The 57,112-nt window shown below is 61.1% G+C and carries 51 protein-coding genes, 1 tRNA gene and 1 pseudogene (2 of these 53 running past the window's edge); 19 read left to right on the top strand and 34 right to left on the bottom strand.

Translation table 11 applies throughout. The features are described from left to right. A protein-coding gene (locus BLR63_RS25115) for a malate synthase G (RefSeq protein ID WP_010566298.1) crosses the window boundary here: on the bottom strand, window positions 1-1,787 show its 5' portion. The gene continues 391 nt to the left of window position 1, outside the view; only the first 1,787 of its 2,178 coding nucleotides appear in the window; its start codon is at window positions 1,785-1,787; its stop codon lies off the left edge, out of view. Window positions 1,788-2,151: 364 nt separating this feature from the next. Here BLR63_RS25115 and BLR63_RS25120 point away from each other — a divergent pair, with 364 nt between their 5' ends. Further along, complete coding sequence (locus tag BLR63_RS25120; RefSeq protein WP_010566299.1) at window positions 2,152-2,664, top strand: glycine cleavage system protein R; 513 nt, start codon at window positions 2,152-2,154, stop codon at window positions 2,662-2,664. Between the two features lie 222 nt (window positions 2,665-2,886). Here the strand turns inward: BLR63_RS25120 and rarD are convergent, their stop codons facing one another. From rarD to BLR63_RS25145, 5 genes are all read right to left on the bottom strand, one after another. Further along, window positions 2,887-3,771, bottom strand: a complete 885-nt coding sequence (gene rarD / locus BLR63_RS25125; protein ID WP_010566300.1) for an EamA family transporter RarD — start codon at window positions 3,769-3,771, stop codon at window positions 2,887-2,889. 122 nt (window positions 3,772-3,893) lie between these two features. Continuing rightward, window positions 3,894-4,868, bottom strand: coding sequence for a serine/threonine protein kinase (locus BLR63_RS25130; protein WP_010566301.1), 975 nt, complete (start codon window positions 4,866-4,868; stop codon window positions 3,894-3,896). 177 nt (window positions 4,869-5,045) lie between these two features. Further along, window positions 5,046-6,944, bottom strand: coding sequence for a PhoX family protein (locus tag BLR63_RS25135; RefSeq protein WP_010566302.1), 1,899 nt, complete (start codon window positions 6,942-6,944; stop codon window positions 5,046-5,048). 90 nt (window positions 6,945-7,034) lie between these two features. Beyond that, window positions 7,035-7,799, bottom strand: coding sequence for a TOBE domain-containing protein (locus BLR63_RS25140; RefSeq protein WP_010566303.1), 765 nt, complete (start codon window positions 7,797-7,799; stop codon window positions 7,035-7,037). A gap of 60 nt (window positions 7,800-7,859) precedes the next feature. After that, the gene (locus BLR63_RS25145; protein WP_042947161.1) at window positions 7,860-8,597 is read right to left on the bottom strand and encodes a ComF family protein; all 738 of its coding nucleotides are present in this window, start codon (window positions 8,595-8,597) and stop codon (window positions 7,860-7,862) included. Window positions 8,598-8,689: 92 nt separating this feature from the next. Here BLR63_RS25145 and bioB point away from each other — a divergent pair, with 92 nt between their 5' ends. The 6 genes from bioB to BLR63_RS25175 all read left to right on the top strand — a co-directional run bounded on the left by bioB (window position 8,690) and on the right by BLR63_RS25175 (window position 13,650). Continuing rightward, window positions 8,690-9,745: a biotin synthase BioB gene (gene bioB, locus BLR63_RS25150; RefSeq protein ID WP_010566305.1), complete on the top strand. Its 1,056-nt coding sequence runs from the start codon at window positions 8,690-8,692 to the stop codon at window positions 9,743-9,745. A gap of 143 nt (window positions 9,746-9,888) precedes the next feature. Further along, window positions 9,889-11,058 carry an 8-amino-7-oxononanoate synthase gene (gene bioF / locus BLR63_RS25155; protein WP_010566306.1) on the top strand — a complete coding sequence of 390 codons (1,170 nt, stop codon included), beginning with the start codon at window positions 9,889-9,891 and terminating at the stop codon, window positions 11,056-11,058. Next, window positions 11,051-11,782: an alpha/beta fold hydrolase gene (locus BLR63_RS25160; RefSeq protein WP_010566307.1), complete on the top strand. Its 732-nt coding sequence runs from the start codon at window positions 11,051-11,053 to the stop codon at window positions 11,780-11,782. Before bioF ends, BLR63_RS25160 begins: the two co-directional genes overlap by 8 nt. Beyond that, window positions 11,775-12,587 (top strand): malonyl-ACP O-methyltransferase BioC, encoded by an 813-nt coding sequence (gene bioC / locus BLR63_RS25165; RefSeq protein WP_010566308.1) that lies wholly within the window; start codon window positions 11,775-11,777, stop codon window positions 12,585-12,587. Before BLR63_RS25160 ends, bioC begins: the two co-directional genes overlap by 8 nt. Next, window positions 12,584-13,264 (top strand): dethiobiotin synthase, encoded by a 681-nt coding sequence (gene bioD / locus BLR63_RS25170; RefSeq protein WP_010566309.1) that lies wholly within the window; start codon window positions 12,584-12,586, stop codon window positions 13,262-13,264. Before bioC ends, bioD begins: the two co-directional genes overlap by 4 nt. 104 nt (window positions 13,265-13,368) lie before the next feature. Further along, on the top strand, window positions 13,369-13,650 hold the full coding sequence (locus BLR63_RS25175; RefSeq protein WP_010566310.1) for a hypothetical protein: 282 nt from the start codon (window positions 13,369-13,371) through the stop codon (window positions 13,648-13,650). A 108-nt stretch (window positions 13,651-13,758) separates the two neighbouring features. On the opposite strand, the gene BLR63_RS31365 is transcribed toward BLR63_RS25175, so the two are convergent. After that, complete coding sequence (locus tag BLR63_RS31365) at window positions 13,759-13,908, bottom strand: hypothetical protein (protein ID WP_156791911.1); 150 nt, start codon at window positions 13,906-13,908, stop codon at window positions 13,759-13,761. Window positions 13,909-13,937: 29 nt separating this feature from the next. Between BLR63_RS31365 and BLR63_RS25180 the strand changes: the two genes are divergently transcribed. From BLR63_RS25180 to BLR63_RS25195, 4 genes are all read left to right on the top strand, one after another. Beyond that, the gene (locus tag BLR63_RS25180; RefSeq protein ID WP_010566311.1) at window positions 13,938-15,743 is read left to right on the top strand and encodes a phenylacyl-CoA dehydrogenase; all 1,806 of its coding nucleotides are present in this window, start codon (window positions 13,938-13,940) and stop codon (window positions 15,741-15,743) included. A 206-nt stretch (window positions 15,744-15,949) separates the two neighbouring features. Continuing rightward, window positions 15,950-17,239 carry a GGDEF domain-containing protein gene (locus BLR63_RS25185; protein WP_010566312.1) on the top strand — a complete coding sequence of 430 codons (1,290 nt, stop codon included), beginning with the start codon at window positions 15,950-15,952 and terminating at the stop codon, window positions 17,237-17,239. Window positions 17,240-17,330: 91 nt separating this feature from the next. Beyond that, a complete protein-coding gene (locus BLR63_RS25190; RefSeq protein ID WP_010566313.1) occupies window positions 17,331-19,103 on the top strand; it encodes an acyl-CoA dehydrogenase C-terminal domain-containing protein in 1,773 nt (590 codons plus the stop codon). A 122-nt stretch (window positions 19,104-19,225) separates the two neighbouring features. Next, complete coding sequence (locus BLR63_RS25195) at window positions 19,226-21,004, top strand: acyl-CoA dehydrogenase C-terminal domain-containing protein (protein ID WP_010566314.1); 1,779 nt, start codon at window positions 19,226-19,228, stop codon at window positions 21,002-21,004. Between the two features lie 227 nt (window positions 21,005-21,231). On the opposite strand, the gene BLR63_RS25200 is transcribed toward BLR63_RS25195, so the two are convergent. Then, on the bottom strand, window positions 21,232-22,131 hold the full coding sequence (locus tag BLR63_RS25200; RefSeq protein WP_010566315.1) for a LysR family transcriptional regulator: 900 nt from the start codon (window positions 22,129-22,131) through the stop codon (window positions 21,232-21,234). A gap of 209 nt (window positions 22,132-22,340) precedes the next feature. On the opposite strand from BLR63_RS25200, the gene BLR63_RS25205 reads away from it, so the two are divergent. Further along, window positions 22,341-23,609, top strand: coding sequence for an aspartate aminotransferase family protein (locus tag BLR63_RS25205; protein WP_010566316.1), 1,269 nt, complete (start codon window positions 22,341-22,343; stop codon window positions 23,607-23,609). Window positions 23,610-23,790: 181 nt separating this feature from the next. After that, the gene (locus tag BLR63_RS25210) at window positions 23,791-23,949 is read left to right on the top strand and encodes a YqaE/Pmp3 family membrane protein (protein WP_010566317.1); all 159 of its coding nucleotides are present in this window, start codon (window positions 23,791-23,793) and stop codon (window positions 23,947-23,949) included. Between the two features lie 6 nt (window positions 23,950-23,955). Here the strand turns inward: BLR63_RS25210 and pqqE are convergent, their stop codons facing one another. From pqqE to BLR63_RS25255, 9 genes are all read right to left on the bottom strand, one after another. After that, window positions 23,956-25,086, bottom strand: a complete 1,131-nt coding sequence (pqqE, locus tag BLR63_RS25215; RefSeq protein ID WP_010566318.1) for a pyrroloquinoline quinone biosynthesis protein PqqE — start codon at window positions 25,084-25,086, stop codon at window positions 23,956-23,958. Beyond that, the gene (gene pqqD / locus BLR63_RS25220; protein WP_010566319.1) at window positions 25,079-25,354 is read right to left on the bottom strand and encodes a pyrroloquinoline quinone biosynthesis peptide chaperone PqqD; all 276 of its coding nucleotides are present in this window, start codon (window positions 25,352-25,354) and stop codon (window positions 25,079-25,081) included. The genes pqqE and pqqD overlap by 8 nt, the downstream gene beginning before the upstream one ends. Continuing rightward, complete coding sequence (gene pqqC, locus BLR63_RS25225; RefSeq protein WP_010566320.1) at window positions 25,351-26,103, bottom strand: pyrroloquinoline-quinone synthase PqqC; 753 nt, start codon at window positions 26,101-26,103, stop codon at window positions 25,351-25,353. Before pqqC ends, pqqD begins: the two co-directional genes overlap by 4 nt. Window positions 26,104-26,159: 56 nt before the next feature. After that, window positions 26,160-27,071, bottom strand: coding sequence for a pyrroloquinoline quinone biosynthesis protein PqqB (gene pqqB, locus BLR63_RS25230; RefSeq protein ID WP_010566321.1), 912 nt, complete (start codon window positions 27,069-27,071; stop codon window positions 26,160-26,162). A gap of 71 nt (window positions 27,072-27,142) precedes the next feature. Beyond that, a complete protein-coding gene (pqqA, locus tag BLR63_RS25235; RefSeq protein ID WP_003194766.1) occupies window positions 27,143-27,217 on the bottom strand; it encodes a pyrroloquinoline quinone precursor peptide PqqA in 75 nt (24 codons plus the stop codon). Window positions 27,218-27,376: 159 nt separating this feature from the next. After that, window positions 27,377-29,758 carry a pyrroloquinoline quinone biosynthesis protein PqqF gene (gene pqqF, locus BLR63_RS25240; RefSeq protein WP_083365973.1) on the bottom strand — a complete coding sequence of 794 codons (2,382 nt, stop codon included), beginning with the start codon at window positions 29,756-29,758 and terminating at the stop codon, window positions 27,377-27,379. A 48-nt stretch (window positions 29,759-29,806) separates the two neighbouring features. Beyond that, entirely contained in the window at window positions 29,807-30,601 is a 795-nt protein-coding gene (locus BLR63_RS25245) for a carbon-nitrogen hydrolase family protein (RefSeq protein ID WP_010566323.1), read from the bottom strand. Window positions 30,602-30,611: 10 nt separating this feature from the next. Next, window positions 30,612-32,294, bottom strand: coding sequence for a flavin monoamine oxidase family protein (locus BLR63_RS25250; RefSeq protein WP_042947183.1), 1,683 nt, complete (start codon window positions 32,292-32,294; stop codon window positions 30,612-30,614). A gap of 168 nt (window positions 32,295-32,462) precedes the next feature. Continuing rightward, the gene (locus tag BLR63_RS25255; RefSeq protein WP_010566325.1) at window positions 32,463-32,909 is read right to left on the bottom strand and encodes an Lrp/AsnC family transcriptional regulator; all 447 of its coding nucleotides are present in this window, start codon (window positions 32,907-32,909) and stop codon (window positions 32,463-32,465) included. A 156-nt stretch (window positions 32,910-33,065) separates the two neighbouring features. Here BLR63_RS25255 and BLR63_RS25260 point away from each other — a divergent pair, with 156 nt between their 5' ends. Further along, window positions 33,066-33,593, top strand: coding sequence for a serine acetyltransferase (locus tag BLR63_RS25260; protein WP_042947166.1), 528 nt, complete (start codon window positions 33,066-33,068; stop codon window positions 33,591-33,593). Window positions 33,594-33,678: 85 nt separating this feature from the next. On the opposite strand, the gene BLR63_RS25265 is transcribed toward BLR63_RS25260, so the two are convergent. Both BLR63_RS25265 and BLR63_RS25270 read right to left on the bottom strand, forming a co-directional pair. Beyond that, the gene (locus BLR63_RS25265) at window positions 33,679-34,368 is read right to left on the bottom strand and encodes an NYN domain-containing protein (RefSeq protein WP_010566327.1); all 690 of its coding nucleotides are present in this window, start codon (window positions 34,366-34,368) and stop codon (window positions 33,679-33,681) included. A 218-nt stretch (window positions 34,369-34,586) separates the two neighbouring features. After that, window positions 34,587-34,823 carry a hypothetical protein gene (locus BLR63_RS25270; protein WP_010566328.1) on the bottom strand — a complete coding sequence of 79 codons (237 nt, stop codon included), beginning with the start codon at window positions 34,821-34,823 and terminating at the stop codon, window positions 34,587-34,589. 376 nt (window positions 34,824-35,199) lie between these two features. Between BLR63_RS25270 and BLR63_RS31990 the strand changes: the two are divergent. Together BLR63_RS31990 and BLR63_RS25280 are read left to right on the top strand one after the other, a co-directional pair. Next, a pseudogene (locus tag BLR63_RS31990) lies at window positions 35,200-35,376 on the top strand (DUF2235 domain-containing protein); the annotation flags it as partial. Between the two features lie 11 nt (window positions 35,377-35,387). Beyond that, entirely contained in the window at window positions 35,388-36,044 is a 657-nt protein-coding gene (locus BLR63_RS25280; protein ID WP_010566329.1) for a DUF2931 family protein, read from the top strand. 315 nt (window positions 36,045-36,359) lie between these two features. Here BLR63_RS25280 and BLR63_RS25285 read toward each other — a convergent pair. From BLR63_RS25285 to rpsU, 5 genes are all read right to left on the bottom strand, one after another. After that, a tRNA-Ile gene (locus BLR63_RS25285) sits at window positions 36,360-36,436 on the bottom strand. Between the two features lie 15 nt (window positions 36,437-36,451). Continuing rightward, window positions 36,452-40,195 (bottom strand): bifunctional diguanylate cyclase/phosphodiesterase, encoded by a 3,744-nt coding sequence (locus BLR63_RS25290; protein ID WP_010566330.1) that lies wholly within the window; start codon window positions 40,193-40,195, stop codon window positions 36,452-36,454. 121 nt (window positions 40,196-40,316) lie between these two features. Then, window positions 40,317-42,167, bottom strand: a complete 1,851-nt coding sequence (gene rpoD, locus BLR63_RS25295) for an RNA polymerase sigma factor RpoD (RefSeq protein ID WP_010566331.1) — start codon at window positions 42,165-42,167, stop codon at window positions 40,317-40,319. A 68-nt stretch (window positions 42,168-42,235) separates the two neighbouring features. Then, complete coding sequence (gene dnaG, locus BLR63_RS25300; RefSeq protein ID WP_010566332.1) at window positions 42,236-44,206, bottom strand: DNA primase; 1,971 nt, start codon at window positions 44,204-44,206, stop codon at window positions 42,236-42,238. 442 nt (window positions 44,207-44,648) lie between these two features. Then, a complete protein-coding gene (rpsU, locus tag BLR63_RS25305; RefSeq protein ID WP_002551877.1) occupies window positions 44,649-44,864 on the bottom strand; it encodes a 30S ribosomal protein S21 in 216 nt (71 codons plus the stop codon). Window positions 44,865-45,067: 203 nt separating this feature from the next. On the opposite strand from rpsU, the gene tsaD reads away from it, so the two are divergent. Further along, window positions 45,068-46,093 carry a tRNA (adenosine(37)-N6)-threonylcarbamoyltransferase complex transferase subunit TsaD gene (gene tsaD, locus BLR63_RS25310; RefSeq protein ID WP_010566333.1) on the top strand — a complete coding sequence of 342 codons (1,026 nt, stop codon included), beginning with the start codon at window positions 45,068-45,070 and terminating at the stop codon, window positions 46,091-46,093. A 32-nt stretch (window positions 46,094-46,125) separates the two neighbouring features. Here the strand turns inward: tsaD and plsY are convergent, their stop codons facing one another. After that, window positions 46,126-46,695, bottom strand: a complete 570-nt coding sequence (gene plsY / locus BLR63_RS25315; protein ID WP_010566334.1) for a glycerol-3-phosphate 1-O-acyltransferase PlsY — start codon at window positions 46,693-46,695, stop codon at window positions 46,126-46,128. A 74-nt stretch (window positions 46,696-46,769) separates the two neighbouring features. Between plsY and folB the strand changes: the two genes are divergently transcribed. Beyond that, entirely contained in the window at window positions 46,770-47,123 is a 354-nt protein-coding gene (gene folB / locus BLR63_RS25320) for a dihydroneopterin aldolase (RefSeq protein WP_010566335.1), read from the top strand. Further along, a complete protein-coding gene (gene folK, locus BLR63_RS25325; RefSeq protein ID WP_010566336.1) occupies window positions 47,114-47,632 on the top strand; it encodes a 2-amino-4-hydroxy-6-hydroxymethyldihydropteridine diphosphokinase in 519 nt (172 codons plus the stop codon). The genes folB and folK overlap by 10 nt, the downstream gene beginning before the upstream one ends. A gap of 72 nt (window positions 47,633-47,704) precedes the next feature. Here the strand turns inward: folK and BLR63_RS25330 are convergent, their stop codons facing one another. The 9 genes from BLR63_RS25330 to pdxA form a co-directional block, all read right to left on the bottom strand. Next, complete coding sequence (locus tag BLR63_RS25330) at window positions 47,705-48,937, bottom strand: multifunctional CCA addition/repair protein (protein ID WP_010566337.1); 1,233 nt, start codon at window positions 48,935-48,937, stop codon at window positions 47,705-47,707. A 63-nt stretch (window positions 48,938-49,000) separates the two neighbouring features. Next, window positions 49,001-50,566, bottom strand: coding sequence for a SpoVR family protein (locus tag BLR63_RS25335; protein ID WP_010566338.1), 1,566 nt, complete (start codon window positions 50,564-50,566; stop codon window positions 49,001-49,003). After that, a complete protein-coding gene (locus BLR63_RS25340) occupies window positions 50,563-51,834 on the bottom strand; it encodes a YeaH/YhbH family protein (RefSeq protein ID WP_010566339.1) in 1,272 nt (423 codons plus the stop codon). Before BLR63_RS25340 ends, BLR63_RS25335 begins: the two co-directional genes overlap by 4 nt. Window positions 51,835-51,947: 113 nt before the next feature. Next, on the bottom strand, window positions 51,948-53,870 hold the full coding sequence (locus BLR63_RS25345; protein ID WP_010566340.1) for a PrkA family serine protein kinase: 1,923 nt from the start codon (window positions 53,868-53,870) through the stop codon (window positions 51,948-51,950). Window positions 53,871-54,155: 285 nt separating this feature from the next. After that, window positions 54,156-54,485 (bottom strand): thiosulfate sulfurtransferase GlpE, encoded by a 330-nt coding sequence (gene glpE / locus BLR63_RS25350; protein WP_010566341.1) that lies wholly within the window; start codon window positions 54,483-54,485, stop codon window positions 54,156-54,158. Window positions 54,486-54,518: 33 nt separating this feature from the next. Then, window positions 54,519-55,370 (bottom strand): symmetrical bis(5'-nucleosyl)-tetraphosphatase, encoded by an 852-nt coding sequence (locus BLR63_RS25355; RefSeq protein ID WP_010566342.1) that lies wholly within the window; start codon window positions 55,368-55,370, stop codon window positions 54,519-54,521. Continuing rightward, the gene (gene apaG / locus BLR63_RS25360; RefSeq protein ID WP_010566343.1) at window positions 55,370-55,750 is read right to left on the bottom strand and encodes a Co2+/Mg2+ efflux protein ApaG; all 381 of its coding nucleotides are present in this window, start codon (window positions 55,748-55,750) and stop codon (window positions 55,370-55,372) included. Before apaG ends, BLR63_RS25355 begins: the two co-directional genes overlap by 1 nt. Before the next feature lie 126 nt (window positions 55,751-55,876). Further along, entirely contained in the window at window positions 55,877-56,689 is an 813-nt protein-coding gene (gene rsmA, locus BLR63_RS25365) for a 16S rRNA (adenine(1518)-N(6)/adenine(1519)-N(6))-dimethyltransferase RsmA (RefSeq protein ID WP_010566344.1), read from the bottom strand. Beyond that, window positions 56,686-57,112: the 3' end of a 4-hydroxythreonine-4-phosphate dehydrogenase PdxA gene (gene pdxA / locus BLR63_RS25370; RefSeq protein ID WP_010566345.1), read on the bottom strand. It continues 563 nt past the right edge of the window; only the last 427 of its 990 coding nucleotides appear in the window; its start codon lies off the right edge, out of view; it ends in the stop codon at window positions 56,686-56,688. The genes rsmA and pdxA overlap by 4 nt, the downstream gene beginning before the upstream one ends.

Below are 57,112 nucleotides of genomic sequence, written 5' to 3' on the forward strand. Positions count from 1 at the left end.
AGTTCGTTGCGGATTTCTTCCTCGGACCAGTCGGTGTTTTTCGCCAGGGGAATGGTGAGGATATCGTCCAGCGACGCGCGCTCGCGCTTGGCCAGTTCGGCCTGGCGGGCGAATACGTCGACCTTGTGGTAGTGCAGCGCATGCAGCGCCGCCGCGGTGGGCGACGGCACCCAGGCGGTGTTGGCGCCGGCCAGTGGGTGGGCGATTTTCTGTTCGAGCATCGCGGCCATCAGGTCGGGCATGGCCCACATGCCTTTACCGATCTGCGCACGGCCTTGCAGGCCGGTGGCCAGGCCGATATCGACGTTCCAGTTTTCGTAGGCGCCGATCCACTTCTCGGACTTCATGGCCGCCTTGCGCACCATCGCGCCGGCTTCCATGGAGGTGTGGATTTCATCGCCGGTGCGGTCGAGGAAGCCGGTGTTGATAAACACCACGCGCTCGCTGGCAGCCTTGATGCAGGCCTTGAGGTTGACCGTGGTACGGCGCTCCTCGTCCATGATCCCGACTTTGAGCGTGTTGCGCGGCAGGTTCAGCACGTCTTCGATACGACCGAACAGCTCGTTGGTGAACGCCGCTTCTTCCGGGCCGTGCATCTTCGGTTTGACGATGTAGACCGAACCGGTACGGCTGTTCTTGCGGCTGCTGTTGCCGTTGAGGCTGTGGATCGCCGCCAGGCTGGTGAGCAGGCCGTCGAGGATGCCTTCCGGGACTTCGTTGCCGTCTTTGTCGAGGATCGCGTCGATGGTCATCAAGTGACCCACGTTGCGCACGAACAGCAGCGAGCGACCGTGCAGCGTCACGTCCCGGCCATCCACGCCGGTGTAGACGCGGTCGGGGTTCATGGTGCGGGTGAAGGTCTTGCCGCCCTTGGCCACTTCTTCGGCCAGGTCGCCTTTCATCAGGCCGAGCCAGTTGCGGTAGATCACCACTTTGTCGTCGGCATCGACGGCGGCCACGGAGTCTTCACAGTCCATGATGGTGGTCAGCGCGGCTTCCATCAGCACGTCTTTGACACCGGCAGCGTCGGTCTGGCCGACCGGGGTGCTGGCGTCGATCTGGATTTCGAAGTGCAGGCCGTTGTGCTTGAGCAGGATCGCAATCGGTTGGGCCGTGTCGCCCTGGAAGCCGATCAACTGGGCGTCGTCGCGCAGGCCGCTGTTGCTGCCACCCTTGAGGCTGACCACCAGCTTGCCGTCAATGATCTTGTAGCCGGTGGAATCGACGTGGCTGCCGGCGCTGAGCGGCGCGGCTTCGTCGAGGAAAGCGCGGGCGAAGGCGATGACCTTGTCGCCACGCACCTTGTTGTAGCCCTTGCCCTTCTCGGCGCCGTCGGCTTCGCTGATGGCGTCGGTGCCATACAGCGCGTCGTACAGCGAGCCCCAGCGCGCATTGGAGGCGTTGAGGGCGAAGCGGGCGTTCATCACCGGCACGACCAGCTGCGGGCCGGCCATGCGGGCGATCTCATCGTCGACGTTTTGGGTCGAGGCCTGGAAATCTGCGGCTTCTGGCAGCAGGTATCCGATATCTTGCAGGAAGGCTTTGTAGGCCACCGGGTCATGGGCCTGGCCCGCGTGGGTCTGGTGCCAGGTGTCGATCCGCGCCTGGAAATCATCGCGTTTGGCGAGTAGGGCTTTGTTCTTCGGTGCCAGGTCATGGATGACCTTGTCGGCACCGGCCCAGAACTGCTCGGCAGTGACGCCGGTGCCGGGAATGGCTTCGTTATTCACGAAGTCGAACAGGACTTTGGCGACCTGCAGGCCACCGACTTGAACGTGTTCAGTCATCTCTTGCCTCACTCTGCGGAGCTTATGCGCTGTTTCAGATTTTCATTATGTAGTGCCTGGGTGGGCATACTACATGATGACTTGCGGTTGTGAAAATTAGACTAATTACGTCGTTTAGCGACCCACTTTGGTCGTACGGTCACAGCGGAGAACGGGATGTTCTCAAGAAAGCGATGGATTGTTCCAGATAAATATAAAAATCGTACACGATTTGTCTTCAGCGGCTTGCACGTCCACCTTGTAGGAGCGAGCTCGCTCGCGAAGATCCCAAGAGCGCCGCTGGCTGTAAGCTTTCCCGCGCTATCGTTGATGACTTTCGCGAGCACACTCATTCCTACAGGAATAGCACCCGAGGTATTTCGCCATGGATCATCTTGTACTCACTATTATCGCCGCCGACAAACCCGGCCTGGTTGAACGCGTCGCGCAGAGCATCGCGGCCCACGGCGGCAACTGGCTGGAAAGTCGTATGGCGCACATGGCCGGGCAGTTTGCCGGGATCCTGCGGGTGAGCGTTCCGGCGGAGAACCGCCAGGCGTTGGTCGCCGCGCTGGAAGACTTATCCACACACGGCATTCGTGTGCTGGTGGGCGAGGGCAGCACTGGGCAGGCATTGGTGTCCAAACCGATCCTGATGACACTGGTGGGCAATGACCGTTCGGGCATCGTGCGCGAGATCACGGCATTGTTGAGCAAGCAGGGCGTCAATCTGGAGCGCCTGAGCACCGACGTGCGTCCGGCGCCGATGAGCGGCGATCTGCTGTTCAGTGCCGAGGCCCACTTGCAGGTGCCGTCGACGTTGTCCCTGGAAGCACTGCAACAGTCGCTGGAAACCCTGGCGGATGACTTGATGGTGGAACTGCGCAACGAGGACTGATCATCCACAAGGTTATGCATGGAAATCTTGCATGGGCCTGTGGATAACCTGTAGAGACCCGTCGCCAGGCCCCGCTGGCCGCGCTTCTTCGTGACTTGAGCAAAAAACGAGCAGTTTCAAGGGCTTGTGCACAAATGGCGGGGATCAGGCTGTGGATAACCTTGGGGTGAAAGGCTGCAAGCCACACGGGCTGTGGCTTGCAGAGGTTTGTACGTTATTTGATCAGCTTCTGCGCGCGCTCAACCAGATATCCACGCTGTACACCACCAGCCCGGCCCAGATAAACGCGAAGGCGGTCAGTGTGGCCGGCGCCAGGTGTTCACCGAACAGCAGCACCGCTTCGAGCAGCACCAGGGTCGGCGCCACGTACTGTAAAAAGCCCAGCGCCGTGTAGGGCAAATGCCGCGCGGCGGCGTTGAAACACACCAGCGGGATCAGCGTCACCGGGCCTGCGGCCACCAGCCACCAGGCTTCGGAGGTGCTCCAGAAGGCCATTTGTGCCGTGTGGGCCGATGGGTTGAACAGCAACCATGCCACGGCGATCGGCACCAGCATCCAGGTTTCCACCACCAGCCCCGGCAGTGCTTTCACCGGCGCCTGCTTGCGGATCAGGCCGTAGAAACCGAAGGTCAGCGCCAGCACCAGCGACACCCAGGGCAAGCTGCCCACTTGCCACACCTGTTGCGCCACACCGACCGCCGCCAGCCCCACGGCGACCCACTGCAGACGGCGCAAGCGCTCGCCGAGGATCAGCATGCCCAGCAGCACATTCACCAGCGGGTTGATGTAGTAACCCAGGCTCGCTTCGAGCATGCGCCCGCTGTTCACCGACCACACATAGGTCAGCCAGTTAGCCGCAATCAACGTACCGCTGAGGGCCAGGATCGCCAGGCGCCGGGGGTTGTCGCGCAGTTCGCGGAACCAGCCGGGGTGTTTCCATACCATCAGCAACAGCGTGCCGAACAGCGCCGACCACAGCACGCGATGGACGATGATTTCGGCGGCGGGAACACTGGCGATGGCTTTGAAGTAGAGCGGGAAAAGACCCCAAGTGATGTAGGCGCTAAGGCCCAGGATGTAGCCCTTGCGGGGGTTGGCGGTGTGCATGCGAAATCCTTTGCTTAGGCAACTAACAAAGCGCGATTGTAAGGATATTTTTCCGGCAGTGGGGCCCGCAGTGCTTTATGTGGGAGGGAGCAAGCCCCCTTCCACACTAAAGGCAAAAGCGGTCAGAACAGCTTCAGGGGTTCTTCGTTGAGCGCCGCCAATTGCTCGCGCAACGCCAGCACCTGATCGCCCCAATACCGCTCGCTGCCGAACCACGGAAAGCTGTGGGGAAACGCCGGATCGTCCCAGCGCCGTGCCAGCCACGCGCTGTAGTGCATCAGGCGCAAGGCGCGCAGCGGTTCGATCAGCGCCAGTTCGCGCGGGTCGAAATCGTGGAATTCCTGGTAGCCGTCCATCAATTCCGACAGCTGGCCCAGGCATTCCTGACGGTCGCCGGCGAGCATCATCCACAGGTCCTGCACCGCCGGGCCCATGCGGCAGTCGTCGAGGTCGACGATATGGAACATCTCGTCGCGGCACATCATGTTGCCGGGGTGGCAGTCGCCGTGCATGCGGATGTTCTTGTGCGGCGTGGCCTTGTAGACCTCTTCCACGCGCTTGAGCAGGTCGCGGGCCACTGACTCGTAGGCCGGCAGCAGGCTTTTGGGAATGAAATTGCCTTCAAGCAGGGTGGCCAGGGAATCGTGGCCGAAGTTCTTCACACCCAGGGCTTCGCGGTGCTGGAACGGACGGGTCGCACCGACGGCGTGCAAGCGTCCGAGCAGCTGGCCGAGGCGATAGAGCTGGTCCAGATTGCCCGGCTCCGGCGCACGGCCGCCACGGCGTGGAAACAGGGCGAAGCGGAACCCGGCGTGTTCGAACAGGCTTTGGCCGTTATGGATCATCGGCGCGACCACCGGCACATCGCACTCGGCCAGCTCGAAGGTGAAGCTGTGTTCTTCGAGGATTGCTTCGTTGGTCCAGCGCTGGGGACGGTAGAACTTGGCGATCAGCGGTTCGGCGTCGTCGATGCCCACTTGGTAGACACGGTTTTCGTAGCTGTTGAGCGCCAGAACGCGAGCATCGCTGAGGAAACCGATGCTTTCGACGGCGTCGAGTACCAGGTCGGGGGTGAGTGTTTCAAACGGATGGGCCATGCGAACTCCTGCGCGCAGCAGGGCGCCGCGTCCGGCCGGGTATGGTAACGCACGCGGCCAGGGATAGGGCGAGCCTGTGCCATTGTCATCGGGAGCAAGCCCCCTCCCACATTTGACCGAGTTGTTATGACGACCCGGGACAACTGTGGAAAGGAGCTTGCCCCCGATAGCGATCTATCAGGCGCCGACAATCCCACCATCATCGCGCCGAATCGCCATCACCGACGACCGCGGCTTGCCATTCGGCAGATGCTCCGGCCAGGTCGAGCCGCCGGTTTCACCCGGATGCTGAATCCCCACGAACAAGGTTTTCTGATCCGGCGCAAAGCTGATCCCCGTCACTTCGCAGGCCACCGGGCCGACCATGAAACGGCGGATTTCCCCGGTGTTCGGGTCGGCGCAGAGCATCTGGTTATTGCCCATGCCGGCGAAGTCGCCAGCGTTGCTGTAGTCGCCGTCGGTGAGAATCCACAGGCGCCCGGCTTTGTCGAACCCCAGGCCGTCGGGGCTGTTGAACATGTTCTGCGGGTTGATGTTGGACGAGCCGCCCTTCGGCGTACCGGCATGCACGCCGGGGTTGCCTGCCACCACGAACAGGTCCCAGCTGAAGTCCGGGGCGCCGTGGTCATCGGCGTTGGCCTTCCAGCGCAGGATCTGGCCGTAGACGTTTTTCTCGCGCGGATTCGGCCCGCCCACCGGCTGGCCGTCTTCGCCGCGCTTGGCGTTGTTGGTCAGGGTGCAATAGACCTGGCCGTCGGTGGGGCTGACCACGATCCATTCCGGGCGGTCCATGCGCGTGGCCTTCACCACGCTGGCGGCCAAGCGTGCGTGGATCAGCACTTCGGCCTGGCTGGCAAAGCCGGAGCTGGCGTCGATGCCGTTTTTCCCAAAGGTCAACTCGACCCATTGGCCTTGGCCTTTGGGATGGTCGGCGTTGCCGTCGCCACCGTCGAAGAGGGCCACGTACAAGGTGCCGTGGTCGAGCAGGTCTTTGTTGGCCTTGGGGTTCTTGTGGTTGATCTTGTCGCGGCTGACGAACTTGTAGATGAACTCGCCACGTTCGTCGTCGCCCATGTACACCACGGCGCGGCCGTCGCGGGTTTCAGCCAGGGCGGCGTTCTCGTGCTTGAAGCGGCCCAGGGCGGTGCGTTTGACCGGGGTGGATTGGGGGTCGAACGGGTCGATTTCCACCACCCAGCCGTGGCGATTGAGTTCGTTGGGGTGCTTGGCCATGTCGAAGCGCGGGTCGTGCAGGTGCCAGTTAATGTCTTTGCTGGCCGCGACCACGCCGTAGCGCTTTTGCCCGGCGTCGAAGCTTTGTTGTGGGTTACTGCTGCCGAAGCAGTCGGTGAAGTTCTCTTCGCAGGTCAGATAAGTGCCCCACGGTGTCTTGCCGTTGGCGCAGTTCTGGAAGGTGCCGAGGACTTTTTTGCCGGACTTGTCGGCGCTGGTTTTCAGCCACTCATGGCCGGCGGCGGGGCCGCTCAGGCGGATCGGCGAGTTGCCGTGGATGCGCCGGTTGTAGCGCGAATCCTGGACGAACTGCCAGGTGTCGCCCGTGCGGCGTACTTCGATCACCGACACCCCTTCGCTGGCCTGGGCCTTGTGCACGTCTTCGGCCGATTGCGGTGCGCCGCCGTGGGCGAAGAGGTAGCGGTAGTTGGTGTATTCGTTGTTGATCGCCATCAGGGCGCGGTTGTCGTCACCGGGGAAGGCGAACAGGCTCATGCCGTCGTTGTTGTCACCGAACTGCTGTTCCTGGGCCTTGGCGGTGCCGTTGCCGGACGGGTCGAAAGCCGGGGCGTTCTTGTGCAGCGGCTGGCCCCAGCTGATCAGCACCGAGGCGCTGTAGCCGGGCGGCAGGCTGAGGGTGTCGCGGGTGTCGGCGGCGATGCTGGCGAAACCCAGCAGCGGGCTGGTGTTGGCGGTGTTGACGGCCAGTGCACTGCGGCTCAGCAGGTTACCGCCGAGGAACATCGCCGCGCCGCACAGGGCACCGGCGCCGATAAAGCGGCGGCGGGTGAGGCCGACCATCTGCTCGAGGTCGGTGGCTTGGTTTTCTTCTAATAGGCTCATGTCAGGCTCCCTGCGGTTTTTGCAGACACCATAAGGAGCGGTCGTGACGAAATGGTTGCAGTTTGAAGACCGGCGCAGCGCGGATATTGCCTAGGCCGGCGTGCCGAGCAGGACGTTGCCGGGCGCGAATTGCACCTGGATGACATGGCCTTCGGCGGCGCCCAGTGCCTCGAGCGCGTCGGGCTGGGCCAGGGCGCATAACACCGGACCGTTGGGCAGGGCGATGCGCACTTCGCTGGGGCCGTCGTCGGCGCCGAGAATCGTCTCGATCACACCGCTCATGCAATTGTGTCCAGGTGTTGCAGGTGTGTCGGCAGCGTGCAATTCCAGCCAGCCGGCCTTGATCAGCGCGACCACCTCCACGCCGGTCTCCAGCTCCAGCCGTTGCGTGCTGTCGTGGGTGATTTGCGCGTCCAGGGTCAACCCGCCGGTCAACTGCAGGCGCACCCGATCGTTGCGGCCATGGGGCTCGATGGCGATCACTTGCCCGTGCAGTTGGTTACGCGCGCTGGTGCGCAGCATCAAACGGCCGAGCAGGTTGAAATCGCTGGCGGCTTCGTCCGTGCCCAGCACCTCGGCTTGCAACACTTGCAGGCGCTGGTAGAGGCGCCATATCCGTTCACCTTCGGCCGTCAGCCTGGCACCGCCGCCGCCCTTGCCGCCGACGCTGCGCTCCACCAGTGGCTTTTGCGCCAGGTTGTTGAGTTCATCGATGGCGTCCCAGGCGGCCTTGTAACTCAGGCCGGCGCTCTTGGCGGCGCGGGTGATGGAACCTTGCTCGGCGATATGCCCCAGCAAGGCGATGCGCTGGGGACGGCGGATGATGTGTTGGCTGAGGGGGCTGGGTACAGACATGGGGATTACGCTTGGAGGAGATGGGCCGAACGTTGCGGGAGAGGGGATGCCGGCGTCAAGTCAGGCCCCCGGTTTGGGCGTGCGCGCCAGGCAGTACACATCGACCTGCCGCGCACCGGCGGCCATCAGCAGGCGCGCCACGCTGTGGGCGGTGGCGCCGGTGGTGAGCACGTCGTCGACCACGGCGAAGTGCCGGCCTTGCACCTGGGCGTCGGGTGCCAGGGCAAAGGCGCCGAGCAGGTTGCGTTGGCGGGTGCGGGCGTCGAGGGTTTGTTGCGCGATGGTTTCATGGGGGCGTAACACCAGGTGTTCATCGAGGTCGATGGCGAGGTCGTGGCTCAGCCAGCGCGCCAGCATCAGGGCCTGGTTGTAGCCGCGTTCGCGCAGGCGCTTGCGGGCCATGGGCACCGGCAGCAGGCAGTCGGGGCGGGTCAGCTCGGTGTTATCGAAGCGATGGCGCAGGGACTGCCCCAGCAACCGGCCCAATAAATGCCCGAGTGGCCAGCGGGCCTGGTGCTTGAAGCGGCTGATGAGGGTGTCGACCGGGAAACTGTAGGTCCAGGGCGCGATCACTTGTTTAAAAGCCGGAGGATGTTTCTGACATTGGCCGCAGATCAGGCCGTCCATCGGTAGGGGCAGGGCGCACACCTCGCAGTGTTCCATCAGCCAGGGCAGTTCGGTTTCGCAGGCGTTGCAGACACAATCTGCCGTTTCAGCCGGTTCATCGCAGATTAAACATGTCTGTATGTTTTTTGAGCAGATGTAAACCTTGTGTTTGTGTCTCGGTTGACAGTGCATGATTCTTCCTTAAATATGCCGAGCATCCGTGTCGTGCCTGTGGGTATTACCCTTCCCACAGCGTTTGCCCAAGCATAACCAAGGAATCGCCCATGAGCGCCAGCACCACCGCCACCCTGCGTCACGATTGGTCCTTAGCCGAAGTCAAAGCGTTGTTCGTGCAACCGTTCAACGACCTGCTGTTCCAGGCGCAGACCGTGCACCGCGCGCATTTCGACGCCAACCGTGTGCAAGTGTCGACCCTGCTGTCGATCAAGACCGGCGCCTGTCCAGAAGATTGCAAATATTGTCCGCAGTCGGGCCACTACAACACCGGCCTGGAAAAAGAAAAGCTGATGGAAGTGCAGAAGGTCCTCGAAGAGGCTGCCCGCGCCAAGGCCATCGGCTCGACCCGCTTCTGCATGGGCGCCGCGTGGAAGCATCCGTCGGCCAAAGACATGCCCTACGTGCTGCAGATGGTCAAAGGCGTGAAGGCCATGGGCCTGGAAACCTGCATGACCCTGGGCCGTCTCGACCAGGACCAGACCCAAGCGCTGGCCCAGGCGGGCCTGGATTACTACAACCACAACCTCGACACCTCGCCGGAGTTCTACGGCTCGATCATCACCACCCGCACTTACGCCGAACGCCTGCAAACCCTGGCCTATGTGCGCGATTCAGGGATGAAGATCTGCTCCGGCGGCATCCTCGGCATGGGCGAGTCCCTGGACGATCGCGCGAACCTGCTGATCCAACTGGCCAACCTGCCGGAGCATCCAGAGTCGGTGCCGATCAACATGCTGGTGAAAGTCGCTGGTACACCGCTGGAAAACGCCGAGGAAATCGACCCGTTCGACTTTATCCGCATGCTGGCGGTGGCGCGCATCCTGATGCCGCAGTCCCATGTGCGCCTGTCGGCCGGGCGTGAGGCGATGAACGAGCAGATGCAGGCCCTGGCCTTCTTCGCCGGTGCCAACTCGATCTTCTACGGCGACAAACTGCTGACCACCGCCAACCCCCAGGCTGACAAAGACATGCAACTGTTCGCGCGCTTGGGCATTCTGCCGGAAGCCCGTGAAGAGCACGCCGACGAAGTGCACCAGGCTGCGATCGAGCAAGCGTTGGTGGAGCAGAAGAGCAGCGAGCAGTTCTATAACGCTGCCGTTTGATTGAAGTGCGATTCAAATGTGGGAGGGGGCTTGCTCCCGATAGCGGTGGGTCAGTTCGTTCATTTCCTACTGATACACCGGCATCGGGAGCAAGCCCCTCCCACATTTTCTGACCGAGTTGAACCTGCCAATCCGAGGCCTGCATGTCTTTCGATCTCGCCGCGCGCCTCGCTGCCCGCCGTGCCGAACACCTTTACCGCCAGCGCCCCTTGCTGGACAGCCCCCAAGGCCCGCAAGTGGTGGTGGACGGCCAGCCGTTGCTGGCGTTCTGCAATAACGACTACCTGGGCCTGGCCAATCACCCGCAGGTGATCGAAGCCTGGCGCGCCGGTGCGTCCCGTTGGGGCGTGGGCGGTGGCGCTTCGCACCTGGTGGTCGGTCATGCCACGCCGCACCACGAACTGGAAGAAGCCCTGGCCGACCTCACCGGTCGCCCACGTGCCTTGCTGTTTACCACCGGTTACATGGCCAACCTCGGCGCGGTCACGGCGCTGGTGGGGCAGGGCGATACCGTGCTGGAGGACCGTCTCAACCACGCGTCTCTGCTGGACGCCGGCCTGTTGTCCGGGGCGCGCTTCAATCGCTATCTGCACAACGACGCTGTCAGCCTGGCCAAGCGCCTGGAAAAAGCCACCGGCAATACCTTGGTGGTCACCGACGGCGTGTTCAGCATGGACGGCGACCTCGCCGACTTGCCGGCGCTGGCCCGCGAAGCACGTGCCAAGGGCGCCTGGTTGATGGTGGATGACGCCCATGGCTTCGGCCCGCTGGGTGCCAACGGCGCGGGGATCGTCGAGCATTTCGGCTTGAGTCAGGACGACGTGCCGGTGCTGGTCGGTACCCTGGGCAAAGCCTTCGGCACCGCCGGGGCTTTTGTGGCCGGCAGCGAAGAGTTGATCGAAAGCCTGATCCAGTTCGCCCGGCCGTACATCTACACCACCAGCCAACCCCCGGCGCTGGCCTGCGCCACTTTGAAAAGCCTGGAGCTGCTGCGCACCGAGCATTGGCGGCGCGAGCATCTGAACGGCCTGATCCGCCAGTTCCGCCGGGGCGCCGAGCAGCTCGGCCTGGACTTGATGGACAGCTTTACGCCGATCCAGCCGATCATGGTCGGCGACAGCGCCAAGGCGATACGCCTGTCGCAGCGGCTGCGCGAGCGCGGAGTGATGGTCACGGCGATCCGTCCGCCCACTGTGCCGGCTGGCAGTGCGCGTTTGCGTGTGACATTGACCGCGGCCCACAGCGAGGCGCAGGTGCAGCTATTGTTGAACGCACTGGAAGCGTGTTTCCGCCTGGAGCCCGAACATGCGTGACCGACTGATCTTACTGCCCGGCTGGGGCCTCGGCGTATCGCCGCTGGAACCGTTGGCCGCGGCATTGCAGGGCCTGGACGCACACTTGCGGGTGCAGATCGAACCGTTGCCGCTGCTGGCTTCCAGCGACCTGGAGGAGTGGCTCGACGAACTCGACGCCACGCTGCCGGACAACGCCTGGCTGGGCGGCTGGTCCTTGGGCGGCATGCTCGCCTCCGAGCTGGCGGCGCGGCGCGGCGAGCGTTGCTGCGGCGTCTTCACCCTGGCCAGCAACCCGTGTTTCGTCGCCCACGAGGGCTGGCCGAACGCGATGCCCGTCGAAACCTTCGATGGGTTTCTCGCCGGCTGCCGTGTCGATTTCCAGGCCACCCTCAAGCGTTTCGGCCTGTTGTGTGCCAAGGGCGCCGAGGACCCGCGCGGGCTGTCGCGCTTGCTGGTCAGCGGTGCGCCGAATTTGCCCGTCAGCGTGTTGATAAGCGGCCTTGAACTGCTGGCGAAACTCGACACCCGCGCCGCGTTGCAGGCGTTTCGCGGCCCGCAACTGCACCTGTTCGCCGGCCTGGATGGGCTGGTGCCCGCCGAAGCCGCCAGTGATCTGCTGGCGTTGCTGCCCGATGTGGAAATCGGCGTGATTGAACAAGCCGGCCACGCTTTTCTTCTGGAGGACCCCCATGGTGTCGCGGCGGCCATCCAGGCTTTTTTGCACGAGTGCGTCGATGACTGATTTATCCCGTCCCGCTTTGCCGGGTGTATTGCCGGACAAGCGTCAGGTGGCGGCGTCCTTTTCCCGTGCGGCCGCCAGTTACGACAGCGTGGCGCAGTTGCAACGGGACGTGGGGCATACCTTGTTGGCGCGTCTGCCGTTGGCTTTTGCACCGCGCCGCTGGCTGGATATGGGCTGCGGCACCGGTTACTTCAGCCGCGTGCTGGGCGACCGTTTGCCGGCCAGCCACGGCGTGGCACTGGATATCGCCGAAGGCATGCTCAACCACGCACGTCCCTTGGGCGGCGCCACGTATTTCATCGCCGGGGATGCCGAACGCCTGCCGTTGCAGGCTGCAAGCTGCGACCTGATCTTCTCCAGCCTGGCGGTGCAGTGGTGTGCGAATTTCGATGCCGTGCTCAGCGAGGCTTATCGTGTGCTGCGACCGGGTGGGGTGCTGGCGTTCGCGAGCCTGTGCGTGGGTACCCTGGACGAGTTACGCGAAAGCTGGCGTGCGGCGGATGGCCTGGTCCACGTCAATCGCTTTCGCACCTTCGAGGCCTATCAACAGTTGTGCGCGGCCAGTGGCTTGCGGGCGGTGAGCCTGGAGCGGCTTCCCCATGTGTTGCATTACCCGGATGTGCGCAGCCTGACCCATGAGTTGAAGGCGCTGGGCGCACACAATCTCAACCCGGGTCGCCCCGGAGGCTTGACGGGCCGCGCGCGGATTGTTGCACTGGTCGACGCTTACGAGCAGTTCCGACAGGCCCAGGGCCTGCCGGCGACTTACCAAGTGGTGTACGCCGTACTGGAGAAACCTCGATGAGCGCCGCTTATTTCATCACCGGCACCGACACCGATGTCGGCAAGACCACCATCGCTGCCGGCCTGCTGCATGCCGCCCGCCAGGCCGGCAAAAGCACCGCCGCCGGAAAACCGGTGGCCTCGGGCTGCCAGCTCACCCCCAAAGGCTTGCGCAATGCCGATGCCCTGGCGCTGCTGGCCGAATGTTCGTTATCGCTGCGCTATGACGAGGTCAACCCAGTGGCCTTCGAGCCGGCCATCGCGCCCCATTTGGCAGCGCGGGAGGCGGGCGTCGCGCTGACCGTGCAATCGCTGTTGAAACCCATGCAGCAGATCCTGGCCCGACAAGCGGATTTCACCCTGATCGAAGGCGCGGGCGGCTGGCGCGTGCCCCTGGCCGATCAGGACAACCTGTCGGACCTGGCCATGGCGCTCAAGCTGCCGGTGATCCTGGTGGTGGGCGTGCGCCTGGGCTGCATCAGCCATGCCTTGCTCACCGCCGAAGCCATCGCCCGTGACGGCCTGCCGCTGGCCGGTTGGGTGGCCAACATCATCGACCCCAAGACTTCGCGCCTGGAAGAAAACCTCGCCACCCTCGCCGAACGTTTGCCCGCGCCGTGCCTGGGCCGGGTGCCGAAACTCAAGCACGCCCGCGCCGATGCGGTGGCGGAATATTTGCAGTTGGACCTGCTTGACTGATTTTGGCTATCGATAAGGCATTATGCCATTAGTGTTTTTGACGGGCCTTTTGCCAGGATGTCTGCTTCAATTCAACTTCACGATTCTCTCAGCAGGTCCACGCCATGGAAATTTCTGGCAGCAGCGCGTTTTATTCGGGTTTGAGCACGATTCAGGCCGGGCAGAGCCGCGTCGACCAGGCCGCCGGCAGAATTGCCAGCGCCGCCACGACCCAGCCGTCGGACGCCCAGAGCGATCTTCTGCAGGCCAATGACCGTGCGCAGCCGACCAACTCGGCCAGCAACATGGTCGAAATGGCCCAAGGCAAGTTTCAAGTGGAGTTGGGCGCCAAAGTCGCCAAGGCCTCCGATGAAATGCTCGGCACCTTGATCAACACCTTCGCCTGACCCTGTAGGCGCCGGCTCACCGGCAATCCCCGCAACGCGGTATGCCACGCATACCGCGATCGCTGGCCAGCCAGCGCCTGCACAATTCTGCTTTTCTCCTAATCTTTCTTATGGCGTCCCGCCGCAGGTTTTGTCGTGCGCGCCGTTGGGCCATGCAATGACAAACGGCACGGGGACGACGCTTGACATCCCCAGGTCGTAAACGTATGTTTCAAACACCTGTTTGACCGCAACAACAAATCCCATGCGGTTGTTCATCCCAGCTCCATCAGCAGAGGTTTATCGCTATGCCTGACTACAAGGCCCCCTTGCGTGATATTCGCTTCGTTCGTGACGAACTGCTCGGCTACGAAGCGCACTATCAGAGCCTTCCGGCTTGCGCAGACGCAACCCCGGACATGGTTGACGCCATTCTCGAAGAAGGCGCCAAGTTTTGTGAGCAGGTGCTGGCGCCGCTGAACCGCGTGGGTGACCTTGAAGGTTGCACCTGGAGCGAGTCCGGTGTGAAAACCCCGACAGGCTTCAAAGAGGCCTACCAGCAATTCGTCGAAGGTGGTTGGCCAAGCCTGGCCCACGACGTCCAGCACGGTGGCCAAGGCCTGCCCGAATCCCTGGGCCTGGCCGTCAGCGAAATGGTCGGCGAAGCCAACTGGTCGTGGGGCATGTACCCCGGCCTGTCCCATGGTGCGATGAACACCATTTCCGAGCACGGCACTCCCGAGCAACAAGACGCCTACCTGACCAAACTGGTGTCGGGCGAATGGACCGGCACCATGTGCCTGACCGAACCGCACTGCGGCACCGACCTGGGCATGCTGCGCACCAAGGCCGAGCCTCAGGCCGACGGTTCCTACAAAGTCTCCGGCACCAAGATCTTCATCTCGGCCGGTGAACACGACATGGCCGACAACATCGTCCACATCGTCCTGGCCCGCCTGCCGGACGCACCGGCCGGCACCAAAGGTATCTCGCTGTTTATCGTGCCGAAATTCCTGCCTAACGCAGACGGCTCGATCGGTGCGCGCAACGCGGTCAGCTGTGGTTCCCTGGAACACAAGATGGGCATCCACGGCAACGCCACCTGCGTGATGAACTTCGACGCGGCCACTGGTTTCCTGATCGGCCCGGCGAACAAAGGCCTGAACTGCATGTTCACCTTTATGAACACCGCTCGCCTGGGCACCGCGCTGCAAGGCCTGGCCCACGCCGAGATCGGTTTCCAGGGCGGCCTGAAATACGCCCGCGATCGCCTGCAGATGCGCTCCCTGACCGGCCCGAAAGCTCCAGACAAAGCCGCTGACCCGATCATCGTGCACCCCGACGTGCGCCGCATGCTGCTGACCATGAAAGCCTTCGCCGAAGGCAACCGTGCGATGGTGTACTTCACCGCCAAGCAAGTGGACATCGTCAAATACGGCACCGACGACGAAGCCAAGAAACAAGCCGATGGCCTGCTGGCGTTCATGACGCCGATCGCCAAGGCGTTCATGACCGAAGTCGGTTTCGAGTCCGCCAACCACGGCGTGCAGATCTACGGCGGTCATGGCTTCATCGCCGAGTGGGGCATGGAGCAGAACGTGCGCGATAGCCGCATCTCGATGCTGTACGAAGGCACCACCGGCATCCAGGCGCTGGACCTGCTCGGTCGTAAAGTGCTGATGACCCAGGGCGAAGCGCTCAAGGGCTTCACCAAGATCGTGCACAAGTTCTGCCAGGCCAACGAAGGCAACGAAGCCATCAAGGAATTCGTTGCACCGCTGGCTGCGCTGAATAAAGAGTGGGGCGAAGTGACCATGAAGGTCGGCATGGCGGCGATGAAAGACCGCGAAGAAGTCGGTGCCGCTTCGGTGGATTACCTGATGTATTCCGGTTACGCCTGCCTGGCTTACTTCTGGGCCGACATGGCGCGCCTGGCCGCCGAGAAACTGGCCGCCGGCACCAGCGAAACGGCGTTCTACACCGCCAAGCTGCAAACCGCGCGCTTCTACTTCCAGCGCATCCTGCCACGTACCCGTACCCACGTGGCCACCATGCTGTCGGGCGCGAACAACCTGATGGACATGAAAGAAGAAGACTTCGGCCTGGCTTACTAAGCCTTACCGGAAGTTCTTGAACGCCGCCGCGCCCCTTGGGGAGCGGCGGCTTTTTTATGGGCGATAAAAATCCACAGCATCGCGCTCAGGGATTGCCGCCAGCTGCCGTTAAAGTAATGGCAATGTGATACATGCCAGGCGAGTTGTGCTTAACTGTCTGAATAGAGGCACGGTGCCATCATTTTTTGCGGGTCGGAGCTTTACCCTTGTCACGCGTGTCCGCTTTACGTTTCAGTCATTTTCTCCCTTCGTTGCTGCTGTTGCTGGCCGGGCTCTCGGCTGCGTACGTCAAGGATCTCAACGTCTTCTTCACGTCGCTGTTCAATGTGTTGCCGACCCTGGTGCTGTTGCTCGGCGGTTCGTACTGTGCGGTGTATCGCCGCCAGCGTGAACTGTTCCTGATGATCACGGTGTACATCGCGTATTTCCTGCTCGATACCCAGACCGACTACTACCGCGACAATGGCCGCGTGCGTGAAGACGCCGCCGTGGTGTTTCATTTGTGCTGCCTGTTATTGCCGGTTCTGTTCAGTATTTATGCGCTTTGGCAGGAAAAGACCCACCTGTTCCGTGACTTCGTCGCCCGTGGCGCGGTATTGCTGGCGGTGGGCAGCGTGGCCCTGGCACTCGAACAAAGTTATCCCCAGGCCGTGTTGAACTGGCTGGCGGAGATTCGCTGGCCGGCGCTGCATGGCAGTTGGATGAGCCTGATCCAGCTGTCGTACCCGATGTTCCTGATCGGTTTTCTCAGCCTCGCGGCCCAGTACTGGTACCAGCCGCGCCCGCTGCATGCGGCGCAACTGGTGGGGTTGTTGGGGATGTTCTGGATGCTGCCGCAAACGTTCATCCTGCCGTTCACCCTGAACATCATGTGCAGCCAGGTGATGCTGATGATCGCCGCCGGCGTGGCGCACGAGGCGTATCAAATGGCGTTCCGCGATGAGCTGACCGGCCTGCCGGGGCGTCGCGCCCTCAACGAGCGCATGCAGCGGCTGGGGCGCAACTATGTGCTGGCCATGAGTGACGTCGACCACTTCAAGCGTTTCAACGATACCCACGGTCACGATGTGGGCGACCAGGTACTGCGCCTGGTCGCCAGCAAACTGTCCAAGGTCAACGGTGGCGGGCGTGCCTATCGGTATGGCGGTGAAGAGTTCGCCGTGGTGTTTGCCGGCAAGACCCTGGAGGAATGCATGCCGCACTTGGAGGATATCCGCGAGATCATCGCGGACTACGACATCAAGCTGCGTAACCCGGACCGCCCGCAAGACGACCAACAAGGCCGCCAGCGCCGCGCGGGCAGTGGCGCGTCGAGTGTCTCGGTGACCATCAGCATCGGCGTGGCCGAGCGCCTGGCCGAGCATCGCACTCCCGAAGAAGTGCTCAAGACCGCCGACCAGGCCTTGTACGCCGCCAAGGGCGCGGGGCGTAACTGTGTGGTCGCGGCCGGGCAAACCCGGCGTGGCGCGGTGCGCATGGAGCGCGCCGCCGGTTGAGTGATGGCGATGTATTCAGCGGCCCTACAGTGATTGTCCGGGGCGCCGACCGGCAGTAGGTTGCAACCATCTGCTGCCGGAGAACACTGCCATGCCTGAGTACAAAGCTCCCCTGCGCGACATGCGCTTTCTGATCGACAACGTATTCGATTTCCACGGCCATTACGCCGCCCTGGGCGCAACCGACGCCAGCCCGGACATGGTCAGTGCAATCCTCGAAGAAGGCGCCAAATTCTGCGAGAACGTGCTCGCACCGCTCAACCGCAGCGGTGACGAGGAAGGTTGCCATTTCGACCAGGGCGTCGTGACCACGCCCAAGGGTTTCAAGGAAGCCTTTGCCCAGTATGTGGAAGGCGGCTGGCACGGCGTGGCGGCGGACCCGGCCTACGGCGGCCAGGGCCTGCCGCAATCGTTGGGCCTGGTACTCAGCGAAATGATCGGCTCCAGCAATACGTCCTGGGGCATGTACCCCGGCCTGACCCACGGCGCGATGTCGGCGATCCACGCCCACGGCACCGATGAACAGAAAGCCACCTTCCTCGGCAAACTCACCGCCGGCGAATGGACCGGCACCATGTGCCTGACCGAAGCCCATTGCGGCACCGACCTGGGCCTGATCAAAACCCGCGCCGTGCCCCAGGCGGATGGCAGCTACGCGCTCAGCGGCAGCAAGATTTTCATCTCCGCCGGCGAACACGACCTGAGCGCCAACATCATCCACCTGGTGCTGGCCAAGCTGCCGGATGCGCCGGCCGGCACCAAAGGCATCTCGCTGTTTATCGTGCCCAAGTTCCATACCGATTCGGGCGAGCGCAATGCGGTGCACTGCGGTTCTATCGAACACAAGATGGGCATCAAGGCTTCGGCCACCTGCGTACTCAACTTCGACGGCGCCAAGGGCTTTTTGATCGGTGAACCGAACAAAGGCCTCAACTGCATGTTCACCATGATGAACCACGCGCGCCTGGGCACCGGCATGCAGGGCCTGTGCAACGGCGAAGCGAGCTTCCAGGGCGCGGTCAAATACGCCAGCGAACGCCTGCAAATGCGCGCGCTGACCGGCGCCAAGGCCCCGGACAAAGCCGCCGACCCGATCATCGTGCACCCCGATGTGCGCCGCATGCTGCTGACCATGAAAGCCTTCAACGAAGGCAATCGCGCGCTGACCTACTTCACCGCGCAATTGCTCGACACCGCGCACCTGGGCAGCGACGCCGCCCAGCGTCAGGAGGCCGAAGACCTGCTGGCGTTCCTCACGCCCATCTGCAAAGCCTTTATGACCGACACCGGGCTCGAGGTCACCAACCACGGCATGCAGATCTTCGGCGGGCATGGCTATATCCGCGAATGGGGCATGGAGCAACTGGCCCGGGATGCGCGGATCGCGCCGATCTACGAAGGCACCAACGGTATCCAGGCCCTCGACCTGCTGGGCCGCAAGGTGCTGGGCAGCCAAGGCAAGTTGCTGCGCGGCTTTACCCGGATCGTGCATAAGTTCTGCGCGGCGAATGCCGAACACCCGCAACTCAAGGCCTATGTGGCGCAACTCAATCAACTCAACCAGGAATGGGGCGAGCTGACCACCGAGGTCGGCATGGCGGCGATGAAGAACCCTGACGAAGTCGGCGCTGCGGCCGTGGACTACTTGATGTACAGCGGTTACATCATCCTCGCCTACCTGTGGCTGCGCATGGCCATCGCGGCCCAGGCCCAGGTCGACGACGCCGAGTTCGCCCGCGCCAAGCTGGCCACGTGCGACTTCTATTTCAAGCGCCTGCTGCCACGCACCGCCACCCACCGCGCTGCCGTGCAGGCGGGCAGCGAATGCCTGATAAGTCTGCCCGCGGAGGCTTTCGCGTTGTGATGACTTAAAAATACCGGTCGGTCACAAGTGGACCCTATGTGTCTGAAAAGTTGTTCGGGTACACTCGGCGCCTGTAAAACCGATCCTATCGAATCACTTTTCACGTTCTCACGAGGTTTGCCATGGCTGATTACAAAGCGCCGTTGCGTGATATGCGCTTCGTCCTCAACGAAGTTTTCGAGGTCGCCAAGACTTGGGCTCAATTGCCGGCATTGGCAGACAGCGTCGATGCCGAAACCGTTGAAGCCATCCTCGAGGAAGCGGGCAAAGTCACCGCCAAATCCATCGCCCCGCTCAGCCGTGCTGGCGACGAGCAGGGCTGCCGCTGGGCGGACACCGTTGTCAGTACGCCGGACGGCTTTCCACAGGCCTATACCACCTATGCCGAAGGCGGTTGGGTCGGCGTAGGCGGCGATCCGGCCTTTGGCGGCATGGGCATGCCCAAGGCCGTGTCGGCGCAAGTCGAAGAAATGATCAACTCGTCGAGCCTGGCGTTCGGCCTGTACCCGATGCTGACCTCCGGCGCTTGCGTGTCGATCAACACCCACGCCAATGAAGCCCTCAAGGCCACCTATCTGCCGAAGATGTACTCCGGCGAGTGGGCCGGCTCCATGTGCCTGACCGAAGCCCACGCCGGCACCGACCTGGGGATGATCCGCACCAAGGCCGAGCCGCAGGCGGACGGTTCCTACAAGGTCAGCGGGACCAAGATCTTTATCACCGGCGGCGAACACGACCTGACCGAAAACATCATCCATCTGGTGCTGGCCAAGCTGCCCGACGCACCGGCCGGTCCCAAGGGCATCTCGCTGTTCCTGGTGCCCAAGTTCATGGTCAACGCCGACGGCAGCCTGGGGGCGCGTAACCCGGTGAGCTGTGGTTCCATCGAGCACAAGATGGGCATCCAGGCGTCCGCGACCTGTGTGATGAACTTCGACGAAGCCGTCGGCTACCTGGTGGGCGAACCCAACCGGGGCCTGGCGGCGATGTTCACCATGATGAACTACGAGCGCCTGGGCGTCGGTATCCAAGGCCTGGCGTCCGGTGAGCGTTCGTACCAGAACGCCATCGAATACGCCCGCGACCGTCTGCAAAGCCGCGCGCCGACCGGCGCCCAGGCCAAGGACAAACCGGCCGACCCGATCATCGTCCACCCGGACGTGCGGCGCATGCTGCTGACCATGAAGGCCTCGAACGAAGGCGGTCGTGCGTTCTCCACCTACGTGGCGACGCAGTTGGACATCGCCAAGTTCAGCGACGATGCCGCTGCCCGCGAGCGCGCGGACAACCTGGTAGCTTTGCTGACGCCAGTGGCCAAGGCGTTCCTCACCGACCTGGGTCTGGAAACCGCCGTGCTGGGCCAGCAAGTGTTTGGCGGCCACGGCTACATTCGCGAGTGGGGCCAGGAACAACTGGTGCGCGATGTGCGTATCACCCAGATCTACGAGGGCACCAACGGTATCCAGGCGCTGGATTTGATGGGCCGCAAGATCGTCGGCAACGGCGGTGCGTTCTACACCTTGTTCGCCGACGAGATCCGCCAGTTCATCGCCGATGCTGCGCCCGAGTTGGCCGAGTTCACCCAGCCGCTCGGTGCGGCAGTGGATAACCTGGACGAGCTGACAGCCTGGGTGCTGGATCGCGCCAAGACCAACCCGAATGAAATCGGGGCGGCATCGGTGGAGTACCTGCACGCCTTTGGCTACATGGCGTACGCCTACATGTGGGCGCGCATGGCCAAGGCCGCGTTGGGCAAAGAGGCGCAGGAAGACTTCTACGCCAGCAAACTGGGCACCGCACGCTTCTACTTCGCGCGCCTGCTGCCACGTATCCATTCGCTGAGTGCGTCGGTAAAAGCCGGTAGCGAATCGCTGTTTTTGCTGGATGAAGCCCTGTTCTAAGGGCTTGGAGGGCGTGTAAGCATTCTCTTACATGACGTGCTGCTATTCGTCCTCTATCGCCACATTGGATCCACGGATAATCTACTTGCCATGGACGTCGCGCAGGAAGCGCAAAGCAACAACACGGACACGTAGGATTCTGCCAGGGTGGCGGAGTGAAAAGGATGTCAAGGGAAACAGTCTGCAAAGCCCCGCTTCGGCGGGGTTTTCTTTTGCCCGCGAAAAAGTCAGCCGGGCGCCAGCGGGGCGTTCATCACGTCTTCGAGCAAGGTGCGCAATAGCGCCAGCGTCGCCTGCTGACGTTGCACATCGCGGCAGACCAGGCCGACTTTGAGCGGCACCCTCGGCTCGCTCAAGGGTTTCCACAGCAGCGATTGGCTGTTGTGTTCATCCTGGGAGCGCCCCGGCAGCACCGTGGCCAGTTTGGAATTGGGCAGGCTGTCGAGAATCCCCACCATGGTATTCAACTCCGCCTGCACCTGCGGGCGGCGTCCGAGGTTGGATAGCTGGCCCTGCCAGATCTGCCTGATCTGGAACTCTTCCCCCAGCAGTAGCATTGGCAACTCGGCGGCCTGTTTCACGGAGACTTTCTTGAATTCGCGCAGAGGGTGATCCGCCGGGATGACCACCTTCAGCTCATCTTCGTACAGCACCATGCCGTGCAACCCCGGTTGGCGGGGCGGCAGGAAACTGATGCCGATGTCCAGCGAGCCATTGAGCAGGCGCCGTTCAATCTCAAGCCCGGTCAGTTCATAGATTTGCACCACCAGATGCGGCTGGGCCTTGCGCACGCGCTCCAGCATTTGCGGCACCAGGCTGGTGTGTACGGTTTGCAGCACGCCGATGGCCAAGGTGCGCAATGCCTGGCCCTTGAAGTTGCGCAACGCCTCCACGGCCTGCTGCATGCCATCGATCAACGGCAAGGCGTGGTTGTATAAGGTGTGGGCCGCGAGGGTCGGCAGCAGGCGCTTGCTGCTGCGTTCGAACAGGCTCACATCGAGGTCTTGTTCCAGATGACGGATCTGCTGAGACAAGGCCGGTTGGGAGATCGACAGGCGTTCTGCAGCGCGGCCGACATGGCCTTCCTCATACACCGCGACGAAATAACGCAGTTGCTTAAAATCCATAAGTGTTTCTTATCGAAAAAGCTGGAAAATCGAAATGGCCGTTGGCCCCTAAGACGCCTATTCTAGCGCCTATCCACAAGGCTTACAGGGCCAGATCGGGCGATGATTAGCGTTCATGTTGATGGTTTTTGCATAGGCAAGACAAAAAACATCCAGGCAGGTTTTGGTGGATGTACCGACCAAGGGGTGGTTGCCATGGGAGGTGAAGTGTGAACCTGTTCAACTTACGCCGCCCGGCGGCCAGTCTGGATGACCTGATCATCGAGGCGCCCCGCAACGATTTTCCCGGTGAATGCCTGATGCCTACCGTAGCGCGTCCCCCACAAGTCTTCGTCCGTGGCCAGGGTTCCTGGTTGTGGGACAGCGATGATCGCGCCTATCTGGACTTCAGCCAGGGCAGCGCCGCCAACAGCCTCGGCCACAGCCCGAAGGTCTTGGTCAACGCCCTGGCCGATCAGGCCCAAGCCTTGATCAACCCCGGTTATGGCCTGCACAACCGCCCCCAACTCAATCTCGTCGAACGCCTGTGCCACCGCACCGGCAGCGACCAGGCGTATTTGCTCAACAGCGGCGCCGAAGCCTGTGAAGCGGCGATCAAACTGGCGCGCAAGTGGGGCCAGCTGCATCGCGGCGGCGCCTATCGGATCATCAGCGCCAGCAACGGCTGCCATGGGCGCAGCTTTGCGGCGATGTCGGCCTCGGCGAGTACCTGTGAAAACCGTTTTGAACCGCAGTTGCCGGGCTTCAGTCACGTCCCGCTCAATGACCTGGCAGCCCTGCACGCGGCCGTCGATGCAAAAACCGTCGCCATCATGCTGGAACCGATCCAGAGCGAAGCCGGTGTCATCCTGGCGACCGAGCATTACCTCCAGGGTGTCGAGCGGCTGTGCCGCGAGCTGGGCATTCTGCTGATTCTCGACGAAGTGCAAACCGGCATCGGTCGCTGCGGTACTTTGCTCGCCGAAGAGCGCTACGGTGTGCGCGCCGACATCATTACCCTCGGCAAAGGCCTGGGCGGCGGTGTACCAGTGGCGGCGTTGCTGGCGCGGGGCAAAGCCTGTTGCTTCGAGGTCGGCGAGTTGGAAGGCACCCATCACGGCAATGCGCTGATGGCCTCGGTCGGTGTGGCGGTGCTTGATACCGTGCTGGAACACGGCTTCCTGGAACATGTCCGAGAGTCCGGCCTTTACCTGAGCGAAGGCCTCGCCCGCCTGGCCTATCGCTACGACCACGGCCAATTGCGCGGCGATGGCCTGATGTGGGGCCTGACGCTGTCGGATGATTCTGCGGATGACGTGGTAAACGCTGCCCTGCACGAAGGCCTGATTATCAATGCCCCGCAACCTGATTGCCTGCGCTTCACACCAGCCCTGACCGTGAGCAAAAGCAACATCGACGAAATGCTCCTGCGCCTGGCGCGCGCATTTTCCAGGGTGCAAGCCGCCCAGTTGCAATGCCGCAAGGGCATCGCCGTCTGACCCCTTATTCCTGAACCGTCTCGCGGTATACGCGGCGCCCCCAGCCTGTTTTTTTTGGCTGGGGGCGTTTTTTTTTGTGCGGCGAAAGCTGGCGCAGTGCCAGAACCCACTGAACCCTCACGAACGTCCAAGGTCGATTAGCTACACGGCTCACACGAGCCGATTTTCAGGAGCTGAACCCATGGACTTCATTCGTATCATCATTGCCATTCTGTTGCCGCCACTGGGTGTGTTTCTGCAAGTGGGTTTCGCCGGCGCATTCTGGCTGAATATTCTGCTGACCTTGTGCGGTTACTTCCCAGGCGTCATCCACGCGGTGTACATCATCGCCAAGCGCTGAAGACCGTCAGCTTTTTGCGATGAGCCGTGAGTTGCGCTCATTGCGAAAGGCCAGTTGTTCGATGGTCTGGGTGGCGTGTTCGGCTTCTTCCCGGGCTTTAAGGATCATGCCGTGGTGCTCGGACTTGCTGCACACCGGGTCGGCATTGCTCGCATCGCCGGTTAGCATGAACGCCTGGCAGCGGCAGCCGCCGAAGTCCTTCTCCTTTTCATCGCATGAACGGCACGGCTCGGGCATCCAGTCGTAGCCGCGAAAGCGGTTGAAACCGAAGGAGTCGTACCAGATGTGCTGCATGCTGTGGTCGCGCACGTTGGGAAACTGCACCGGCATCTGTCGGGCGCCGTGGCAGGGCAGGGCAGTACCGTCCGGAGTCACTGTAAGAAAGATGCTGCCCCAGCCATTCATGCAGGCTTTCGGGCGTTCTTCGTAGTAATCCGGGGTCACGAAAATCAGCTTGCACGGGTGCCCTTCGGCTTCGAGCTTGGCGCGGTATTCGTTGGTGATGCGCTCGGCGCGCACCAGCTGTTCCCGGGTCGGCAACAACCCCACTCGATTGAGCTGCGCCCAGCCGTAGAACTGGCAGGTGGCGAGTTCGACAAAGTCCGCTTCCAGCGCAATGCACAGCTCGATGATGCGGTCGATCTTGTCGATGTTGTGCCGATGGGTGACGAAGTTCAGCACCATCGGGTAGCCGTGGGCCTTCACCGCGCGGGCCATTTCCAGTTTTTGCGCGAAGGCCTTTTTCGAACCGGCGAGCAGGTTGTTCACCTGTTCGTCGCTGGCCTGGAAGCTGATCTGGATGTGGTCCAGACCGGCTTTCTTGAAGTCGCTGATCTTCTGTTCAGTCAGGCCGATGCCGGAGGTGATCAGGTTGGTGTAGAACCCCAGCCTGCGCGCCTCGGCGATCAGTTCGGCAAGGTCCTGGCGCACCAGCGGCTCACCGCCGGAAAAGCCCAACTGCGCAGCGCCCATCTCGCGGGCTTCGCGAAACACCTTGAACCACTGCTCGGTGCTCAGCTCCTTGCCCTGCTCGGCAAAATCCAGCGGGTTGGAGCAATACGGGCACTGCAGCGGGCAGCGGTAGGTCAGCTCGGCGAGCAGCCACAAGGGCAGGCCGATGGCTGGTTGTTCAGGCAAGAGTGATCCAGTGCTGGGCACGGGCTACCTCCATGAATTGCTCGACGTCATCACCCAGCTCAGGCACACCGAGGAATTGTTTATCCAGCTCACCGATGATCGCGGCGACGTCGCGCTCGCCGTCGATCAGCCCACCGATCAAGGCGGCACTTTCGTTGAGCTTGATCATGCCTTCGGGGTAGAGCAGTACGTGGCCTTTTTGCGCAGGCTCGTACTGGTAGCGATAGCCCTGGCGCCAGGTCGGTTTCTTGCTGCGATCAAAGCTCATAGGGCGATCCCTTTATGCCAGACCCGCTGCTCGGTCACGCTGTGATAAGGCGGGCGTTTCAATTCGTAGGCCATGCTCATGGCATCCAGCATGCTCCACAGGATGTCCAGTTTGAACTGGAGAATTTCCAGCATGCGTTCCTGGCCTTCACGGGTGGTGTAGTGCTGCAGGGTGATCGCCAGGCCATGTTCCACATCGCGCCGAGCCTGGCTCAAGCGGGTGCGGAAATACTCGTAGCCGGCGGGGTCGATCCACGGGTAATGCTGGGGCCAACTGTCGAGACGCGACTGGTGGATCTGCGGCGCGAACAGTTCGGTCAACGAGCTGCTGGCGGCTTCTTGCCAGCTGGCGCGGCGCGCAAAGTTGACGTAGGCGTCCACCGCAAAGCGTACGCCGGGTAGGACCAGTTCCTGGGAACGCAGTTGGTCCGGGTCCAGGCCCACGGCCTGGCCCAGACGCAGCCAGGCTTCGATGCCGCCGTCTTCACCCGGTGCGCCGTCGTGGTCGAGCAGGCGCTGAATCCACTCGCGGCGGATTTCGCGGTCCGGGCAGTTGGCCAGGATCGCAGCGTCCTTGAGCGGGATGTTCACCTGATAGTAGAAGCGGTTGGCGACCCAGCCCTGGATCTGCTCGCGGGTGGCGCGGCCTTCATACATCGCCACGTGGTACGGGTGATGGATATGGTAGAAGGCGCCCTTGGCCCGCAGGGCATGTTCGAATTCTGTTTGGGTCAATGGTGTGTCAGTCATGGGGTTCCTCCTGTGGGAGCGGGGTGCTTTGGCGTTTTTCGCGAGCAAGCTCGCTCCTACAGTTCAATGCTCATGCCGTCGTAGGCCACTTCTACATTGCGTCGTGTCAGCTCGGCGCGCTCGGGCGAGTCTTCATCGAGGATCGGGTTGGTGTTGTTGATGTGGATAAGCACCTTGCGCTGTTCCGGCAATTGTTCGAGCACTTCGAGCATGCCGCCGGGGCCGTTCTGTGCCAGGTGGCCCATCTCGCGACCGGTGCGGGTGCCGACGCCACGGCGCTGCATCTCATCGTCGTCCCACATCGTGCCGTCCACCAGCAGGCAGTCGCTGCCGGCCATGATGTCCATCAACGGCGCGTCGACTTTGCCCAGGCCTGGGGCATAGAACAGTTTGCCGCCGGTGCGCAGGTCTTCGACGATCAGGCCGATGTTGTCGCCTGGGTGCGGGTCGAAGCGGTGCGGCGAATACGGTGGCGCGGCACTGCGCAGCGGCAGCGGGGTGAAACGCAGGTTAGGGCAGGCCGGGATGCTGAAGCTGGCGTCCAGCTCGATGCGGTTCCAGGCCAGGCCGCCGTTCCAGTGGGTGAGCATGGTGAACAGCGGGAAGCCGGTGCTCAGGTCTTCATGGACCATGTCGGTGCACCAGACCTGATGCGGACAGCCTTCGCGCAGGCTCAACAGGCCGGTGGTGTGGTCGATCTGGCTGTCCATCAGGATGATGGCGCTGATGCCGGTGTCGCGCAGGGCGCGGCCGGGCTGCATCGGTGCGAAGCCCTGCAGTTGCGCGCGGATATCCGGCGAGGCATTGCACAGCACCCAATTCACGCCGTCATCGGAAATCGCGATGGACGACTGGGTACGCGCCTGCGCCCGCAGGCTGCCGTCACGAAAGCCGGCGCAGTTCACGCAGTTGCAGTTCCACTGCGGGAAGCCGCCGCCGGCGGCGGAACCTAGAATCTGGACAAACATGGCCGCTCCATCAAACAAAGCTGAAAACAAAAACGCCCCGGACGAGCCGAGGCGTTGTCTTACCCAGCCAATCAGCGGCTGGCGAAGTACATAGTCACTTCGAAACCGATGCGCAGATCAGTGTAAGCAGGTTTGGACCAGGTCATATTCTTACTCCTACGAAGGGATGGGACGTTTACTACCAAGTAATACATATAGTCCACCTCCAGTCGGAGATGTTCAGATGTGTGCGTGGGAATCTTACTCAATTATTTTCAAGTTAGCGCTGTCTTGGTGGAAAAAGCTTGTTGCAGGGAGGGCAACGGTCAGGACGCGGTTCGCCAGGTATCGTCGATGCGCGGGCCGTTGGCAAGGCAGCGCCAGCCGCCCGCCGCGTCTTGCAGTTGCTGCGCGGCGTGCTGCAGGTCTTGCCGGGTAAGGGCCAGGATCTGCTGTTGAAGTTGCGCGAGGTAATCCGACGGATGGCCGGTCAGGTGCGCGTGCCACAGCAGCTCGGCGGCTTGGGCGACGGGTAGCGCCTGCGTGGTGAATTGTTGCGCCAATGCGTCGTTGCCCAGGTCGTCGCTGCTGGCGATCAGCGCAGGCAGTTGCCGTAAAAATGCGTGCAGATGGTCAACGATTGCCGCCAGCGCGACGTTGGGGGATTGCACACCAAACAGCAGGCCGGTTTGCCCATTGACCTGTCGGATACCGCTGAACACCGCGTAGCCCACTTGCAACTCGACGCGCAGGCGCTGGTAGAAGGGCGCCTGGAGCAGATGCCCGAGCAGTCGCCACGCGGCTTCATCGGCCAGGGATTGAGCCGGTGTCGGGCAGAACAGCAGCAAGGCAGCGTCGCTGGCGTCGGTCTTCACCTTATGCCAGAGGCGTTGGCCGCCGAGGCTCGGGGATTGGTACGCGAGGCTGGTGGGTTGTCCTGGCAAACGGGCGGCCGCGGCTTTGATCGCCGCTTCATGGGCGGCAGAGAAACCGACGGCCAGTCCTTGCCAACGTGCGCTGGCCCACCGTGCTTGCGGTTCATCGGCGCCTGAAACAGTACCGGCGCAGCACATCGGCAACGCCTTGAGCAGTGCACGGATCGCGATCAAGGGCGGCGAGGCGAGGGGGGCAGCTGGTGCCTGATTCAAACCCAGCGCCAGCGCTTCCAGCACCGCCGGCATGGGGTCTTGCAGGCCGACGATTTTCACCACCGCGTCCTGACCATTGGCGTCGAAAGACAGCTCGACGCCCGCCTGCCGGGCATTCTCGACCAATGCCTGCAATGTGCTGTCGAGCCCCGCGGGAGCGGCTGAATCGAAGCGCCAATGCAGGTACAGCGCGCCTTCATCGGTGTCGTTGGCCAATGCTGGGCTGAAGGTCAGCGCCGACTGTTCCCGCCGGCCCCGTGAGCGGTCCTGGGCAAAGGTACGCAAGCCACGGTGGGCGCTGGTTTGGCCACGAATCAGGCCGGCGCGTTCTTCCTTGGCGGCGGGGCGCAGGAACGGGTTGTTCGGTGGTAGGCGCCAAGGGTGTCGGGACGGCGGCAGGTGCAGCGCGTCGAGCAGGGCCTTGAGGGCGCTGACAGCCTGCTCCGACAGCTGCGCTTCCAACCCTTCGCTGGCATGCCGCGCCAAGGCCAGGGCGCCTTGGACCTGATGTTGGCGAGCCGCCAGCAGGGCGAATTCTTCCCGCAGTGAGGTCCAGTCGCTGTGTGCGAAAAAGCTCAGCCAGTCGTGCAGCAACGCCTCGATCTGTGTCGCCGAGTCGTGTTGAGCGCCGAGGGTGAAATCGATAGCCAGCAGCGCTTGCCCGGCGAAGTGATAGATCACGGACGCGTGCAGTGCGGTGGCCAGTCGCTGGGTTTGCAGCTCGGCGAGCAGGCCGCCCGGCGCCGCTGCGTTAAGCCAGAGGCAGAGGAAATCCAGGGCTTCGCGGGGGGCTTCAGAGCTTATGACTTGGTGCAGGTGATTGCCGTCGACGTGTTGATAACTGCGCGCCGCACTGCTCATCAAGGCCGATGGCGCCACCTGTGGGTGCCGGGGCCCCGAGGTCAGCGCTTCACCGAAGCGTCGCGCCAGAGTTTCCAGCTCGGCCAACGACTGTGGGCCGGCCAGGCACAGGGTCATCTGCCCGCTCTGATAGAACCCTTGGTGGAATGCCCGCAACGCGTGTTGAAACGCCTCGCGTTCCACCGGCAGGCTGTCGCGGTTGCCTGCGTGAAAACCTCGCAGCGGATGATCGACGGCCACGCCCGTGAGCAATGCCACCTGCTGCTGCGCCTTGGCATCCTGGGACCAGGCGATGAACTCCGCATGCAGCACTTCGCGCTCGCGCAGTTGATCGTCCAGGCTCAGGCGCGGATGGGTGAGCATATCGGCCAGGCGCTCCAGCCCATCGGCGAAGCTCGCCAGTGGCAGCTCAAAGAAAAAATCCGTGGTGCGTTCACGGGTGCTGGCATTCACCTGGCCACCGTGACGCTGCACGTAGGCCATCAGCCCTTCTTCGGTGGGAAAACGCTCAGTGCCCAGAAACAACAAATGTTCCAGAAAGTGCGCCAGGCCGGGCCATGCCAAGGGCACGTCATGGCTGCCGGCCGCCACCCGCAGGGCCGCAGCGCTGCGCTTCAAACGCGGCGCATGACGCAGGGAAACCCCCAGGCCGTTGGCCAGGGTCAGGTGAAGATGATGGGGGGGGGGCGGCGCAGGCATGGGCACTTCCGAAACGTAGGAGGCGCCTATGCTAGCAAACCCACCAGTTCAGGGCTTGTGCAGCGTGCCGTACAGTTCGGGGCGGCGGTCTTGCAGGTAGTCGTTGGCAGCGCGGGCGTCGAGGATCGCTTGGTGTTCCAGCGTGCCAACGATCAAGGCTTCATCCAGGCCGGCCTGGGCGATGCGCTGGCCATCCGGCGCGGCGATGCTGCTTTGCCCGCAATACTGGATTTCGCCTTCGTGCCCGCAGTAGTTGGCGTAGGCCACGTAGCACTGATTCTCAAAGGCCCGCGCTCGCACGGTGACGTCGGCGACAAAGTCGAACGGCACCATATTCGCGGTGGGTACCAGGATCAGATCGGCGCCGGCCAGGGCCAGGCGCCGGGTGTTTTCCGGGAACTCCAGGTCGTAGCAGATCAGCACGCCCAGTTTCCACCCGTTGAGTTCCACCAACGGGAAATCATTGCCTCCGGCACTGAACATCGAATGATCGAGGTCGCCGAACAGGTGCGTTTTGCGGTAGTTGCACAGGCGTTGGCCGTGGGCGTCGATCAACTGCACAGCGTTATAGATCTGCCCGTCCGCGGCGCGTTCCGGGTAGCCGTACAGGATTGCCAAGCCGGCACTTTGCGCCAGTTCGGCAATCGTCTGCGCCGAGTCGCCATCCTGCGCTTGGGCCAATGCGCCGACCGCTTTGGCGCCGATGTTGTAGCCGGTGAGGAACATCTCCGGCAGCACCAGCAGGTCGACACCGGACGCCTCATGGGCCAGGCGATGCAGGCGCTTGAGGTTGCCGGCCACATCCAGCGGCAGCGGCGGGCATTGGTACAGGGCGACGCGCATAGTCAGCTCCTTACTCGGCCAGGGCAATCGGCCCGATTTCATCGAACACATCGCCCGGCCCCGGGTTCTCTGGGTGAGTGTGACCACCGAAGTGGGTCATGATGCCCCACACCGCGTTCAGCGAGGTTTGTACGGCACCCTCGACCCAGGCGGGGGTCCAGGATACGTCGTCGCCCGCGATAAAAATCCCACGTTGTTCGGCGGGCATGTCCTTCTGCATGAAGTGCGCATACATCCGCTGGTTGTAGCGATAGTGGCCAGGCAGCGCACCCTTGAAGGCGCCGAGGAAATGCGGGTCGGCTTCCCAGGACACGGTGATCGGGTCGCCGATGATGCGCGCCTTGATGTCGACTTTCGGGTAGATCTTGCTCAGTGCGTCGAGGGCCAGCTTCACGCGTTTATCGATGGGCTGCGGCAGCATTTTCAGCGCATCGCTCATCCACGAGTACGACAGGCAGATCACGCCTGGCTTGTCGTCGCCGTTGTCGAACAGGTAAGTGCCACGGGTCAGGCGATCGGTGAGGGTCATGCTCATCAGGTCGCGGCCGGTTTCCGGGTCTTTGTCTTTCCAGAACGGGCGGTCGACCATCACGAAAGTCTTCGACGATTGCATGTAGCGGGTGCGGTCCAGGGCCATCCACATCTTTTGCGAGAACAGGCTTTCGTCGCACTCGATCTGGGTGGTCAGCAGCCAGCTTTGGCAGGTGGTGAGCACGGCGGCGTATTCGCGCGTGTCGCCGTAGTTGTCGGTGACGGCGAAGCGGCCCCCATCGGCGTGGGCGATACGCTTGACCCCGGCCCGTGGCGCGCCGCGGTGCAGGGAGCTGAGGCTGGTGCCGGCCGGCCAATGGGCGCAGCGCTCCGGCACATGGCGCCAGATGCCCATGGGTACCTGCGCCACGCCGCCGACTACCAAGTGTTGGTGGTCGTCGCAGTTGGTCATCACCACGCGGAAGATTTCCAGCATCGAGTTGGGGAAGTCCGAGTCCCAGCCGCCGGTGCCGAAACCGACCTGGCCGAACACTTCGCGGTGATGGAACGACAACTTGGCGAAGGCTTTGGAGGTGGCGACGAAGTCGTAGAACGTGCGGTCGTCCCACAGTGGCACCAGCTTGTTCCACAGCGCTTTGAGGCGCGGTACGTCACGGTCGCGGATGGCTTGCTGAATGTCGCCGAATTGCGAGCCGGCTTCCAGGGCGTCGGCCCAGGCGTCAGCCACTTCCTGGAAGAGCGCAGGCAAATCGGAAAGTTTTTGTGCGTAGTGGGTCTGGCCTTCCAGGTCGATCACGGTGCTGCCGGAGGCCGGGGTCAGTGGGTTGGGGAAGGGTTTGGTTTCCAGGCCCAGTTTGTCCACATAGTGATAGAACGCTGTGGACGATACCGGGAAGCGCATGCCGCCCAGTTCGGCGATGATTCCTTCGGCGCCTTCAAAGGCCTGTGAGCGCAAGCGCCCGCCCATCTTCGAGGCTTCGTACACCACCGGCTTCAGGCCCAGTTTCATCAGCTCATAGGCGGCCACGAGGCCCGCGATCCCGGCGCCGACGATCGCCACTTCGGCGCCATGGTGGGCGGCGGGGATGCTGCCCAGGCCGGCGGGGTGTTCGATCCAGTCATCAAAGGCGAAGGGGAAATCGGGGCCGAAGATGGTGATGGGTTTCTTGCCGTCTGCGGGGTGGCGATTGGTCTTGCTGATGCTGCTGGACGGAATGCTCATGGCGGACCCTGGCTGGCGACTCGGCGGGACGTGACCCGCTGAGTATAGGAAAAGATGGCAGCCAGTTTAGGGAGCGTTGCGCTCGTTAATAAGACGCAAAGTGTCGTCGAATTGGATTGGTTTTAGTCAATCTGACGAACTCGGTGGTCAGATTGGCTGTCCGCGATCCAATTTGTTACTGAGGATGATCGAGGTGGTGGTTTTTTCTACACCGTCGACGCTGCCGATCTGGTCGAGCAGTTGGTCCAGTTGCTCTGGCGAATCGGTACGCAGCCAGGCCACGTAATCGAACTCGCCGCTCACCGCGCACAACTGTTGCACCTGAGCCATGGTGCTCAACCGACGCAGCACCTCCTTGCCTGAGCGCGGCTGCACGGTAATCCCCACATAGGCTTGCAAGCCACCGTCCGCCACCCGCTGGCCCAGGCGCACGCCATAACCGGCGATCACCTGGGTTTTCTCCAGGCGCGCCAGGCGCGAGGTGACGGTGGTGCGCGCGATACCCAACTGCCGCGCAAGCATGGCCACGCTTTCGCGGGCGTTGAGCTGCAGGGCGGCGATCAGTTGGCGATCGATTTCATCTAGAACGGACAAGGGAGGCTCCGAAACGGGCGGTAATAGGCGGCATGTTACAGGCTTGCGTCGGCGAGCAGGCAGCGGGGCTTGCAGATGGATTGAGCGTAGGAAACTTAATAGCGAGCAGCTACTATCGAGTGCTCCACAACACGGTACTAACAGCAGGGCCACGTTTTGAATCTAGACACCTTGATGGAATATTGGCAGTGCGAAGTATCGAATAAGAAAAAACGCGGAAGCCGCATAGGGCTCATCAGCAACATCTTCAAGCGGATTCGCAAGTACAACACCCTGCGCTACTTATTCATGTTTCGACTGGCCCAGTATTTTTATTCTGGAAATCGTTTTGCGCGTGCTTACGCCAAGCGACTGGAGAGAAAGCTCAACCTCAAGTACGGCGTCGATATCAGTATCGATGCCCAAATAGGGAGCGGCTTTCGCATCGGGCACCTGCCGGGGGTAGTGATCACCGGCAACGTCAAAATCGGCCGCAACTTTTTCATCCGTCAAAACACCACGATTGGCATTAAGACCCTGGGGTTGGACCGCTATGATCTGGTCATTGGGGACAATGTCAGCATCGGCGCCAATAGCTGCGTCATCGCAGATACCCTGACGATCGGCGACAACGTCACGATCGGGGCCATGTCGTTCGTCAACAAGGACATCGCGAGCGGAAGCACATTTTATAACGCTCGATGACGTGGCAGGTGCGACACCCGCAGGACGCTATGGGGGCAACCGTCACTAAGGCGTTGCGCGATTGCGAGCTGCTATTCAGTGCGATTTACCAGTATTCAGGTTTAATCGCGGGTTTCTTGCGTGTAGGGATCCGGGGTGGAAATTGGTGATTAGCAAGTTCAACCTCGGTCACCACGTGACGCATCCAATCGGCATACTGCTTGAGGGAGCCAGGTACCGTACGCTGAACACCTTCGCGGTGTGGCAGGATGACGCCTATGCGAAGGTTGGGGAAATCTTCCCGAAGCGCTCTCAGGGCCGGAGTCATGTCCGTATCGCCAGAAACCACGACAATTTGCTGAGTGCGTTCATCTGGCGGTAGGCGTTCTTCACGGGACGCAAGGCGATACATGCTGATCGCAATGTGAACGTCCGTTTCCTTCTCCTCTAGCTTCCAGACCTCGACTTGATCAGCTCTAGAGGCAGGTGTTTCTTTATTGATGAAGCGTGGGGCTTTGCCGGACTCAAGCTGGTGGCGCCCATAAAATACCTGCACATCATGTGCTATCAAGGCGCGTAGATACGTATCCTGGGCTTCTTTGGATGCAATGCCGCGACTGGCCAGCGATGGTTTCACACCGGAGGTGAAGAAGCTTATGGCGTTGATCGTGTTGTTTGGGTGCTCAACACCAACGATATGGGAGAGTAGAGCGGGGAGATTAAGCCACTTGTACGGAGTGCCCGCTAATAGGCCGTAAAACAGGTTGTAGCCATCCACAAAGCAGGCAGTACGCAAAATTCAGTCCCCAGAAACGAAAAAACCGGCACTGGGCCGGTTTCTTCACCCCAACGGCCAGCGAACTGAATCACTGCGTACGGGGCTGAGTAGTGAGCCCATATTCCACTAATTGTTGAATAGGTTCAAGTAGGGGTGATCATTTTGGATCACCCTGCATCACTGACCGTTCTGCCCCGTTCAGGGCGAAATTGTCATGTGGCGTGCTTGGCCTCGGGTCATATCGTGATGGGGCGCCAGCAGAAATCACGAACCACGATGACGTTGTTGCCATAAATAATGTGAAGGTCGTTTCGCTTGAGTTGTTTCTGGATGTTTTCCATAACGACTTCAGCGAGGCGCTCCCTTTCGCAGACCTTATAAAACTGGTCCCATTTCAGGGTCACGCACTCATTCCCATTCTTGCGCATGATTTCATTCAGTTCTGCTGCGATGCTCTGCGCCGTCTTCGCCATGATAATCTCCACAGGCATTGGTTTTTAAGCGTGCGTGGATCTTATACGTGGCTTAAAAATACGCAAGAGAATTCTTAAAAAAATCTTAGAGAGTTCTTATAGGGTGCTTGAAGAGGCTTGGTCGAGTCGAGGTTTTGCGCAGAGCTATCTGATGAAAAGGCCAGCCTACGCATCATCAACCGGCGAGATGATTTTCAGCACCGGTTTTTCAAATGCCAAAAACGACAAAAGCCGCGCAATGCGCGGCTTTCGAATTGGTGGGCCCACACGGACTTGAACCGTGGACCAAAGGATCATGAGCCCTAAAAAAGGTCCAGTGTTCATTGAGTGAGACCATAAAGCCGATTGTTTTTAAATGGATAATTCCCATATTTCAGACTACAGCACGACGCCAGCCGAAGAGCAGTTGCTCAAGCTGAGGTATATTCACACCTCGGCCAACTGGAACCCTCCCACGAAGTTGCAAGGCTCCACGCCACGCACGGGATTGGTTTATTTTAACGCCCCCACCACGGATGGGATCCGCGTACAGCATCCCCATGTACCCGACTAGGAGTCACGAACGTGCGAACACTCTGGATCTTGTTGGGGGCATTGTTGGTCGGCGGTTGCCAAGCTTCGGGCCTGACCTGGGGGCGTTCGGACCCGGACGCCGGACCGTGGGCGCTGGGTTTTGTCACACCTTACGCGATGGATGGCTGGGTTGAGGACAGCGCCACGGTCGATGTCGATGGGAACTTGTACCGTCGAATTGGCAGCGGTTGGGCTTCCGGAGGGGGGAAAAATGGCATTGATGGGGCCCGTGGTTGGGCGGTGAGAGGGGCTGGCACCGAAAGGGAGGTTAGGGATGCAAAACTTCCGGTACGCATCTATGTTCGCTGGCAATCGGTGGTCGAGCCGCAAACCTATCAAGGCTGGATCGAGATACCAGAGAGTGCACGGCAGGTCATGCGCAATGCCCTGACTATGGATTGTCCAAGTATTCCCGAGATGGCTGCAATCCCAAAGAGGGCCTCTGTACTGTTCGGCCTTGCCCCCGGCGGTGTTGTGCAAATCTGGATGATGGATGAATGCCTACGCCCGGTGAAAGTCGTACATACACTGGTCGAAATAGAGCCCAAGGGACCTGCTCTTGGACTCTCCAATGGGAGTTATTTCCCCCAATCTGACGCTTCTAAGCTGTATATCGAAAAGTACGGAATCCCCTACGGAAGTTGGTAGGTAACCACGTATTTAGCTCGCCAATTGGCGGGCTTTTGCTATCCGGTGATGGGTTTCAACTTCCCACTCAGCAACAGCGCGCTGGCGGCATTGCCTGTGAGCTCTCCGGTATTTTCAGGCGGTGGTGTTGGTCCATGTTTGTGGCCGGCCAGCTGGCTGTTCATCTGTTCCACCAGGTCGAGCAGATCAAACTTTGATCTGTTGCTCAGAGGAAGTGGACACTTTTTGAACACTATCGAGTTTTCGGCATGAAATTAGAGATAAAAAGTCGGATGACCAAAAACACGAAAGCCGCGCAATGCGCGGCTTTGGAGTTGGTGGGCCCACACGGACTTGAACCGTGGACCAAAGGATTATGAGTCCTCTGCTCTGACCAACTGAGCTATAGGCCCTCAGTAGGTCGCGGATTATAACGATGGTTTCTCCACTCTGCCATCCGAAAAATCCTCAACCTGCATACGAAGGAATGTCGTCGCAAAAAGCTCTGGCGGCAGGGGCAGGCTGACGATGTAGCCTTGCATCTGTTCGCAGCCTTCGGCGGCAAGAAAGGCTTGCTGCGCGGCGCTCTCCACGCCTTCGGCGATGATGGTGAATTGCATGCTGTGGCCCAGGGCAATGATGGCGCGCACGATGGCGGCGTCGTGGGGGTCGTCGGGCAGGCCGCGGACGAAGGACTGGTCGATCTTCAGGAAGTCCAGTGGCAGGCGTTTGAGGTAGCTCAGGGATGAGTAACCGGTGCCGAAGTCGTCGATCGCCAGTTGCACGCCCAGGTGTTTGAGTTGGTGCAGCACTTCCAGTGCTTCTTCGGCCTGGCTCATGATGAAGTTCTCGGTAATCTCCAGTTGCAGGCAGCCAGGATCGAGTTGGTAGTCATGCAGCAACTGTTCGATGCGACCGAGCAAGCCGGGATGGCGCAGTTGCGCGCCGGCAAGGTTGACCGACAGCGGGCCGAATGGTTCGAAGGTCGTTTGCCAGGCATGCATTTGTCGGCAGGCCTGTTCCAGCACCCAATCGCCAATTTGCAGGATCATGCCGTTCTCTTCGGCCAGGGCGATGAAGTGTTCGGGCGGTACGTCGCCAAACGCGGGGTGTCGCCAGCGGATCAACGCTTCGGCACCGATCAGTTCTTGGGTCGCCAGGCTCAGTTTCGGTTGGTAATACAGGCTCAGCTCGTCGCGTTCGATGGCGCGGCGCAGTTCATGTTCCAGCGCCACGCGTTCGTTGGCCTGGGCGGTGAGGTCGCGGGTGTAGCTCTCGACCCGGTTGCGCCCCTTGGCTTTGGAGCGGTACATCGCGGCGTCGGCGTTCTTGACCAGAGTGGCCACGTCGGTGCCGTCCTGTGGGTAGAGGCTGGTGCCGATACTGGCGCTGATAAAGAATTCGTGTTCGCCGGCCTGGAACGGCGGGGTGAAGCAGGCCAGCAGTTTGTTGGCCAAGTACTGGGCGTCGTTGGCGTGCTGCAGGCCGGGGAGCAGGATGATGAATTCGTCCCCGCCCAGGCGTGCGACGGTGTCGATGTCGCGCAGTTGCTCCTTGAGGCGCACGGCGATGTCTTTGAGCAGCAGGTCGCCGACCGGGTGGCCGAGGCTGTCGTTGATATGTTTGAAGCGGTCCAGGTCGAGAAACAGCACGGCTCCTTGTTTGCCGGTGTCCTGATGACCGTTGAGGGCGGCTTGCAAGCGACTTTCAAACAGCGTTCGGTTGGGCAGGCCAGTCAGCGGGTCGTGGTGGGCCTGGTAATCGAGGCGGGCCTGGGCCAGCTTGAGGCTGGAGATGTCGGCAAACACGGCAACGAAGTGCGTGATCATGTGGTCGCGATTGCGCACGGCGCTGATGGTCAGCCAGCTGGGGTATACCTCGCCATTCTTGCGGCGGTTGGAAATCTCGCCCTGCCAGTGGCCCTGGGCGGTCAGCTGATGCCACATGGCGGCATAGAAGGCGCTGTCATGCAGGCCGGAGGCGAGCAGGCGCGGCGTATGGCCCAGGGCTTCGGCTTCGCTGTAGCCGGTGATCTCGCTGAAGGCGCGGTTGACGGCACTGATGTTCTGCTGGGTGTCGGTGATCAATACGCCTTCGGCGGTGCTCTCGAATACGGTCGCGGCCTGCTGCAGCTTTTCCTGCATCAGTTGGCGCTCGGTGATGTCCCGGGCGATGGTCAGCATGCAATCGTCGTCGCCGATGGGCAGTGGGCGGCTGGACAGCTCGCAGAGGCGGATCTGACCATCGCTGCGGCGTATATGGGCGATGAAGTCGCGCACGAAACCATCGCGCTGCATCAGTTCCAGCATGTGTTTGCGTTCGTTGAGGTCGACCCAGATGCCCAGGTCCAGGGTTGACTGGTCGATGGAGGTCGCGCTGGGGTAGCCGGTGATACGACTGAAACCGTCGTTCACTTCAATCAGCAGGCCGTCGCGCTGCCGGCTCAGCAGCAAGCCGTCGGGCGAGGCGTGAAAGGCTTTGGCGAATTTCTCTTCGGAAGTTTGCAACTGTTGCTGGGTTTCCTTGAGCTGGGTGATGTCGCGCACCACCACGACGATGGCCTCCGTGGCGTCGAGTTGAAACGGTTCGGCGGAAATCAGGCCGGTAAAGGCTTGGCCGTTGCTACGTAGAAAAGGCATTTCCAGGTTGCGGATGCTGGTGGTCTGCACCCGGTGCAGCAGTTCGGGGCCAATGCCAGGGATACCCCAGATATTCAGCGCGGTGGCGGTTTTGCCGATGACCTGTTCGGCCTTCAGGCCCACCTGATCCTCGAACGCTTTGTTGACCTCCAGCAAGCAGCCATCGGACAGCCGCGCGATCACCAGAATGTCCGGGCATTGCTGGAACACCGAGGCGAATTTTTGCTCGGAGAGCTGCAGCGCTTCTTCGGTGCGCTTGGCTTCGCTGATGTCGATCATCAAGCCGCGTAACACCGGCTCATGGCCATGTTCGATCAGACTGACGATATCGCGTACCCATAGGCACCGACCGTCGGCGGTGATCACTCGGTAGTCGACGCTATGATCGCGGCTGGCGCGGGTTTCGCGGTAGCAATACGCTTCGGTGCGCGTCAGGTCGGCAGGATGAATGATGTTGCGCCAGAAGCCTGGAATCAGCCAATGCGCTCGGGGGTAGCCGAGCAGTTCTTCGGCATGAGGTGACACATAGCTGTAGGTAAAGTCGCTGACGCTGGCTTCCCAAGCAATGGCGGATAAGCTTTCTACCAAGCCGCGATAGTGATACTCGCTGCTGCGCAGTTCCTGTTCGAGGGCGACGCGGCGGGATATTTCTGAGCTCAGCCGGCGATTGATCCTGATAACCACGAGCAGCACGGTACTCAGCAGCAATACCGCGGGCAGCCCGTAGGTCAGCAAATCAGTCCAGAAGGTACGGTGATCAGTGAAGCTGCCGACCCAGTGTTGCTGGATCGCTGCTGTTTCGTTGGGGCTTAGGTCGGCCAGTACCTTGTCCAGGATGCCTACCAGTATTTTCTTGTCCTGGGGCACTCCCATCGCCAGTTGGTAGCGGTAGGGCGTTTCGCCGCTGACGTACAAACCATCCAGCTTTAACTGGCGCAGGCTCCAGACACTGGAGGCGAGGTCGCCGACCACTGCATCCACTTCATCCGTAGCCAATGCTTGCAGCGTCGAGCTGACGTTCGGCATGGCCACCAGATTTAGGTCGGGATGGTGGGTGCGCAGCAATTCATGGGGCGCGTAGTTCTCCACCACTGCAATCTTCAACCCGTAGAGGTCCTTAAGGTTGCGTGCTTTGGCGCCGCCTTCATGGGCCAGGATGACAATGGGGAAGTCCAGGTACGGGCGAGTGAACGCCATAAAGGCTTGGCGTTCTGGAGTGGACATGATGCCGGGCAGCAGATCGAGTTGGTTGTTTCGCGCCTGTTCCAGCACCGCGCTCCAGTTCGCGGGTTCGATCAGCTTGAACTTGATGCCGAGGCGATCTTGGATCAGGCGTACGTAATCCGCCGCCAAGCCTTGGTAGTGGCCGTTTTCATCGCGGTATTCAAAAGGTGGCCATGACGCGTCCACCCCCAGTCGCAGTTCCTGATGGTCCGCCAGCCAGACACGCTCATCATCGGTAAGAGTCAATGCGCCAGCCGTTGCGGTCCAGGTCAGCAGCGACAGCAGTAACACAGCCGGCAATCTGGGCATAACGGTCTCGTTATGGCACGGGGAATGTTTCGAGTGTAGACGGGCATTGCGGGGGAGGGGTGTTGCGCGGAGTTTTATCTGTGGAAAGCAAAACCCCCGGCCTGGGCCGGGGGTTCTGGGATCACTCGTCGAGGAAGGAGCGCAGATGCTCGCTCCGCGTCGGGTGGCGCAACTTGCGCAGCGCCTTGGCTTCGATCTGACGAATCCGCTCACGGGTTACGTCAAACTGCTTACCGACTTCCTCAAGGGTATGGTCGGTATTCATGTCGATGCCGAAACGCATGCGCAGGACCTTGGCTTCACGGGCAGTGAGGCCGGACAGTACGTCGCGAGTCGCTTCCTTGAGGCTCTCAACGGTGGCGACATCGATTGGCGACTGCATGGTCGAGTCTTCGATGAAGTCACCCAAGTGGGAGTCTTCGTCATCACCGATCGGGGTTTCCATGGAGATCGGCTCTTTAGCGATCTTCAATACCTTGCGGATTTTATCCTCAGGCATTTCCATGCGTTCGCCCAGTTCTTCCGGGGTCGGTTCGCGACCCATTTCCTGCAGCATCTGCCGGGAAATACGGTTGAGCTTGTTGATCGTCTCGATCATGTGCACCGGAATACGGATGGTGCGGGCCTGGTCGGCGATCGAGCGAGTGATCGCCTGACGGATCCACCAGGTGGCATAGGTCGAGAACTTGTAGCCGCGACGGTATTCGAACTTGTCCACGGCCTTCATCAAGCCGATGTTGCCTTCCTGGATCAGATCGAGGAATTGCAGGCCGCGGTTGGTGTACTTCTTGGCGATGGAGATAACCAGGCGCAAGTTCGCTTCAACCATCTCTTTCTTCGCGCGGCGGGCCTTGGCCTCACCGATCGACATGCGACGGTTGATGTCCTTGATTTCGGCAATCGTCAGGCCGGTTTCGGTCTCAAGCGCGGTCAGCTTGTGCTGGCAACGAATGATGTCCGGCTGCAGGCGACCGATGGCTTCGGCGTATTTCGCCTTGCCCTTGGCCAGTGCATCGGTCCAGCTCTCGTCGACTTCATTGCCCGGGAACTGGCGCAGGAAGTCGGCGCGCGGCATGCGTGCATCACGTACACACAGCTGCATGATTGCCCGTTCTTGTGCACGCAGACGCTCGAGAGCGCTGCGAACGCGTTCAACCAGGCCTTCGAATTGTTTCGGCACCAGCTTGATCGGCATGAACAGCTCGGCCAGCGCCACCAGCTCGGCAATTGCCAGCTTGTTGGAGCGACCGTGCTTTTTCAGGGCCTTGCGCGTGATTTCCATTTGATCGGAAACCGCACCGAAGCGCTGGGCAGCGATGATCGGGTCTGGGCCGCTTTCGACTTCGTCTTCGTCGTCGGTGCTGGCTTCAGCGTCGTCGTCTTCGGAGTCGTCGTCCGCTTTCACGGCTTTCGGGTCGACAGGCGGCGGTACTTCGGCGGCAGGCGGCGCAATGCCGTCGTCCGGGTCGATATAGCCGCTCAGGACGTCGGACAGGCGGCCACCTTCGGTGGTGACGCGAGTGTACTCGGAGAGAATGTGGTCAACCGTGCCAGGGAAGTGCGCAATGGCGCCCATCACTTCACGGATACCCTCTTCGATACGCTTGGCGATTTCGATTTCGCCTTCGCGTGTCAGCAACTCGACGGTACCCATTTCACGCATATACATACGCACAGGGTCAGTCGTGCGACCGATGTCGGTCTCTACCGCTGCCAGCGCGGCAGCGGCTTCTTCAGCGGCTGCCTCGTCGGTATCGGCGTCGGCCAACATAAGGGCGTCCGCATCCGGAGCACTCTCGTGTACGGGGATCCCCATGTCGTTAATCATGCGGATGATGTCTTCCACCTGCTCTGGATCTGAAATATCCTCAGGCAGGTGGTCGTTGACCTCTGCGTAAGTCAGATACTTCTGCTCACGACCAAGGGTGATCAACTCTTTGATACGAGACTGCTGTTGCGCTTTTCCGGACATAACACCCTATCCACTGAAGGTCTTGGCGGGCAAAAAAACAAGCCGAGGATTATACCTGAGCTATGACCTCACGCGCCAGCTGAGGTCGGGTTTGATGCGGAAACATTCTGTTTTAAGAGGTCGCGCATCTGTTTTGCTATCTGAATTTGCTCTTCAGCCGACAATCCCGGCTGCCTTGCTCTCTTGATGAGTTCATCGAGGGTCTGCGTGTGCTGGCCCGCGGATAACCTAGTAATGGTGTCTAAAAACTGTTGTTCAAGGTTATCGCCGTCAATTAGCCACTCCTTTTCCGCGAGTGCTTTCAGCAGGCGACCTTGTTCGGTGCCATGCCATCGAGCCATCAGTTGGATGGAGTTTAGCTTAGGATTTTTCTGCACGGCCTCGATCAGGGCAATCAGCACCTGAGCGTAGGTGTTGCTCTCGTTGGCAAAATGCTCCGCGCTTTCAACCTTGCCCGCCAATTGCGGGTGATGGATGAGCGTGCGCAGGGCAATCAGCGTCGGGGCTTCTACGGCGACCGGTGTGCGTGGAGCATAGGCTTCGTCGCGGTCACCGCGCTTGCCGTTCTTGTTCCAGGGTCTCTTGTCCCATTTCTTGCCGCCGGCGCCGGGCTTCTTCGGCGTCCACTCCTGCTGGGGCGCGTAGGCCTCCTGTGCTGGGTGGAAGTCGGCATAGTCCGGTAGCGTGTCGTAATCCATGCCTGGGTCGTAGGTGGGCGGCGCATCCTGCGGTGCGCTGTGCACCAGTTGGCTGACGGCTTCGCCACTCAACCCGGTAATTTCCAGCAGGCGCTGGCGCATCAGAGTGCGCAGATTGGCGCCGGGCACCTTGTCGATCAGCGGTGCGGCGAGGGTGGCCATGTGGGCCTTGCCTTCAAGGGAGCGTGGATCGGCTTCTTCGGTGAGCTGCTGGAAGAAGTAATCCGCCAGCGGCTGTGCATGTTGATTGATGCGCGCGCGGAACGCGTCGGTGCCTTCGGAGCGAACCAGGGTGTCCGGGTCTTCGCCTTCGGGCAGGAACAGGAAGCGTGCGCGGCGCCCGTCCTGCAGGCATGGCAGCGTGGCTTCGAGGGCGCGCCAGGCGGCATTGCGGCCGGCCTGGTCGCCGTCGAAGCAGAACAAGACGCTGGGCACGACACGGAACAGGCGCTTCAAGTGTTCTTCGCTGGTGGCGGTACCCAGGGTCGCCACGGCGTTGCGCAAGCCTTGCTGGGCGAGGGCGATCACGTCCATATAGCCTTCAACCACAATGATCTCATCGAGATTGCGGTTGTTCTTGCGCGCCTCGAACAGGCCGTAGAGTTCCTGGCCCTTGTGGAATACCGGGGTTTCCGGGGAGTTCAGGTACTTGGGCTTGTCGTCCCCCAGTACCCGGCCGCCGAAGGCGATGATCCGGCCGCGGCTGTCGCGGATCGGGAACATCACGCGGTCGCGGAAGCGGTCGTAGCGCTTGCCGGTCTCGGCGTTTTCCACCAGCAGCCCGGCGTCGATCATGGCTTTTTGCTGCAGGGTGTCGCTGCTCAGGTGCTTGTAGAGGTTGTCCCAGCCGGGCGGGGCGAAGCCGAGGCCGAAGTCGCGGGCGATCTCGCCGGTGAGGCCGCGCCCTTTGAGGTAGTCGACGGCGGCCTTGCGCTGCGGATGGCTTTTAAGCGCCTGACGATAAAAGTCGGCAGCGGCTGTCAGTAGCGGGTATAGCGGCGAATCGGTGGGTTGCCGCGGTTTGTGCGGGCGGCCACTTTCTTCGCGGGGGATTTCCATGCCGGCGGCTTTGGCCAGTTCCTCGACGGCCTGGGGGAAGTCCAGGTTGTCGTGGTCCATGATGAAACCGAGGGCATTGCCACCCGCACCGCAGCCGAAGCAGTAGTAAAACTGTTTGTCGGGACTGACGCTGAACGATGGGGTCTTTTCTTTGTGGAACGGGCAGCAGGCGGTGTAGTTCTTGCCGGCTTTCTTCATTTGCAGGCGCGAGCTGACAACATCGACGATGTCGGTGCGGTTCAGAAGGTCGTCAATAAAGCTCTGGGGAATCAGCCCGGCCATGGCGTTCTCGTCATCACTGCTTGTAATTGAGGGCCCGTGAAATGCTCAAGCGCGCGTATCGAGTGGCGTGGCCATCAATCGTCTGCTTGGGCTGTCAGGAAGTGTATCTGCCGATCATTCGCTGACGTTAGTTTCTATCAGTCTTCGGCGAAGAAATGTTGCCCTGGCGTCCGGCGTTGACCAATGGTGGTCTCGGAAGCTCATCGCTGGGCACAGCCGATCTGTTGATCGCCTGCTTACAAAATGAGTGTGCTCGTCAGTAGCCTTGTTAGGCTCGTCAGAAGAGACGTGCACCGCTGGCAGAAAAGCCAGTCCTGACGTGTGAAGCAGTGTCTCGGTCGCGTGTGCGGCGTCGACGGTGAAGCATCAAGCGATATCCGCAAATGCCAACAGCCCGGCTGAGGGCCGGGCTTGGCAGAAGCTTGCTACGAACGTCTGTGTATTAGTACAGACGAACGGCGCGGCGCTGTTCGCGCTGAACTTTCTTGGCGTGACGCTTAACAGCGGCTGCTGCTTTACGCTTACGCTCAGAAGTTGGCTTCTCATAAAATTCGCGGCTACGAACTTCAGCCAGAACACCGGCTTTTTCGCAGGAGCGCTTGAAACGACGCAGAGCTACGTCGAAGGGTTCGTTCTCTTTTACTTTGACGGCTGGCATCCAGAGCTACCTTCTTTCATTACCGGGAATCAACGTTCTCGTCGCAAAAAATTCGCGGCTGAGGTCGTCGGTTTTTAAGGGTTGCGGATGTTAACCCCTCATTGCCCGGAATGCAAAGCCTCTGATCGAAAACCGCTAGTCTGGAGGGGGAGTGGCGACTATCATGCGCGCCTTCGAATTCAGCCTCTACAAGGCGCAAACCCATGTTAGTACTGGGACTTGAAACCTCCTGCGACGAAACCGGTGTCGCACTCTACGACAGTGAACGCGGGCTTTTGGCCGATGCACTGTTCAGTCAGATCGATCTGCATCGCGCCTATGGTGGCGTGGTGCCGGAGCTTGCCAGCCGCGATCACGTCAAGCGCATGCTGCCGTTGATTCGCCAGGTGTTGGACGAGGCCGGCTGTGTGGCGACCGAGATCGATGCTATTGCCTACACCGCCGGCCCCGGATTGGTCGGAGCCCTTCTGGTTGGGGCCTCTTGCGCCCAGGCACTGGCCTTCGCGTGGGGGATTCCGGCCCTGGGTGTGCACCATATGGAAGGCCATTTATTGGCGCCCATGCTGGAAAAAACACCGCCACAGTTCCCGTTCGTCGCTTTGTTGGTTTCGGGTGGCCATACGCAGCTGGTTCAGGTCGATGGGATCGGCCAATACACGCTGTTGGGCGAGTCGCTGGACGATGCCGCCGGTGAAGCGTTCGACAAGACCGCGAAGATGATGGGCCTCAATTATCCCGGTGGCCCGGAAATCGCCCGCCTTGCCGAAAAAGGTGTTCCGGGCCGCTTCACCTTCCCGCGTCCGATGTGCGATCGCCCCGGCCTGATGTTTAGCTTCAGCGGTCTGAAAACCTCCGCGCTGAACACCTGGCAGCAAAGTGTCAGCGCCGGGGACGACAGTGAGCAAGCCCGTTGCGACATCGCGCTGGCGTTCCAGCAGGCCGTGGTGGAGACTTTGACCATCAAGTGCAAGCGTGCCCTGAAACAGGCGGGCATGCAGCGTCTGGTGATCGCAGGCGGCGTCAGCGCCAACAAGGCCTTGCGCGCTTCACTGGAGAAAATGCTCGGCGCCATCAAGGGCGATGTGTACTACGCGCGGCCTGAGTTCTGCACCGATAACGGAGCGATGATCGCCTATGCCGGTTGCCAGCGCCTACAGGCCGGGCAGCATGAAAGCCTGGCGATCAGCGTGCAGGCGCGCTGGCCGATGGAGCAGTTGTCACCGTTGTGAGGCTTGGCTTGAGCCGGGCTTAACGAACGTATTTAAAAATGCCGTTCGCGCCCGGCAAACAGGTCGCGTAAATTGCCCCGGTGGCGCCAGACGATCAGCAGGGTCAACACGCTCATCGGCAGCAGCGCCGCCGGCTCTTGCCAGGCCAGCAGGGGCAGGGTGAGGGGCGTGGCGATCAATGCGGCCAGTGAGCTGGTGCGGGTCAGGTAGAACGTCAGCAGCCAGGCAAGCGCGGCGAGCAACGCGGCAGGCGGGTAGATTCCCAGCAACATGCCGGCGGCTGTAGCGACACCCTTGCCACCGCGAAAGCGGAAGTACAACGGAAACAAATGGCCCAGGACGGCACAGACGCCAACCCAGGCCTGCTGCTGAAGGGTAAGGCCGGCGAAATGCGCGATCAGCACGGGCAACAGGCCTTTGCAGACGTCGCCAAGCAGCGTGAGGATGGCGAGTTTCTTGCCGGCCAGGCGCAACATATTGGTGGCGCCAGCATTGCCTGAGCCACTCATTCGCGGATCGGGATTTCCCGTCAGGCGGCTGAGCAAAATGGCGAAGGACAGCGAGCCGAGCAGGTAGGCGAAGATCGCCAGTGACCAAAACATGCTAACTATTCCGGGCGAGGACGCCCTGATTCTAACGGGGCATCGCGCCCTTGTCGTGCTGCGGAGAAGAGTGCTTGGACAGAGTGTTTATCGAAGGCCTGGAAGTCGACACCGTGATCGGGGCCTACGACTGGGAGCGCGGAATCCGCCAATGCCTGCGCCTGGACCTGAGCTTCGCCTGGGATAACCGCCCGGCCGCCGCCGGCGACGACCTGACCCTGGCACTCGATTACGCCAGCGTATCGGCGCGGATCCAGGCCTTTGCCGAGCAGTCCCAGTACCAATTGGTGGAGACGTTCGCCGAGTGTCTGGCGCAAGTGTTGATGAGCGAATTCCAGATTCCCTGGCTGCACCTCAAGCTGACCAAGCCTGGTGCCGTGCCGGCTGCCAAAGGTGTGGGCGTGGAGATCGAGCGCGGATGTCGCTAACTCAGGTTTACCTTGGCCTCGGCAGCAATATCGAGCGCGAAACCCATTTGCGCGCGGGCCTCGATGCCCTGGCGGGTTTTTTGACCGATATGCAGTGCTCGGCAGTGTTCGAAAGCCAGCCGGTGGGCATCAAGAGTGGGCCGTTCTTCAATCTGGTGGTATCGGCCTACACCGATCTGCCACTGATGGAGCTCGACCGCCGCTTGAAATTCATCGAGGCCGACAATGGCCGCTATGCCCCGGATCGCAAGGGCTTGCCGCTGGATATCGATGTGCTGCTGTACGGCGATCTGGTGGGCAACTTCGACGGTTTGGTCCTGCCTCGGGCCGAGATCCTGAAAAATGCGTTTGTGTTGTGGCCGCTGTCGATGATGGCGCCAGACCGTGTGCACCCAGAAGTGGGCAAGACCCTGGCTGAACTGTGGCGCGATGCGCAGATCAACCAGGTGCTGGCGCCTGTCGGATTTGAATGGCAGGGCCTGCAACTCACGCCGGACTCGCTCTTGTAGGAGCGAGCGTGCTCGCGAAAAAACTGAGAGCGCTGCGTTATCGTTGAGACTCTTCGCGAGCAAGCTCGGCCCCTACAAGGGTTTGTATTGTTCCTTGTAGGCTTTGAGTGCCTTGAGCCGTTCGCGCTTGAGCGCCTCGCCCAACTCCGGGCCTTTGAAGCCCTTCTCAAGCAGTGGCGCAACTGCGACCTCGCGCGCTGCTTTCGCTGCTGCGCGTAAGTAATCCGCTTGTGGATAACTTCTTTGCTCAAGCCCCTTGCGACCCCGTGCATCCATTTCACACGCCACCACAAACTCTTCAAAGCGCTGCGGTCGCCGGTAAACGTCGAAGCTCTGTAGCAACTCCAGCAGGGTCGAGGCTTTCAACTCCAGGGCACGATGGCCGTGGGTGTGATATTGGCCGACCAGCAAGGCCAGCTCCTGGCAATCCTTGGGCGCCTTGAAGCGTTCGTTCACTGCCTTGATCAGCTTCAAGCCCCTGTGTTCATGGGCGATATGCTGCGGCAACTTATCCACAGGTGTCAGGCCCTTGCCCAGGTCATGCAGCAGGCAGGCCCAGCGTACGGTCAGCGGTTGCTTATGCAGGGCGGCCTGTTCCAGCACGCTCAAGGTGTGCACGCCGGTGTCGATCTCGGGGTGATGGGCTGCGGGTTGAGGCACGCCGAACAGCGCGTCGACTTCCGGCATCAAGATTTTCAGTGCATCGCAATCGCGCAGCACCTGGATAAACACCTGGGGCTGATCTTCCATCAGGGCGCGGGAGATTTCTTTCCAGCTGCGCTCAGGAGTCAGGGCTTGCAGTTCGCCGGATTCGCTGAGTTGACGCATCAGCGCCATGGTTTCCGGCGCCACTGTAAAACCCAGGTGCGCATAACGTGCGGCAAAGCGTGCAACACGTAGCACACGCAAGGGATCTTCGGCGAACGCGGGGGAAACATGGCGGAGAATGCGTGCTTCAAGATCACGCTGGCCGTGATAGGGATCGGTCAGGTTGCCGTCATCGTCCTGGGCCATGGCGTTGATAGTCAGGTCGCGGCGGATCAGGTCTTCTTCCAGCGTGACCTCAGGGCTGGCGTGAAACACAAAGCCGCCATAGCCCCGGCCACTCTTGCGCTCGGTACGGGCGAGGGCGTATTCGTCGCCGTTCTTCGGGTCCAGGAATACCGGAAAATCGGCACCCACCGGTTTGTAGCCTTTGGCGAGCATCTCTTCTGTGGTTGCACCCACGACGACGCGGTCGATATCGGTGACCTTGATGCCCAGCAAGCGGTCACGCACCGCGCCGCCGACTTTGTAGATTTTCATGAAAAAGCCTCCATAAGCCGAACAGGATAACGCCTGTGCCCGGCCAATGGAGGCTTTGCTGCGTCAGAGGTGAACGACGGCCAAGTCCAGGCGGCCGTAGTCGCCGTCGTTATGATCGTTGCGCGGTGGCACATGGTGGGTTTTCATCACCTGATCACCCTGCAAGGTTTCCAGGTGAATGTCGAAGCCCCACAGCCGATGCAGGTGTTTGAGCACTTCCTCGGTGGAATCGCCCAGAGGCTTGCGGTCGTGCTGCTGGTGACGCAGGGTCAGGGAGCGATCGCCGCGCACATCGATGCTGTAGATCTGTACGTTGGGCTCACGGTTGCCCAGGTTGTATTGCGCCGCCAGGGTCTCGCGGATTGTGCGATAGCCGGGCTCATCGTGGATGGCGGGTACCACGAGGTCGTCCTTGAGGTCGTCATCGAGGATGCTGAACAGCTTGAGATCCCGAATGACCTTGGGCGACAGGTACTGCAGGATAAAACTCTCATCCTTGAAGCTGCTCATGGCGAACTTGATGGTCGATAACCAATCGCTGCCGGCGATCTCCGGGAACCAGCGGCGATCTTCTTCGGTGGGGTGTTCGCACATGCGCCGAATATCGCGGTACATGGCGAAGCCCAGGGCATAGGGGTTGATGCCGCTGTAGTACGGGCTGTCGAAGCCGGGCTGGTACACCACGCTGGTGTGGGAGGTCAGGAACTCCATCATGAAGCCGTCGGTGACCAGGCCTTCGTCGTAGAGGTCGTTGATCAGGGTGTAGTGCCAGAACGTCGCCCAGCCTTCGTTCATCACCTGGGTCTGGCGCTGTGGATAAAAATACTGGGCGATCTTGCGCACGATGCGCACGATTTCCCGTTGCCATGGCTCCAGCAGGGGCGCGTGCTTTTCCAGGAAGTACAGGATGTTTTCCTGGGGTTCGGCGGGGAAGCGCGCATTGTCTTTATCGTTGTTCTTGTCGGCGCGTTTGGGAATGGTGCGCCACAGGTCGTTGATCTGTTTCTGCAGGTGCTCCTCGCGCTCCTTCTGGCGCAGGCGTTCTTCCTCGGCGGAAATCGGATAGGGGCGTTTGTAGCGGTCGACCCCATAGTTCATCAGTGCATGGCAGGAATCGAGCAGGTCCTCCACCGCATCGATGCCATGGCGCTCCTCGCACTGCATGATGTACTGCTTGGCGAACACCAGATAATCGATGATCGAGCTGGCATCGGTCCAGGTGCGGAACAGGTAGTTGCCCTTGAAGAAGCTGTTGTGCCCATAGCAGGCGTGGGCTACCACCAGCGCCTGCATGCAGATGGTGTTTTCTTCCATCAGGTAGGCAATGCAGGGGTCGGAGTTGATGACGATTTCATAGGCCAGGCCCATCTGGCCGCGGCTGTAGGACTTCTCGGTGCTGAGGAAGTGTTTGCCGTAGGACCAATGATGGTAGCCGAGGGGCATGCCGACGGAAGCGTAGGCATCCATCATCTGTTCAGCAGTGATCACTTCGATCTGGTTGGGGTAGGTGTCCAGGGCATAACCCGCCGCGATGCGGCTGATCTCCCGGTCATAGGCCTGGATCAGTTCAAAGGTCCACTCGGAGCCTGTGGAAATGGGTTGGCGCTTAGTCTCTTTTTTGGCGGTCATGTCACTAACCTGCGCTGGAAGAGTTCACGGAAGACCGGATAGATATCGCCGGCCGAGACCAGTTGCTGCTGGGCGAACGTGTCGGCGAACGCTTCACCGATGCGCTCGTATTCGAACCACAGGGCCTGGTGCTCACGGGGGGTGATTTCGACATAAGTGTAGTACTGCACGAACGGCATGATCTGGTTGATCAGGATGTCGCGGCAGATGGGCGAATCGTCGTTCCAGTTGTCACCGTCGGAGGCCTGGGCCGCGTAGATGTTCCATTCGTTGGCCGGGTAGCGCTCGGCCATGATCTCCTGCATCAGTTTCAAGGCACTGGAGACGATGGTGCCGCCGGTTTCCCGTGAGTAGAAGAACTCCTCTTCGTCCACTTCCCGGGCGCTGGTGTGATGGCGGATGAACACCACGTCGATCTTGTCGTAGTTTCGCTTGAGAAACAGGTACAGCAGGATAAAGAACCGTTTGGCAATGTCCTTGGTGGCCTGTGTCATGGAGCCGGACACGTCCATCAGGCAGAACATCACAGCCTTGGAGCTGGGGTTGGGTTGCTTGACCAGCAGGTTGTACTTGAGATCGAAGGTATCCAGAAATGGCACGCGGTGGATGCGTGCGCTGAGTTTTTCTATTTCCCCTTCAAGTTCCTGGATATCGCCGAAGTTGTCCGGCTCTTCACGCTTCAAGCGCGCCAACTCTTCCTTGGCCTCCTTCAATTTGGCGCGGCTGCTGCCCGACAGGGCGATACGCCGCGCATGGGCCGAACGCAGGGTACGGATGATATTGATCCGCGACGGGTTGCCTTCGTTGCTGATCCCGGCGCGTACGGTTTTGAAGGTGTCGGTACCGGTCAGGTTGCGCTTGACCAGGTTGGGCAGCTCCAGGTCCTCGAACATGAACTCGAGGAATTCTTCCTGGGTGATCTGGAAGACGAACTCATCCATGCCTTCGCCGGAGTTGCCGGCCTTGCCCGGGCCTTTACCACCGCCACCGCCTTGAGGGCGCTGGATATGTTCGCCGGTGGTGAATTCCTTGTTACCCGGATGCACAACGGTCTGTTTGCCGCCGCGGCCATGGTGCAGGACCGGTTCGTCGATATCCCGCCCCGGAATGCTGATTTGCTCGCCATGTTCCATATCGGTGATGGAGCGGCGGCTGACGGCCTCTTCCACCGCTTTTTTGATGTGGTCACGGTAACGCCGCAGGAAACGCTGGCGGTTTACCGTGCTCTTGTTCTTGCCATTGAGGCGTCGGTCGATCACATAGCTCATGAGGAGCCCTCCGGGCAGCTTCACGTTACAAGCTTCAAGCGGCGAGCTGGAAGCTTAGAGACAAGCGGTCGACTGCCAGGCCATTGGCCCGGCAGTACGCGCCCGTCGCTGCCTTACTGCGATTTGCGCACCCGCAGGTACCACTCGGAGAGCAGCCGTACCTGTTTGTCGGTATAGCCGCGCTCGACCATCCGTGTAACGAAGTCGTTGTGTTTTTGCTGATCCTCCTTGCTGGCCTTGGCATTGAAGCTGATGACCGGCAGCAGGTCCTCGGTGTTGGAGAACATTTTCTTCTCGATGACCACCCGCAGCTTCTCGTAGCTGAGCCAGGTGGGGTTCTTGCCATTGTTGTTGGCGCGGGCGCGCAATACGAAGTTGACGATTTCGTTGCGGAAATCCTTCGGATTGCTGATGCCGGCGGGCTTCTCGATCTTTTCCAGTTCCTCGTTGAGGGCTACGCGGTTGAGGATTTCGCCGGTTTCCGGGTCGCGGTATTCCTGATCCTGAATCCAGAAGTCTGCGTACAGCACGTAACGGTCGAAGATGTTCTGGCCGTATTCGCTGTAGGACTCCAGGTACGCGGTCTGGATTTCCTTGCCGATAAATTCGATGTAGCGCGGCGCCAGGTATTCCTTGAGGAAGCGCAGGTAGCGCTCGCGGGTTTCAGCCTGGAATTGCTCCTGTTCGATCTGTTGTTCCAGCACGTAGAGCAAGTGCACCGGGTTGGCGGCGATCTCGTGGGGGTCGAAGTTGAACACTTTGGACAGGATCTTGAACGCGAAGCGCGTCGACAGGCCGTTCATGCCCTCGTCCACGCCTGCGGTGTCGCGGTATTCCTGGATCGACTTGGCCTTGGGGTCGGTGTCCTTGAGGTTCTCGCCGTCGTACACGCGCATCTTCGAATAGATATTCGAGTTTTCCGGCTCCTTGAGGCGCGACAGTACGGTGAACTGGGCGAGCATCTTCAGGGTGTCGGGCGCGCAATGGGCCTTGGCCAGGGAGCTGTTGAACAGCAACTTGTCGTAGATCTTGATTTCATCGCTGACCCGCAGGCAGTACGGCACCTTGACGATGTAGATCCGGTCGATGAAGGCTTCGTTGTTCTTGTTGTTGCGGAAGGTGTGCCACTCCGATTCGTTGGAGTGGGCCAGCAGGATCCCGGTGAACGGAATCGCGCCCAGGCCTTCGGTACTGTTGTAGTTGCCCTCCTGGGTGGCGGTGAGCAGTGGGTGCAGCACCTTGATCGGAGCCTTGAACATCTCCACGAATTCCATCAGGCCCTGGTTGGCCCGGCACAGCGCGCCTGAGTAGCTGTAGGCGTCGGCGTCGTTCTGTGGGAATTCTTCCAGTTTGCGGATATCGACCTTGCCCACCAGCGCCGAGATGTCCTGGTTGTTCTCATCGCCCGGTTCGGTCTTGGCCACGCCGATCTGGTTGAGGATCGAAGGGTAGAGTTTCACCACGCGGAACTGGCTGATGTCGCCGCCGAACTCGGCCAGGCGTTTGGTGGCCCAGGGCGACATGATGGTGTTGAGGTAGCGCCGTGGGATGCCGAAGTCCTCTTCGAGGATCGCGCCATCTTCCGTGGCGTTGAACAGGCCCAGGGGCGACTCGAACACCGGCGAGCCCTTGATGGCGTAGAAGGGCACCTTTTCGATCAGTTGTTTGAGCTTTTCGGCCAGGGACGATTTACCACCACCGACGGGCCCGAGCAGGTAGAGGATCTGTTTCTTTTCCTCCAGGCCTTGGGCGGCGTGGCGGAAGTAGGAGACGATCTGGTCAATGCATTCTTCCATTCCGTGGAAGTCTTCAAAGGCCGGGTAGCGGCGGATCACCTTGTTGGAGAAGATTCGCGACAGGCGCGAATTGTTCGAGGTGTCTACCAGTTCCGGCTCGCCGATCGCCAGTAGCAGGCGTTCGGCGGCAGACGCGTAGGCACTGCGGTCGCGCTTGCACAGCTCGAGATACTCTTGAAGCGTGAGTTCTTCCTGCCGTGTGGACTCGAAGCGTTGTTGGAAGTGGCTAAAAATACTCATGACGTCGTCACCTCGCTCGATACGTGGAGCCGACGCCGGATCAATCAGTCGATGCTGGCAGTCATTGACGAACGCCAATGGCCGTTTTCCCCCCAGAACACCCTGAAACGCTACCGATGACCCGCACGCCGGTGTACCGGCTCTCCCCTGATTCGGATGGCCTGCGCTTAAGGATAGTTCGGAATCGGAGAGGTCAAGGCGCGATGCGCAATTAGTTTGGCTGCGCCGTTCGTCAGAAACGGCGCGAGCCCAAGCGTCACGCGGGGTAGCGGGGTGTGAAAAAAATTATTGCGAATCGCCGGAGGAAATTTCGGCCGGATAGGTCGTCCGCCACAGCTCGAAGCCGCCGTCCAGACTATAGACGTCGGAGAAGCCCTGGCTGACCAGATAAGCTGCCGCACTCTGGCTGGAATTGCCGTGATAGCAGGCCACGATCACCGGCGCGTCGAGGTCGGCGGCGCGGATGAAATCGGCGATGTTGTGGTTGTCCAGGTGCTGTGCGCCTTTGATGTGGTTCAGGGCATAGGTCTGGGGATCACGAATATCCACCACCACTGCGCCTTGTTCGCGCAGGGCCTGGGCTTGGTCGGGAGGGATACGTTTGAATTCGCTCATGGCGCTCTCCTTGGGCGTGGCTGCGCGTGGCGTCTAGCGCTTGGCGGCAGCCGGCAGTGTAACGGGAAGGGGGGATTGGCACTGGCAGCTCAGGCGCTCGCCGGTGTCGATGTTCATCAGGGTCATGGCGCCACCCCATACGCAACCGGTGTCGAGGGCGAATACACCGGGCTCATCGCATTTGCCTTCAAGGGCGGCCCAGTGACCGAAGATGATCTTCGTGCCGCGGGTTTTACGTTCCTTGTGGGCAAACCATGGCTTGTAGCCGGGCAGTGCGGTGTCGGCGCCTTCCTTGCTCTTGAGGTCCAGCTTGCCGTCGGCGGTGCAGAAGCGCATGCGTGTGAAGTAGTTGGTGATCACCCGCAGGCGTGCGATGCCGGTGAGGTCGTTGTCCCACTTCACCGGTTCGTTGCCGTACATGCCGTCGAGGAAGGGTGTGTACAGGCTGTCATCGGCCAGGGCGGTTTCGACTTCGGCGGCGTACTTGAGGGCTTTCTTGAGTGTCCACTGGGGCGGGATACCCGCATGGACCAAGGCTGTATCGCGGCCTTCATCGTAATGCATGAGCTTTTGCCGGCGCAGCCAGTCGAGCAGGTCGGCGCGATCTGGGGCTTCGAGGATTTCCCGCAGGGTATCGCCCTTTTTCAGACGCTCGATGTTTTTACTGGCTGCCAGCAGGTGTAGATCGTGGTTGCCCAGTACGCACACCAGGGAATCCCGCAGGTTGTACAAGTAGCGCAACGTCGCCAGGGATTCGGGGCCACGGTTGACCAGGTCGCCCACCAGCCACAGGCGATCGTTCGCCGGGTCGAAGGCCACTCGATCGAGCAGGCATTTGAGAGGCTCCAGGCAGCCTTGCAGGTCGCCGACCGCATACGTCGCCATCAGTGCAGGGCTCCCGGCACCGCCAGGCGGAACGGCTTGATGATGGCGTCGAACAGTTGGCCGTCGGTGGCTTTCATCTGATAGGAGCCTTGCATGGTGCCGACCTTGGAGGTCATCACGGTGCCGCTGCTATAGGTATGGCTGGCGCCGATGTCGATCAGCGGCTGCTGGCCGACCACGCCGGCGCCGCGCACTTCCTCGACCTGGCCGTCACCGTCGGTGATCACCCAATGGCGCGACAAGAGCTTGGCCGGCACCAGCCCGTTGTTTTTCACCGTGATGGTGTAGGCAAAGGCGAAGCGGTTCTGTTCAGGTTGCGATTGTTCCGCCAGGAAGCGGGTGACGACGCTGACGTCGATCTGGTAGCGAGGATCGGACATGCAAGAGGCCTTAAAAGCAAAAGCGGAGGACAGCAGATGCGGATCAGTCTAGGCCAAGAGGTGGGCACTAGGCCAGACATGTGTCTGACCAGATACCCACCCACTGTAGGAGCCGGTTCCTGCGGGTTATTGCGCAGCGCGGGCGGGCTGGATGGCAAGCTGATCGGCCAGGCGCACGAACGCGGCCAGGTCCAGTTGCTCGGGGCGCAGGCTGCCGTCGACGCCGGCGGCTTCGATCTCAGCCTGGCTCAACAGCAACTTGAGCGTATTGCGCAGGGTCTTGCGGCGCTGGTTGAACGCTTCGCGCACCACGCGCTCCAGCAGTTTGTGATCCTTGGCCGGGTGCGGCAGCACGGCGTGAGGCACCAGGCGCACGATGGCCGAGTCGACCTTTGGTGGCGGGTTGAACGCGCCCGGACCGACATTGAACAGGTGTTCGACGCGGCAGTGGTACTGGACCATGATCGACAGGCGACCCCAATCACCGCCACCAGGACCGGCAGCCAGGCGCTCTACCACTTCCTTTTGCAGCATGAAGTGCATGTCGCGGATGATCCCGGCGTTGTTCAGCAGGTGGAAAATCAGCGGCGTGGAGATGTTGTAGGGCAGGTTGCCAACCACCCGCAGGCTGTTAGGCGCCGCGTTGAGGGTGTTGAAGTCGAACTTCAACGCATCGCCCTGGTGCAGGATGAAGTTGGACTTGCCGCCAAACTGCTGGTTGAGGATCGGGATCAAGTCTTTGTCGAGCTCGACCACATCCAGTTGAGCACCGCTGGCCAGCAGGCCTTGGGTTAGCGCGCCCTGGCCCGGGCCGATTTCCAGCAGACGGTCTTCGGGCTTGGCATGGATGGAGCGCAGGATACGGTCGATCACGCCAGCGTCGTGCAGGAAGTTTTGCCCGAAGCGCTTGCGCGCCCGGTGTTGGTAATGCTCGGTCATAAACGGGTCTCGGCCATCTGATAGGCGGTTTCCAGGGCCACGTGCAGGCTGCCGGTGTCGATCTTGCCGCTGCCCGCCAGGTCCAGGGCGGTGCCATGGTCGACGGAGGTGCGGATGATCGGCAGGCCCAGTGTCACGTTGACTGCGGCGCCGAAGCCTTTGTATTTCAGCACGGGCAGCCCCTGGTCATGGTACATCGCCAGCACTGCGTCGCAGTGCTCCAGATATTTGGGGGTAAACAGAGTGTCCGCAGGCAGTGGGCCGCGCAGGTCCATGCCTTCTTGGCGCAGACGCTCCAAGGTGGGTTCGATGATATCGATTTCTTCATGGCCCAGATGGCCACCCTCACCGGCGTGCGGGTTGAGCCCGCAGACGAGGATACGCGGTTGGGCGATGCCGAATTTCTGTTGCAGGTCGGCATGC

Origin of the sequence: Pseudomonas extremaustralis, from assembly GCF_900102035.1 — a bacterium.
Lineage (GTDB): Bacteria > Pseudomonadota > Gammaproteobacteria > Pseudomonadales > Pseudomonadaceae > Aquipseudomonas > Aquipseudomonas extremaustralis.

Bases quoted from the DNA above. Each gene is read 5' to 3' on its own strand.
- BLR63_RS25210 (WP_010566317.1), top strand. From the start codon at position 23,791: ATGGACTTCATTCGTATCATCATTGCCATTCTGTTGCCGCCACTGGGT.
- apaG (WP_010566343.1), bottom strand. From the start codon at position 55,750: ATGTCCGATCCTCGCTACCAGATCGACGTCAGCGTCGTCACCCGCTTC.
- BLR63_RS25330 (WP_010566337.1), bottom strand. From the start codon at position 48,937: ATGAAAATCTACAAAGTCGGCGGCGCGGTGCGTGACCGCTTGCTGGGC.
- bioC (WP_010566308.1), top strand. From the start codon at position 11,775: ATGACTGATTTATCCCGTCCCGCTTTGCCGGGTGTATTGCCGGACAAG.
- plsY (WP_010566334.1), bottom strand. From the start codon at position 46,695: ATGTTTTGGTCACTGGCGATCTTCGCCTACCTGCTCGGCTCGCTGTCC.
- BLR63_RS25355 (WP_010566342.1), bottom strand. From the start codon at position 55,370: ATGGCGACGTATGCGGTCGGCGACCTGCAAGGCTGCCTGGAGCCTCTC.
- BLR63_RS25190 (WP_010566313.1), top strand. From the start codon at position 17,331: ATGCCTGAGTACAAAGCTCCCCTGCGCGACATGCGCTTTCTGATCGAC.
- rpsU (WP_002551877.1), bottom strand. From the start codon at position 44,864: ATGCCAGCCGTCAAAGTAAAAGAGAACGAACCCTTCGACGTAGCTCTG.
- pqqC (WP_010566320.1), bottom strand. From the start codon at position 26,103: ATGACTGACACACCATTGACCCAAACAGAATTCGAACATGCCCTGCGG.
- BLR63_RS25270 (WP_010566328.1), bottom strand. From the start codon at position 34,823: ATGGCGAAGACGGCGCAGAGCATCGCAGCAGAACTGAATGAAATCATG.
- dnaG (WP_010566332.1), bottom strand. From the start codon at position 44,206: ATGGCCGGGCTGATTCCCCAGAGCTTTATTGACGACCTTCTGAACCGC.
- BLR63_RS25145 (WP_042947161.1), bottom strand. From the start codon at position 8,597: ATGCACTGTCAACCGAGACACAAACACAAGGTTTACATCTGCTCAAAA.
- BLR63_RS25200 (WP_010566315.1), bottom strand. From the start codon at position 22,131: ATGGATTTTAAGCAACTGCGTTATTTCGTCGCGGTGTATGAGGAAGGC.
- bioF (WP_010566306.1), top strand. From the start codon at position 9,889: ATGTCTTTCGATCTCGCCGCGCGCCTCGCTGCCCGCCGTGCCGAACAC.
- BLR63_RS25140 (WP_010566303.1), bottom strand. From the start codon at position 7,799: ATGTCTGTACCCAGCCCCCTCAGCCAACACATCATCCGCCGTCCCCAG.
- BLR63_RS25135 (WP_010566302.1), bottom strand. From the start codon at position 6,944: ATGAGCCTATTAGAAGAAAACCAAGCCACCGACCTCGAGCAGATGGTC.
- BLR63_RS25245 (WP_010566323.1), bottom strand. From the start codon at position 30,601: ATGCGCGTCGCCCTGTACCAATGCCCGCCGCTGCCGCTGGATGTGGCC.
- BLR63_RS25335 (WP_010566338.1), bottom strand. From the start codon at position 50,566: ATGACCGCCAAAAAAGAGACTAAGCGCCAACCCATTTCCACAGGCTCC.
- BLR63_RS25175 (WP_010566310.1), top strand. From the start codon at position 13,369: ATGGAAATTTCTGGCAGCAGCGCGTTTTATTCGGGTTTGAGCACGATT.
- rsmA (WP_010566344.1), bottom strand. From the start codon at position 56,689: ATGACCGAGCATTACCAACACCGGGCGCGCAAGCGCTTCGGGCAAAAC.
- BLR63_RS25160 (WP_010566307.1), top strand. From the start codon at position 11,051: ATGCGTGACCGACTGATCTTACTGCCCGGCTGGGGCCTCGGCGTATCG.
- rarD (WP_010566300.1), bottom strand. From the start codon at position 3,771: ATGCACACCGCCAACCCCCGCAAGGGCTACATCCTGGGCCTTAGCGCC.
- bioB (WP_010566305.1), top strand. From the start codon at position 8,690: ATGAGCGCCAGCACCACCGCCACCCTGCGTCACGATTGGTCCTTAGCC.
- BLR63_RS25130 (WP_010566301.1), bottom strand. From the start codon at position 4,868: ATGGCCCATCCGTTTGAAACACTCACCCCCGACCTGGTACTCGACGCC.
- pqqF (WP_083365973.1), bottom strand. From the start codon at position 29,758: ATGCCTGCGCCGCCCCCCCCCCATCATCTTCACCTGACCCTGGCCAAC.
- folK (WP_010566336.1), top strand. From the start codon at position 47,114: ATGTCGCTAACTCAGGTTTACCTTGGCCTCGGCAGCAATATCGAGCGC.
- BLR63_RS25180 (WP_010566311.1), top strand. From the start codon at position 13,938: ATGCCTGACTACAAGGCCCCCTTGCGTGATATTCGCTTCGTTCGTGAC.
- rpoD (WP_010566331.1), bottom strand. From the start codon at position 42,167: ATGTCCGGAAAAGCGCAACAGCAGTCTCGTATCAAAGAGTTGATCACC.
- glpE (WP_010566341.1), bottom strand. From the start codon at position 54,485: ATGAGCGAATTCAAACGTATCCCTCCCGACCAAGCCCAGGCCCTGCGC.
- pqqB (WP_010566321.1), bottom strand. From the start codon at position 27,071: ATGTTTGTCCAGATTCTAGGTTCCGCCGCCGGCGGCGGCTTCCCGCAG.
- bioD (WP_010566309.1), top strand. From the start codon at position 12,584: ATGAGCGCCGCTTATTTCATCACCGGCACCGACACCGATGTCGGCAAG.
- BLR63_RS25290 (WP_010566330.1), bottom strand. From the start codon at position 40,195: ATGCCCAGATTGCCGGCTGTGTTACTGCTGTCGCTGCTGACCTGGACC.
- BLR63_RS25195 (WP_010566314.1), top strand. From the start codon at position 19,226: ATGGCTGATTACAAAGCGCCGTTGCGTGATATGCGCTTCGTCCTCAAC.
- BLR63_RS25345 (WP_010566340.1), bottom strand. From the start codon at position 53,870: ATGAGTATTTTTAGCCACTTCCAACAACGCTTCGAGTCCACACGGCAG.
- BLR63_RS25340 (WP_010566339.1), bottom strand. From the start codon at position 51,834: ATGAGCTATGTGATCGACCGACGCCTCAATGGCAAGAACAAGAGCACG.
- BLR63_RS25120 (WP_010566299.1), top strand. From the start codon at position 2,152: ATGGATCATCTTGTACTCACTATTATCGCCGCCGACAAACCCGGCCTG.
- BLR63_RS31365 (WP_156791911.1), bottom strand. From the start codon at position 13,908: ATGAACAACCGCATGGGATTTGTTGTTGCGGTCAAACAGGTGTTTGAA.
- tsaD (WP_010566333.1), top strand. From the start codon at position 45,068: ATGTTAGTACTGGGACTTGAAACCTCCTGCGACGAAACCGGTGTCGCA.
- pqqD (WP_010566319.1), bottom strand. From the start codon at position 25,354: ATGAGCTTTGATCGCAGCAAGAAACCGACCTGGCGCCAGGGCTATCGC.